Consider the following 56,471-nt stretch of genomic DNA (forward strand, 5'->3'; position numbering starts at 1 on the left):
TCTAAGTGCAGGGTGTGTGTACCTAGAGTATATCGATAATCCTTCGATATACTTTTGATCTTTAGAGCTCACAACTCTTTCTAACGAATAGTGTGAATTGAGATTCATAATTAGTAGTTATCCTTACATCTTTTTCTATGCCAAATAAAACCAGACCACGGACAAAACTGCAACAAAAAATTACATAAATTCAACAAAAGTGCTGTGCTAACTCATCCCAAAACCACAATTTTTATTTTCGAAACCGCAAAAAGCCTCCTTCCATGCAAGCAGACAAAATAAAAAGTTCAATAATTTCAGTTAATTAAATTTTGGCATGCGACTTGTTATCTACTGAGTAATAACAACCTTCATTCCACCAGAGATATCAACATGGATATACAAGTCGAATATAAAAAGCGCAACAAGGTTAACTGGTTGTGGGCTGTTGGCGGAACCATTTTCGCCGTAGTTATTATATGGCTGCTAATACAGTCCTCAGCGCAGGCATCTTTGCCCATAGCGAAAACATGGATTGCAGAAGTCCAGCAAGGGGATTTAGAGGTCAGTGTATCTGGATATGGACAGCTTAAATCGAAAACGCCGCGTTTGATAAGTGCCGCAAGCGATGCCACGGTTGAAGAAATTGTGTTGCGCCCGGGTGCACAAGTTAATCCCGACAGCATCATCATGAGGTTACAAGATGCAAATTTGGCCCAATCTTTAAAAGATGCCAAACGCAGTTTGGCGCAATCGCAAGACCAATATCTACAACTCGATATCAATCAACAACGAGAACTGCTGTCTCATCAGGCGGATTTGGAAATTCTGAGATCTGAGTTAGAAAGTGCCGAACTGGAGGTTACCGCTCAAGGAGAATTGGTTGAAGATGGAGTTGTTTCTAAACTCGACTACCAACGCGCGGTACTTACCCATCGCCAGCTGAAACGTCGCATTAATATTGAGCAACAGCGAATATCATAATTGCAGACCTTACACAAAGCCAACCTGCAGCTTGCGCAGTCGAATATTGATGCCTGTAATGAAGTATTTTTATTGGTTCAAGATAGGGTGAATAAGCTCACCGTACGGGCTGGGATCAAAGGGGTATTGCAGCAACTGCCCAGCCCCATCGCAATTTTCGATAACAATACCGCCTTGGTGCATGCCAATGAAGCCTTCTCAAATTGGATTGGCAAACCATGGCAAAGCCAGCGTTTGTTAAAAGCGCATAAGTTTAGCCTTGAGTATCATAGTAGACATTGGCGCTTTAACCACCCTACTCTAGGTGATGAGTGACAGCTTCGCTATAGTGAGCTTACCATTGCAGGCATGCAGGCACACTTGGTGATCCTGACCGATGTGCAAGCGGTTGTCAGCCAAGCTCAGCGCGACGCTTGGCAAAAAATGATCAGAGTACTCAGCCACGAGATTCATAATTCTCTCTCGCCGATTAAGTCACTTGCTCAAACCTTGATAGAAATTCCCACCACGCAAGAAAATCAAGTCGATTTTGAACAAGCACAAGGCGCAATTGCTCATATTCAGCTTCCACTGACGGCAGAGAATAGGTGAGTGTTCATCGCCACTTCTAGGCAACATTTATTCAGACATTTTAAGCATCGCAATCAACTGACGGCCAGCAGCAATGGTATTGGTTTCACCACTATAGATGTTGTCGCATTCTTTCGATTCAAACACTTCTTTAATCCAAACAAACAAATCTTTGTTAAACATCACCAGCATCTCAACGGGAATATCTTTATCGTGCAAATGCGCCGTTAAACATTCTGCAACCTCATCAATTAATAACGCGCCATCATTAAACTCAACACAAAAATACAAGCTATTAGCCAATTCTTTGTACAACTTTACAATTAGTTCAATACGTTGCTGTGAATATCCGTTGGCTTGAATAAGGCCAACTTCGGCATCTACCTCTTCTACGGCTTCAAGTAAACATGCAACATCATCGCCTTCTATCGGACACTCAAGCCAAAATTCGCTGGCAGATTCCGCCTCTTTTTGCAATTTACTTGAAAATGCTCCGAGGTCGTCTGGGCCCATATCGAAAAAAGCATCATCGAATAGATCATTGGCGGCTTCTGAGCGTAAATTACCGTTGAGTAATTTTTCATTTTTCTTGAGCTCTTCGAGGGTTTCATCAAACAATTCAATTGCCTCTGGCGCAATCTTTCCTCGATCTCTTTGGCGTCGCGCTTCAGGCCCAACAAATGCCTGATTATGTGAGATTTTAAAGTAAAACTTCTTAAAGACTTCTGTCGACTCTTGGATTTGTTCTGCGAGTCGACGCAGATTAGTTAAGTCTTTTTGCATCGAAATATAATGTGTCACCTCCCCTTGTTCATTACGAATAGCGGAAATATTCCACTCTACCGGATACATACTGCCATCTTTACGATAGTTGATAGAGGATCCGTAGAAAAAGCCGTTGCGCTCAAGGGCATCGCTTAGCTTAGCAATAACGCTTTTATTACTTTTAGGCCCTTGTAAAATCGCCGGAGAATTGCCAACAAGCTCTGCGAGCTCATAACCCGTATGCGTACAAAACTTTTTATTGGCGTAGACGATGCGGTAGCCATTTTCCCTATCTGCATCGGTGACAACCACCGCATGATGAGAATGCATAAGTACTTGTTTTAATAATTCTATTGCTGAGGTTTGCTTTAGTAACTGGCTGAAAAACAAGGTTTCTTCAATGTTATCTTGCTGGATATGCATATAGCTTCCTTAAACCAAACACGGCTTATTTATATACCTTTAAACAGTAGCTCAATTATCGTTACCTGCTACTTTTTCAGCATCAAAACAAAACAATAATACCTGTTAACCGATTAACTTTGACCCCTCGTAAAAGTGCTGTCGATGCTCAAGGTAACGCATCCACACTCTATCCATTTGCGACTGATATAGTTTTGCGCCATGTTTGTAATCCATGCCGTGCAAAAGCAGCATATCCGCAAGTTGCATGCTGCTGGTCATGGCGTGCAACATTCCTTGCGAAGAGAGTGGATCAAAGCTCATGCTCGCATCACCTACTGCGTACCAGCCTTTTGCTGCGCAACTATCCAAACGGGCCGAATTTGCACTTACCATTGGATGCAGGTGTGCTGTTTCTATATTCACCAAGTCCACTAAGGTGTTAAACCCCCTCACCAGCTTTACTTTGGCTAAAAAATCTCGAGCGCTGGTGATGTTGCACTTTTTGATCGCATCAGCGCAAGCCTGCCAAGAAAACACCCGCGGCTGCATATTGGAGTCGAGTGAAGAGCATGCCGCGCTCGGTGCACTATACCACCAGCCATTTTCTTCATCGCTTATCACCGCAAACTGTTTCGTCGTGGCAACCTCTGCGGTAAGCCACAGTGCCATTTGCTTATCAAACTGTTGTAGTTTTGCACCGAGTCGCCTCGCCAGATGACAGGCGCGACCGGTGGCATCAATAAGCAGTGTTGTCGTGATAGACATGTCAGTGTCGCAGCCTTCAACCCTAACTTGCCACCCTGATTGTGTTTGCACCACATCAGTGAGCTTTGTAGAAGATAACAAAGGGATACCACGAAGCACTAATTGATCACGAAGCTGCTGTTCAAAATGCTGCCGATGAATGTGCCACCCCAAACCATCGGGGTTTTTAACGTTATCCACTATGGTAGGCGATTCACTGCCCCAAAACGAAATCATACCGTGACAAGTGAGATGTTCCGGGCTTTGTAATAAGTGCAACAGGTTAAGCTTTTTGAGAATTCTAGAGGCCGCTGGCGGTAAACACTCGCCCACTTTGTCTTTAGCTGTAGCGAGCTTATCGACTACTATCACCTGATAGTGGGGATGCAAAGCAAGTGCAGCAATGCATCCAGCAATGCCTGCACCTACAATGACAATATCCGATTTCCTTTCAGCCATATTAGCCCTTATTATTTGCGATTCCGGCGGTGTGCTTTGTCGGTTTGTGACAAATCAGGACGACAATCTCGCATGCTTTCGTTATTATCCGCAGCCAGCAGTTTTTCCGCTTTGACTGGTGTTAACCCTACTTGCATGGTGGTTGGAAAACCAGTTACGCCTTTTTCTGTTTTCGGTAATACCACCGCCAATTGACCAAACCCAGTGATCATACTGTTGATCTGCTCAATATAGTTGGTTGAAGGGCCTATCGGCAAATCGTTTAGCCACAGCTCCCGGTCATTAAATGCTGCTTGTCGCTCTGCAAATGGCTTAGTTTCATCGACTACCCGGTGATAATTTTGCTCGCTAAGCATATTATTTGGCACTCGTGCAGGCCAAAAGGTCGGTAAATAAGGGTCGTACGCTTCATTGTAGCCATCGCGACAACTCGCGGTGTCTGTTTGCCAAGGAATGGCCATCCAACGTGTAATGCCACCAGCAACCTGCCCCGTTTTTAATGGGCCGCTCGAATGCAGCGCGATTTCTGATGTCATTTCCACGCCATAATTGGTGCCGTGGGTCGGTGCAGTATCTTCTGAATGTTTAAGACGGAAAGCCTCGCTATACATGCCCGCTGTACGCATTGGCCAAGTCATTTCACATCCAGGGTGGAAAGCATCCGCTAAACAGAACTCCATCGCCGCTTTAGTTAACATCTCAGGCTGCTCAGCAACCGGAATTTCATCAATGCTGGTTGGGGGGCAATAACAAGGGTCGTAATCAGAGTCAAATTCGCCATTCGACCACTGCTGTAACATATTCAACTGAATGTCTGTCAGGGTGACAAACTGCCTTGGCGAGTCATCGGCATCTACACTCATCGCATCGCCGTACAACCAAGGCCACAACTGCGGAGCGGTAGCGGCAAATTTAGGGTTCCAACTATGTTTTTCATCCGCCGTGGTGACTTTTTCTATCTGTCTAAAGTTATTAAAGAGATTACGTCTTGCTTCTTGCCATGTGCGTGAATTGTCATTTAAACGGCTGATCCAAGTCTCTGAAGTAAAATCAAAGGGGCTATTCCAGCCAAACCCAGCGGCAAATCCCGCATTAACCCATTGTAAATCGGTTAACCTTTGGAAAATTGGCAGAATGTCTTTACTAAAGGAAGGCTTACCCTTAGGTACTGGTAGCATCTTGGCGTCAACTGCAACCTGACGCATTAAATCCCACATGGTTCGCGGAGATTTTTGCATTGGTGCATAATCTGGTGGCGCACAAATAACCCATGCTGGTTTCACATCAAGTGCTTTGCCTTGATATTTAACCTCAGCAGTTACAGGGCCGTCCGAAGTATCGTCGTACCAGCCTTCATTATTACCGAACGTGATCGCCTCGTGGCCTTGAGGATTTTCTGACACCCCGTGCCCACCAAGCATAAGTAAGCGGCCCTTATCATCGGTACGCATTTCGCCTAAGTACACTTTTTTACCGGCAAAGCATCCTTCAAAGCGACTACAACCGCACCCTGAAGCAATACCACTGATCTGCTGCGCCCCACCATCAATGAGCAAACTGTTACGTTCGTTTACATTGAGGTTGCGCAGTAAACTCGGCTCGGCTTCAGCCGCCTCTGGAATATCCAACGCTAATTGAAACTCATACCAAGATGCTTTTTGATTAGCCAAGCGTGCATGCCAAATGATAGAAGCACCATCGTCACAAGTGAGCTCTTTAACGATGTTGCCCTCGGCGTCCAATCCATAAATACGAAATCGCGCGGCTTGGCGCTTCAACGCTCCCGTGCTATCGCGATAGTAATTCATCTCTCTTGGAATGGCGGTATCGACCTCAGGACCAATAAAAAATTCATCAGGGCTGTTACCAACCCGCATTACTCCAATGGGTGGGTATATCGCAGCTGAAACAATGGGATTTTGATTGCAGTGATGTGACATGTTGTAATCCTTTTTGCAGTAGTTCAATTCATGAAGCATTACTGCAGTGTAGAAGCTAATTCTGACTTACACCATTACATCGAATTACAGGTAGGAAAGAGGCCAGAGCCTCAAAATAAGGATGGCCCACATGGAGAAAGGGTGATATCTCATCAGTGATGGATGAGATAAAAGTACACCCTGTGCGGGACACAGGGAGAAAGGAAAAATTAAGGAAGGGAGCGCTCAACGCGGTAATCGCTGACGCCTAATATAAAAAATGTGGGATTTAACTTAACCTAATGCTTCGCATACTAAATAGCTTTTAAAGCCGGCGTGATTAATTACATGCTTGACCTCACAGACAAACCAGTCACCGTTGAGATTATCGTCAACCTCTTCGATAGTTATCACGCCACCTGCTAGTAAGTTAGGGTCGCCAACCACACAAAGCTGCACACTGGTATGCGCTCGATTTAAACGCTGTAACATGGCCGTCGCCGCGGTTTGTGCTTCCGCCTCGTTATGGTAAACGTAAGAGAGTGTCGTGTTAGGTGAACCGCCACCGACACTTACCAATGTTTTTTGCGCTAACGCTTTATCGTAAAAATAAGCCTGCACCCCTTTAACTAACTTGTTGTGGTTAGCATTAAGCTGCCATGAAACCAGCTGCTTTTTACTTACCGTCACGCTAGGTAAAGCTTTGCCAGTTAACGACTTTCCGGTGCCTTTAGCCATAAAGATAAGCTTGTCATCCGCAATCTTCATGATTGCATCAAACTGCACGGCAAGCTTGCTTAGCAATTGCATATCGCTTTCACTTTGCTCAATGTGCGGTATCTCTCGGCCCAGAAAGGCATCACCTATTTTTGCCTGTAGTCCATACTCACCGGCAATGTCTTGGATAAGCTTGTCCAGCATCAGCGGCTCATCCTTACCCTGCTCTGGCCATGAGCGTATTTTTAGCGCTTTAAAGTCTTGATCCCACAGCACTTTATTACCATAAAATGTCAACGAGCGATTGGGGCCAGTCAATTCATAAGCGCCCACTTCGAAAATACCTAATTTGGTTGAGGGAGCACTCTGATCTTTGGTGCCTTCTTTATATCCCATCGCAATTTCTAGTTGATCCGTTGGTGCGGGTAAGGCAATGGGCGCGTCAGCTAAATTATCAAATCGTACATAGCAGGTATCACTCGCAAGCCCCGTGCGTGTTGTAACACTGAGCTCAGCTAAGCGGTTCTTCAGTGTTTTTGATACCTCATTGCCATTTGCTTTAATAGAATAATGCGGTTGTAAGTCCATATTAATCCCAAATATTGATCACTTTAGACACAGTAGGTTTTGCGATTTCGGGAAGAAAAATACTGATCTGCTCCGAATAAATTGGCCCAAGCTCTGCCAAGCCATGATTGGCTTCTAGCACCTTTTCTACCATGCCACTACTGCGGCCATAGTGCTTAAAACAGATGAGATCGAGACAATCGCCATCTCGCGTAATATAAGTTACCCCTTTGCTCATAACGACTCCTTAGCACTCAGCGCGCTTAATAGCGGCTGAGCTCCATTGAAAATTGGATTTCTCGTGGGATCCCATCATTAAAAAATAAGGTCCGCGTTTCACTTATCCGTTTGATGACCCACTTACCCATTACGCGCCCTACGCTTGGACTAGATTTCCCACTTTCTTCAACATAGCCAAGCGTCATCGGCTCCCCTTTGGCGGCTTCATCTCTCATCATGTCTAATTGCTTCAAGCCGTTATCCACAATTTGCGGGAAGATCACCCCTTCAATGTTTAAGGTTTGCTCTCCTACGCCAATAAATTGCATCGGCGGAGAGTCCTTATCAGTCTGAGATTTGTGGGCTTCCCAGCGATATTGAGAATCGTACTGGAGCTTATTAAACGCTGCGGTGCTTACTGAAAACTTGTAGTCTCCCAGTTGCATCATATGTTTAGCATGATTAACTTTGCTCATTTAGTCCTCTATCGTTATGCCACTTGATTGTAATATCGAGCACTAAGCTCTTGCTCAGCTTGTTGTTGTTGCTGATCCAAAATTTGCTTCACTTGCTGCGCAACCTCATAAGCCTGTTGGCCATCTTTTGCATTGACTGTGATATTGGCGTTCACCGTTACCGATGCAGCGCTCGGCTGCGGCGCCGATGAATATTCAGATACTTTATTCGCACTCACATTCTGTTGATTTAAACTATTCGGATCTGGTGCTTTAGCCTCATTGGTGGCTGATGTTTTGTCATCGCTAAACCAACCTTTAATGGCATCACCAACCATATTGTTGGTAAGGTAACCCGCCATAGGGGCCGCCATTCTCACATAGGGATTTTTGCTCTTTGACAGTGCACCAGATACAGCATCAGCAGAAAACATGCCGCCTAGCGTGCTACCAATGCCAGCCGCTTTTTCTTTAACAGAAAGCCCATCATTATTGAGCGTTTCCCATACCGTGTGTGCGTTTAACGCTCTGCCTGCCAAATCACCCGCCTTGCTGACGCCGTGAATTTTGCCGGTTGTCATCCCTTGATTAGCAGCAAACGCAGCAGCCGTGCCTGTGGCTAAATTCAGCTCATTAATGACATTATTTTTAACAAAGTCGAGTGCATTGTTTTTTGTTGCTTCACCGTGTTGAGGCGTACTAATCACAGCCGTTTTGTTGTCTGTTTGCGCAACGTTTTCATCGCCTTTTGATAACCAACCGCCGAGGGTGTCGCTAATTAAGCCCAGCGGCCCCATGGTGGCAAAACTCGTTGCGCTATCGAGCAAGCGCTCTGTCACCGAAGGGCTCGAGGTACCTGAAGCTGAGTCCTGAGCATCGTCAGAGAACCAGCCACCAAGTTTGTCACCAAACCAACCTCCGATTGACTCACCGCCCATCGCGCCGAGTGCACCACCGACTAAGCCACCGATTGCAGTGCCAACCACAGGAATAACCGAGCCAATTGCCGCGCCTGCTGCGGCGCCAGCGAGTGCGCCGCCTGCGCCACCCGCAGCAGCTCCAACCTGAGTGGTTTTTTCTTTAGTCGTTAACGTGTCATCAGTTAATGCCGCAAACGCATCGAATGCACCTAACGCCACACTAAGCGGTGCAGCCGCACGCCCAAGTAACTTTTTAGACCCCTTGAATAACTGACCAAGTTTGCCACCTTTAGCTGGAGAGAAACTGCCAAGCTTTTGATAACTTGCATCATTTGCGGCAGCCATCATTTTGACTTTTTTGGCTTTTGCTTTGGACTTTGGTTGCGATGCTTGACTATCTAACTGTGCTTTTACGCTAGGGGCTTTCCCGCCGTCCAACAGTTTCAAAGCGGGTTTATTGGCACTTCGCTTATTGATTTTGCGCGGCTTGTGCTCGCGCTCCGCCGACGTTTCTTGTTTATCCGCTAGATTAGAAGACCTAGCTCGCTTGTTACGCTTTCTGCCTCGCTTCTTGCGTCCTTTTTTACGCGTAGATTTCTTCTCTTCAACATCACTTTCTAACTCAGCAAACGACTCGGATAAATCATCGCTAATACCGTCTAATCCAAACTCACCAAATAAATCTGGTAAGCTGTTGGTAAGAGAAGATAGATCTCCCTTGAGAACGCCTTTTAAATCAACATTGGAGAGTAGATCAGCGTGTTGCTCAAGTACACTTGCCGCATCGTTTAGCCCAAATGCATTCAACAATTCAGGTCCTGCGCTTACAAGGGACTTGATGTCGCCCCCCAAAATCGCGTCGACATCCAGTTTTTCTAATGCCGGTAATGCGCCTTCTAGTACGCCAGCTGCACCGTCTAATTCAAATGCCTTTAGTAACGAAGGACCTGCCGCCATAAGGCTCGATACGTCACCGCTGGCAATTTGCTTGAGATTCAGTTGTTTTAAGCCAGGAATCGCAGCTTGTAGCTTATCCGCAGCATCGCCAAGTTCAAATGCTCTAAGCACTTCAGGTGCGGCATCCACTAAGCTGCTCAGCTCACCATCCATTAAGCCCTTAAAATCGAGTTTTTCAGCGATAGGAAGAACTGAACCAAAAGCCTGTGACGCACCTTGCATATCCAATGCATCTAATAATGCCGGAGCACTTTGTAGCAACGACTGGATATCACCATCTGCAATTGCGCCTAAGTCCAATTGTTGTAGCGCTGGCAAAGCCGCAGATACCGAGTTTGCGGCACCATCAAGTCCCGCCGCCTCAAGTAAGTTTGGCAACGTTGCGGCCAACGACCCCAGCTCACCATTAGCAAGCCCCGCTAAGTCAAGTTGAGCAAGCGCCGGTATTTCTTGCGCAAGAGTTTGGTTCAATGCCTTTAGATCAACGGCTTCTAACAAGCTTGGTAAAGCCTGCTGCAAACTTTGTAAATCGCCTTGAATAAGTCCTGGAATATCCAATTGGTTCACAGCTGGCGCAAACTGCGTAACCACATTTGCCGCATCGTCAAAGCCAAATTGAGTTAATAACGCAGGAGCAGCTTCTGTTAGCGAACCAAGCTCTCCTTTGAGTACCTCTGCAAACTCAATATTGCTCAACAAATTGCCTGTTTCGAGCAGTTGCTTTGGCAAAGCAGCTAAATCTAAACTCGATGCAAAGTCCGGCAAAGCTTGACCCAATGACGCTGCATCTAGGCAAAATTGCTGCTGAGCATCGATTACAGATTGACCTTGCTTCGATGCATTTGTCGCCGCAGTCACGGCTGGTGCAACGGAAATTGCGTTAAAAAGTGAAGGAACCTGTTCGGCTAATGCCGTCAATTCAACTTGTACGGTTTGGCTTGCAGCGCTGAAATCCAGTTCTGCAACCCGTTCAGACAAGCCGCTTATTGCATCTTGTAAAGAATCGGGCAACGCCAACATGACCTGCTCAGCCTGTTGAACCAGCTGGCTACCTGGCACAGCATTTTCACCAGAGGCAGGTGCCTGAAACTCGGGTACTGAGAACGAAGCCTGTGGACTTAACACCGCGCTGGCATTAAGTTGAGTCATGATGGAGATTAATTGCTGGATCTGCGCACTGGTCGCAGAATTGGCGTTGAGTTTTGCAACTAGACTACCTAAATGTGCAACTTGGTTAGCAAGCGAAGTTACCTGTGGCAACTTATTTTTGACTTTGTTCGCCTCTCGTGAACGAACCTGTTTACCTTGTTTTGTCATGGCGTTACCTGAGGAAAATAGAGAAAAGTGAAACGCTTTAGCTTAAGCTGAGGCCTAAGCTAAAGCGTCTAAAAGTATGGAAATGCGCCCCTTAAAGGGTTAAGGGGCGGTTGCGGTCATCGGTTTAGCCCGCTTCTGTCGCTTGTTTGTAATCAAGCGCTGCTTCAAACCACTCGATGAGCTCGTCTTCGGTCAGCGCGTTGAGTTCGGCCAAGCCCCAGCCAGTATATTTGGCCAGAGCGATAACCATGGCTTTTAAGCGCTTTGGCGGGACACGAGAAAAGCTTGTAGCGTTTCTCGCAGCTTCACAAAATCACTCCAATCAAGCTCTTCGATGATATCTGGAGAAACTTCGCATAAGTGCGAGAAATAACGAATTTCGCTTTCAGACTCGCTGATATCCGCTCTATCCACCATTAACCGATCGCGTACTTTTGGTCGTCTCATTGTCAGTTCTGCATACTCATGCCCATCGACCGTAATTGGGAATGCTAAGGTAATGATTTCTTTCATGGATTAAGCTCCGATTGCTGCGCGAAGTGCTGCCATTTGGTCCTTACCATTAACGGTACGAACGTCGTTGTATAGGTCAATTTCGTAAATCACATCTTGACCGATCTGTAGCTTGTACTTCTGAATTGCATATTGCAGCGTAAGCTTAGCTTCTTCGCCATCTTTCCAGCTGCCCATATCCACTTCTTTGAAGAAGCCTTCAAGCGTTACCACCACAGGTACTGGCGCTTCGCCTTGCGCTTGGATTGCACCACGAGCCGTTAATGGCGTTGTTGCACCGCTCCAATCGCCAAGTAGCTTCATCATGTCAGCGTTGTATTCAAGTAACGTGATTGTGCCTTCTAGCTTTTCAAGTTGGCCAACATCAAGCTCAACCGGCGCTTGAAAACCCGACGTCACTTCGCGAGTTTTTACGGTTACTTTTGGTAGCTGGATTTCATCAGCGATACCTAGATAGCCTTTACCGTCTACAAACAGCTTGAATTTTTTAAGAATTTTTGGAGAGATTGCCATTATACGATTTCCTCTAGGTAGTTGTTAGTTAGAATACTCTTGAAGGTGATGTGCTCAGCCGGTGTTGGCGGCGTGAAGTCAAAGCTAAAATACACTTTACCCGCTTGAATATTGGCCGGTGTGTTTAACTCTTCGTCAGCCCAAATTTGACCGCCAAGAATTGCACCTTGTGCTTTTAAGCTATCAAGGTACGACTGCACACTTTGCGTAACATCTTCGATGTAAGTTTTGGTGATATTGCGGTCAACCGCCCACATGTGCGCACGCAGTAGTGAGTCGTTGATCATATCTGCGGTACGTACCACTGACAGGAATGCCCATTTAGGGTCGTCAGAACAAGTACGGTTACCCCAAAGCTTAAAGCCGTTTTGACGAATAATGGTCGACACTTCTTTTTCGTTCAGCATATTCGCACGTGCGTTAGCATCGCCCAGCTGGAAGTCGATTGGGCGCGCAGTTGCCACAATACCGTTCATATTGGTATTACTTGGGCTCCACCAAAAGCCTCGGTCGTTGTCCGACTTTGCAATCATGCCCGCAACACGTGCACTTGCAGGTTCAACTTCTGTTTTACCATCGCGGAATACTTTGACATGAGGGTCAACAACGAACACACGACGCGAACCAAAGTCGGCACGATATGCTTTCGCATCTTCATCGTTTGTGTTTGGACCATCTGCGATGATAACCGCACGAAGACGCTCAGCCACATTCACAAGTTCTGTGATGACTGGGTTACGATTACCTTCAGGGCGTTGATGCGCATAACCTGGCGCCACAAGAATACGTGGTGTTACCCCAAGTACTGACTCAGCACCAAGAAAAGCTTGCACACCTTCATAAGAACCGTCTGCTGCCACACCGCCAACCATGTTTGACATAATTGCCGCTTCATCAGCGCCATCGACACGAACCACAACGACTACCGCACCAGCTTGGTCAAAAATACCGTCCATTGCCGCTGGTAGTGTTCCTTCTGTACCCAACGGTGCAGCTTCAGCACGTTTACCAGCAACCAATACAGGTGTGTTAAGTGGAAACTTTTCTGGATCTGCACTAGGTGCAGTACCAATCACACCAATTACTGAGCTTTTTACTGTTTTGATTGGACGCGTGCCGGATTGCGCCTCAATGACTTCTACACCGTGTAGAAATTTTGACATAGTTATCTCCTTTAAAGACATGTCAGTTAGAGAATAAAAAAGGCCATACAAGCTGCCTTGTATGGCCCTAATAACTTCATAAAAATTAGCGTTTGTTGACCTTATACCTAACGGATAAGGTGGATAAAAAATGACTTAGATCTGGATACCCTCGATGGTGACAGGCTCCCCGTTGATTAAATACAATCCTTTTATTTCGATAGACAACTTGCCCTCACCTGCTGGATGTACCGCAACACCATCAAGTTGAAAGCGTGGTTCCCATTTCTCCAGTGCATTGGCGATGGTCATAGTAATATCCCCCACCAAAGAGTGAGAAAAAGGCCTATCTACAAGCTCATATAAGCCGCAGCCATAATCGCGTCGCATCACACGACTCCCAAGCGGTGTGGTCACAATATCGCGAATACTCTGTTTTAGATGCTCAACACCACCGAGCGGCTTGCCCGTTTTGGCATTCATTCCTATCATGACGACTCCTTAAGTCACTTTGTAAATTCCCGCGCTGGAGCCTCCTGATACAGGAACCTCCGCAGCCTGAGTCATATGTTCAACTACGGCTTTAGCAATCGCAGCAGCCAGTTTGCCAGCTCCTGCATGCGCACCTGCCAACACAAAACCCTCGGCTTCAAGCTCCGCTTTGATCATGTTTTCTAATGCATTTGCATCTAATGCCATGTCACTTCCCCGCTGTAACTGTAGATGAGCCGTCACCATGTGGACTGCCAGTAAAATGACATACATGTGCCGTAGTCACACAAGGTGAGCCACCATTTAAGGCAATACTTGCCCCTTCAACACTGACGTCCCCCCCCGCTTGAACAGAAGCACTCCCATCACACTTCAAAGTTGCATCTTTTGCACTCAATACGGTCGCATTAGCTTGTGTTTCTACTCGGATGTCTTTGGCTGTTGTAATATTCAGCGTCCCTGCTGAAAGCACATCCACAGTGGCATCCGCTCCTTGAATATCAATCAGATAACGATGACTCTTTCGGTCATACGTGATTGAGCTGCCATCTTGATATTGAACCTTATGAACATCAGGGCGATTTTCAGGCGATACTCCCAATTGTTTTGGCGCAAATTTTTGACTATACAAGCTGCCAAGTACTACTCCCTGGGAAGTATCTCCACAGGGAGATAACACCATCACTTGCTCACCTACTTCAGGTGCTTGCCAAGTCATATCATGAGCAGCTTGCGCCGTTAGCCAAGGTAACTTTGCCGTGATCCAATCACCCATTTTGACCTTGACGGTCGCCGTTTCGTAATCCACTTCATGCACCGTTCCTAGGCTAATTAACTTAGTAAGACGCTGCTGTAAGTCGGACATGGCTAAGTCTGAAAAATGTTGATTGGCTATCACGCTATCGGTCCTTCTTCTGGGGTTTTGTAAATTAAGCGATGCTCGCCACCATGCGGGCCAAGATACACTTCTGTTACCTCAACACCGGCCTCCTCGGGGTACTCAACTTGGTAATAAAACTGCCAAGTCAACGTCGCCTTAGCGAGCATTGAGTTGACTTGGTTGCTATAACTAAAACTGCTTTTTTCGCAAATAAAGTGTTGCCAAGGGACGGGCGTTTCGTCCTTTATAATCGAAGCCTCAGCGGCACTGACCAAGTTATCCAACCGCGCTATCAACGTCGAGGCATCAGCCTCTTCAAGCGCCAGCTCAAGCTGCAAAGTCATCACTCGTCTATCGAGTGCATTTGGGCTCAGGTTTTTATTGTACGCAGGCCCATAAGTCACGCCTTTATCGGCGCCTTTCGCTTGCAGTTCACTGGCTTGTCGCTCAGCGATTGGGATAAGGGTAAGCTGTGCACGCTCTGTTAAATCCGGTTGTGGCTGGCTTGCTTTTAGTAAATCAACTTGAGCAAGCTCAGACAGACCGGCACTCAGGCACGCCAACACCTTAGCTATCAAGGTTTGTCGATGCATAGTTGTGCTCTCAAATTATAAATTGGCTAGATTAAAAAGCCGAAGATGGACGGAACGCCCGAAAGAAGGTTAATTAAATGGAGTGATTATTGCTTCTCGGGCGAGCTTGCGTAATTCTTTCACATCAGCAGGAATGGTTTCTCCCGTTTCCAGCTCTCTTATCACATACCAATCCGTTTTTTTAAGGTACGCTCTTAATTCACAATCAATGTCGAATTGGCTGCGCTCTCCGCCTAGCTCATCTTTTCTCATTACGATTTGTTCTAACATTATAGTTGCCTCTCAAATACTGGTTTTTCAAAATATCCCCATCGATTTTCTGGAACCTTACCTGCAACTACTGAAGGTAAAGCAATTAGGCAGCTAGCTCCCTTTTCTAGATAAATGTGAGGACCAAAGGTGTAATTCACACCACCACTACTAGGCATATTTGATTGTCGAGTTACTTCATGCCATTTGTCATCTGTTGGAACTAAGAATTCATCGGACGGATAAGTAAATCGAACCTTTCCTGACTCAGCTTTTATCCAACCACCAAAGGTCAATGCGTTGTTGTAAGGTAAACCACCTTGATAAATGGAGTATGCATTTTCAAATGCTGGATAATCATCTACTTCTAACGCTTTAATACGTACGATTGCAAAATCAGGCTGATTATATTTTGGAGTACCACCTTGAATTTGGTCATACATAGCTCTGATTTCAGGGTGTTTATCTTCTTTGATCTTCCCATGCTCTGAATAGGCTACGATTTCACATTCGTAATGATTACTATTCCTACAGTGGTAACCATCTGGGATCCCCTTAGTTCCAGGGGTTAAAGAGCCATTAATTTTCAGCTCTTGATTCTTAGTAATACGGAAGAACGGCAGTTCAGCTCTAAATTGACTATCAATAAAACTATTTACCTGCGCTTTCATTCCATTCGTGGCTGCAGTGAGTTCAACAGTAGAAGAGTCAATATGCTGATCTACTTCCTCAGCTTTATTCTCTAGCGTACTTTGAATAATCCCAACCTGATCTTCAACAGTTTGGCACAGTGCATTGGCACGTGTGGCAACTTGGCTCAGGCGCTCCGTCATGGTTAAATTGTCATTTGACATAGTGTTTCCTTATTGATGCTCAAGATTGGTTAATCTAATTTCTTGATTGGTTTGGCGGTTCATGGTGTCTAGCTGTACCGTCGTCACATTGGCAAGTTCTGCGTTAAATAAGCCATGGAATGCTGCTACGCGATTATCTAGCCGAGCGGCATGCGTTGTATCTAATCGTGTCACTTCACTGGTGAGCAATTGTTTCAGCTCACTTAGCGCTGTTTCCTGTTGTTGCAAACGAAATTCCTGTTTGATTTGCCGATGCATGGTATCTAGCTGCGTTAGCGTCATTTCGGCCAACTCTTTGTCAACAATCAGATTGAGATTGTCGACTCCTAGCTTTACCTCGATACTCTCACTAGGCAGTTGTGCCAAACTTAACGTTAACCACTGTAGTACTTTGACGTCAGGTGTGCGGTAACCAAGTGTGGTGTTGGCTTTTGAGTAAACCCCCAGCAAAATCAGTTCCGGCTCACCGCTTGCGTCTACTGCGCCGCTATCTAAATAAACACCAATTTCTCTGATGGCATATTCAAGTGGTGCGTCGAATTTGCCTGCAATTTTAAGGCTCGTACTTTCACCGTCTTGATAGTCGCTGTCGGCAATAGCTACACGCTCTTTAAGGCTGCGTAGCTCAGTTTGATTTTGTGATGGCGTATAAGCGGCATCGCCAAACGCCATATGGCTGATTTGTCCCTTAAAGCCTCGCGCTTGAGCGCTGAGTAGGGCATCAAGTCCCGCATGGGTAAACTGCAGCGTTAGTGCAGACATTAAGTCGCTCCTTGTAAATGATAATGTTGATATTGAAGTCGGTGCATACCACTGGCGAGTACCACTCCTTGCATTAACTCATCAGGATGAATGCCCACTCCTTGGCTGATATGCATTTGTGCATTCAGCTGTTTTGCAACCGCAAACACACCTAAACTCGCCTGCGTTTCACTAGGTAAAACGCCTGCGCCTTCGGTATTTAACATTTGATAGCCATAGTGATTTATATGGCCACATGCCCCTAATGCGACTTTGCCTTGCTCAGGTTTTACCCCTAACCCCAACACTTGGGTATTGCTCAGACCCAAAGGCGCTTTGCCAATACCTGCTGCACCAATTTGCTCTTTAAGTGCAATACCCAATTGTAAATCAACATGGATAGCACCGCGTTTCACTGCGTTTACCACACGGCGAATACGCTTGAGCATCTGGGAGGTCAACAATCCTTGTTGTCGGTCGTCCAAATTCTGATTAATAAGCGCCCAGATCTGTACAGTGCCAGGCAAACCATCTTCCTGCTGCCACCATTCCTTGATCTCGGTTTCAATATTGAGACTATCGAGCGCTTTTTGCAGCGCAAATGGGGTCCCCTTGCACTGATGAACCGTGAACGCATCAGTAATGACTTGGCGTTTAATCGCCACAGGCCAATGTTCATCCCACTCATCCACTGAGTAGTTCCACGCCAAAAAAGGCAATAAAGGCTCGGGGCAAAGCTCTGGTTGCCAAAGACTCGTTAAGAGCAGCCGTGTATCGTTTAGTACACAAGCATCACGCAATTGGGTTCTTGCTTCATCATCCTTGAGGGAGAGCCCACTTAGTCCGACACTTACCGCTAGCCGCTCAAGTGCATCTCTTGGGAAAAACACTTGAGAGTAAATAATTGGCAGCAATTTATTGCTTGATAAGCGTTTAATTGCGCTGCGTAAATCAAGGCAGCCGGCCTCCGTCAACGAGAGATAACGCGCAATTTCCACTAGCTCATCATCGCAGCGCTGTTCAAGTTTTAAGGCCGCTAATAAACCCGCTCGGATAGTTCGAGGTTTGGCTTGCAGCTCTGCTAACCACTGCTCTAAGGTTGACGCATTGTGAGGTAAAAGCTTAGTCATCCAGCCCCCTCACCTTTACTCGCAAATCCATTTGCTGACAATACGCCACCTCAATATCTAGAGGTATAATGTCTTCACTTGGCAACTCCAACCTAATGTTTTCAACGCCGGATAAAAACAGAGCATTGCTAATGCCCGCTCGCGTGCTCTGCCGACCAAGCTGACGTCTTTCAGTTAAGTAAGCGTCGAGCGCGGCTGAGGCACTGTCCACAATCACCTCAGGCGACGGGCCAGGTAAAATCTCAAGTTCCGCAGCAATGTTAAACATCAATATCTGTGGCTGCTTGATTGTGACTCTATCGCCAAGCGGTCTCACTTTAGAGACTTCAGGCTGTGTTGACGATTCAGGGGTAAAGGCGATGTGTAATTTATTCAGCAGCTCCGCGCTTAGTGTACCTTTCCCTATTCGACTCAAGGCGGTTAGTTCTATTTCACATGGCCTCGGACTATGAACTTGCACATCGCAAATCTCATTACTCACCGACAATGCATGAAAGCGATAAGAGGCCGCGCTCCCTGCGGTATTCAGTCCATCAAACGCCAGTTGCGTTCTCGCTCTTAAACGCTCATCATCCTCATTCCCAAGCCTGGCAACATTAAACCTCGCTGCGATTGCGTCTAAATCACTCCCTGAAGCACTCGCGAGCAAGTTCGCTTCTATTGCGTCATTTAGCATGCTTTGCTGAGTCAGTCCTTGATATGCCATGACTTCTAACAGTTTAGTCAGAGGTTCACTTTCCAAATTTACTACTTCTTGGAGTGCGTTATCCTTTTGCAGCAATGCTTGCTTTAATGCTTCTAGACGCTGCTCAAAGTTTAAGGATTTTAATACTTTAGGAATGGGCAACTGCGATAAGTCCAATCGCTCAAATGCCATCATCACCTCCTCGCTTTGCGCCATAAAAAAACCCACAGCAAATACTTGCTTGTGGGTCTTGGAAATTGGAAACCTGTGTGCTTGTTAACTTTCTCAAGCATAGGTCTATCTTACTGGTTTTTAGGGAGTAAAACAGGTCAATCCTGACCGGTTGGAGACATATAGTAAATTCCTAGTCCCATTCCCATAAGTTAATACCTGTATAATATTCAATAATACTTGCCAGCCAATTATCTATTTCTGATATTGGCCAATATACCTTTGAAATAGGCACATCCCTACCAATAGGATCGCTAGGTTCATTCTGTCTATCTCCGAGCATGGCAACCGTATCAAATGAGATAACCTTTGGATTCAATCGCATGGTACTAAATGGCATAAATACACGATAAGGTAAGATAAAAGTTTTTACTGGACTTGTTGCTGAGTTTAAGTGAAATTCAGGACCAAACCTTAGCTCAACCTTTAGCTGACCAAACTCCTCATCAGGTTTGCATTGAAGTAGAGACACTAAACCATTGACAAAACCATGAGGTCCTCTGCCAAAACCATAATCTTCAGCTGCTTCAATATCAATAGTCAGCGTTGTCAAATCTACAGGGATTTTCTTACCCCTGCCTGCAATTTGACCCGATAAATACAGTTGATTATTTTGAACTACAAAATAGCCAAAATAGTGCTCTATTGGCAGTGACAAAGAACGTACAATTCGACCATTTACTAAATTGACAGAGACTACTGTTGAAAACTCCGACGCAGTATTACGCTCTTTAAACGTCAATAAGACATAATTTTGACCATCTAATTGATAAAAAAATACGTCTTTTTGAAGTACACCATTACTGTCTTCCGAATAGATTTTTTGCCATAGTTCAGTAGTTTCATGATAATAGTAAACTGCATTATGGGCTATAAACAAACAATGGCCTTTTTGATACGGGTTGTTTATATAAGTTCGATCTTTATATTGGTTCTGCAAATCTCCAACGGTTTTCAAATCGATTGACTTTGGCTTATAGAAAGGGAAATCGCTACTTGTATCGTCATAATCAGTTAATACATTACTCATGCTAAAATCCACCCTCCTTGTACAAATATAAAGTCACGTTGTGTATTCGGTATTGTCATATGATATTCAGCTCCCGCTTCCTCACCACGCCCAATTGATTGCCCACTTGGGGGGCACACTTTGGCAGGAGATGCTTTACTTGCCCCCGCATTGCTCAGTAGCTTCACCGTAATATGTGAACCTTCAGGCGCTGTTTGTGGCAAATGTAAGGTACAAGCCGTTGCAAACAAATATGTACCACCTGCAACCGCCCCCATGTCGTTTTCAACTACTTGATAAAACCCCATCAAAACCGGCACACCACCAAGTGTTTCGCCATCACCGACATAAAGCTGCTTTGTGTCTGTTGAAAACCCCGGTTCGCCGTTACCAAGTACAGTTTGTAATCGTGTTGCTTCTGGGCCTCTTCTAAATTGGATCCGTCGCCCCATTAAAATACTCCCCCGTCAATATCGCCGCCTTCAACAGCGAGACCTAATGAACTAACCCAGTCTCGTACCCAAGCGGTGGTTGCAATATTGGTGCTATTATCTGAGCGTGCCCGTGTAGGTGATTTTGGCGTACCGGTGAACATAGGTGAAGTAAACAGCTGTGATTTCGATAAGTTATCAACTTGGCTTAGGCCAACATCTGCTTTGTTAACCGTTACAGCCCCTGTTTTACCGTTTACAGATAAAACATTATCTGTTGGTGTGCGCAGCAGCACCCAGTTTGCTAATACATTCGCAGGTGTCGACTTGAGAATATAAGATTTGTTCTCGTCGGTGCGAATCGCCAAGTCACCAGGCTGTGCATTTAGCGCTAACATGGCAGATTGACTGGCGACCTCAAACGGCTCACCTATTGCAAGACTGGGTAACACATTTTCAGGAATTTTACCGGTACTGTCTAGCAACAACACATGGTTTGCGCCGCTACCTGCATCACGATGAATAGCACTACCAAGGGTGGTGAAAATATCCACCCCTCCAGGGGTTGTGCCATCACCGATAAATAGTTTTTTGCTGTCGGTCAACCATATTGGTTCACCATTACTCGGCGTGACATTGGTGCGGTTTGCCGCAGGTCCGCGCCTAAACTGAATTTTGTTCGACATTAAATACTGCCTCCGTCTAACGAGGGAACATTGGGGTAAGAATCAGAAAATGCGCCACCATCAAGAGACAGTAAGCCTACAAATTTATTAATTTCATTATTTACATAGTCTTGCGTGGCATAAACCATAGATGGATCTATTTTTAAATTCACCATTTCTGACTGCACCACATCAATCACCGCTTTTATTCCAAGCTCAGCACTGGCGTTGTCTTCAATACTTGGCTTGTAAGTTTCAGGGTATTTAACAATGGCAAATGCTTGATCGTCTTCAGTGTAAAATGCGGCTTCACGCACATAAAACCCACCTTCCGTGGCAGGGACAATACCGATGATCTCAAGCATCGCAGGATTGTTTTCTAGCGTTTTGGAGCTATTTATCAGTCCTCTAAATCGCTCACTCGTGAGATGCTCCGCATCAGGTAAAATATTGCCATCACCCACGGCAAATTTGACTAAGTTGATTTTAACGCCAGTACCAATGGCATTGGCTATTTTAGCGCGACCCGCTGGTGTCAGCATGGTCCAGTATTGTGGTTGGGGCATAACTACTCCGAGGGTAAATATTGGTATAACTGCAAGACTGACTGGCTACCACAAGGCGCATACGGGTATTGCTTACAATCTCGCTGGCATAGTATGGATAGACAGTGACAGAAGCACTAAATAGCGCTGCTGAAGCCAGCTGAATTTTTGCTGTAGATAATAAACTGAGCGATAAATTAAACTGAATACTATGGCGCTTATTCGCTGAGATGGTTTGAAATATCTGCTGATATAACGACTCATTGAGCCTCCTATCAGACACCGCAACATCAATAGCGATTGTCCCGGCAGGGCCTTTGGGTACTTGTTCAAACCATTCTGTTATACGGGTGTCATATCCAAAAGGCGCTAACGCGTTAATAATGGCAAAACGCGTCCCAAGGTGTTTGTGTTGTTCATAGCTTTGCGCAATGATCTGCCGTTTTATAGGCTCTGGCCACTGCTCATCCCACTGCGTAACACTTTGGCTCCACGCCAACCAAGGTAATAATTCGATTGGGCAAGTCTCAGGTTGCCATAATGTTTCTAGGCAATTTGCCGCTCCATTCAGCACAGTAAAAATTGGGGATTGAGTGGCTTGTATTTGCTCAATCAGCTCAGTTCCTCGGTGTACTGGTTTACTATCACTCACACATCACCTTCAAATATCACGCCAGCGATGCCATTTTCACACCAAGGGACTTCATGGCTCGCAATTATGACATTCTCACTCGGTCCAGCGAGTACGACATCTTCCACACCGCTACTATATAAAGTGGCAAACAGTGCTGAGCGCTTTATCGCAGTGCCCATGACACTAGTTTGTGCAAAGAAATCTTTTAAATTGGCCAACACTTGTGCTTTAACTTGTGCTTTGCCTGGTCCCGGGGCTAGTTGCACTCGGGCATTGATGGTATAGGGCTTCACTGTCACTGGCACAATTTCAACTCTGTCACCAATGGGCCGCACTTTTTGCAATGCAAGCACATCAGATACGGTATCAGCCGCATCTGCTTTGAGTCCAAACGTTGCTCTGAGCTTGTTCAGTAGTGCGTCTGAAGGTATACCGTTGGCTGATTCATGACTTAAAATGGTCAACACTACATGGCAAGGTGAAGGACTTATAACATGAACATCTTTAACGCGACTATCTGCAGAAAATGTATGATAGCGATAACTTTCAGCTGTTCCAGCCGTATTTAGACTATGGAATGCTTGTTGTATTCGGTGTCTAAACCGTTCATCTGACTCTTCTGGCAAACGGCTTACACCATAACGTGTTGCAATATGGTCTAGGTCACTATTTGTTGCTGTCGCCAACAAGTTACCTTTGACGGTGTCATTTATTCGTCCTTTAAGCAGCATGCTGTGATATGCAAATGTATTGAGTAACTGTGTTAAAGGCTCTGATTCTAGCTCTAGTGTCTTACTAACATCTGGAACTAACTCACTCAATTTACTTTTCAACTGCTCCAGAATTTGTTCATATTCCAGATTTTCTAATAGCTCTGGAGGTGTAAGCTTAGATAAATCAATTAACTGAGATGATGGCATTGCACTCTCCGGTACTAAACAGAAAATAAAAAACCCACAGCAAACACTTGCTTGTGGGCTTTGGAGATTGGAAACCTGTGTGCTTGTTAACTTTCTCAAGCATAGGTCTATCTTACTGGTTTTTAGGGAGTAAAACAGGTCAATCCTGACCTGCTGTGAAATTATTAGAACGCAATCACAAACTGTAGTAATTCAGCTTGAGTAGTAAGGCTAAGCACCGCTGCTTCTAACTCACCGCTTTTTTCACGCACCACTTCTCTTTGCTGCAAAATGTCTAGTAGGTTTGCACGCTCTGTTGCTGCACCTTCTTCATTACCGTTCAACCGCTCACTCAACTCGCGCTCTTTTGCGCGCTCTACTCGCCACTGCTCCGATTGCAATTTGCTATAAGCGAGTTGCTTTATGCGCGTAATGACTTGCTGTTTTAAATACTCAACTTCAGAGTTTTCTTCAGTCTCTAACTGAGCTTCAGCTATAAATTGTGCTACCGACTCTTTACTCCATTGCTCACCCGTTTGCGGGTGTACCAACCAAAAGTTACCCGCAATAGACATCCCTTTATTATTGTCGTAATAAATATTCATTTTCACTCCTTAAATCGCGCGACAGGTTCTAGCAAGGCCATACTGGTTGAATAGGTAGTGCTCATTAATAATACCTATATGTGAGTACGGATTCATCGCTTGAATGGCTGTTGCTATTACGCCCCCATCGTATCCTACGCTATCGGCCTTAGAACGATAGCAATACGAACTCAGTAACTCGCCATCTAATGTTTCCATGGCCACATTCACTTCGCCTTCACTATTCTCTGTGCCATTTGAATTTTGCGTTTTATACGGCTCACTGTTACTGGTAAAAATATAATTGATCGGCTGAAGCTTCTGCTCTTCTGTGAAGAGATAATGTGCGTTGAATTTATCACCTGCCATTTTTACTTCACTACCAAGTAGACCAAAGTAACCGTAGTAATTATATGAATAGCTCGACATCGCCCCCTCGCTATGGTTATAGCGATTTATTCCATGCGGCTGTGCTAAGGTATTTGCGATAAATACTATCGTTGTAAAGTCACCGCTATCCACATAACTCTGATATTCAGCTGCATTCGCAATGGCAATATTAGTAATGTGGTTGCCGTCACGATATTTTTCCACAACCAAGTTAGTACCCGAGTCGATAACCACTAAACAGTGCTTTTGGTTGTTATACAACACAGCTACCTCATTATGGTTGTAACTAGAGCGTGTTGGAATACCAAATTTATCTCGGGCATTGAGATCTTGCTTTGGCAAAGTACGCGAGGTAAATCCCTGCCCTAAAACAAAGATACCACCATACTCTGTCGCATTCGCTGACTGAGACTCTTGGGTGCTATATACGATTTCAAAACTAACATCATTAGGTTGTGCTTTTAACCCCAGTGGCACAATGGCACTTGCGCCATGTTGATACACCTTAGTCGCAGGGTTTTGCTCAAAGGCATTATTATGGACAAAGCTTGATTTTAGTACGGTGGATGACGTGCCATCTTGGCTAATTTGTAAATGATCTAAACGACATGTGTCCGTTGCGGCATTCGCGGTAACACTCGGTCGAGTGAGATAGGAAGCACCATCACTATTATAGATAGCCAAAACCGATGTGGAGCGGCGAAAATTAGCATGACTATTCGCCGTATCAATACTTTTTATCGCGAATAAGTTTTTTGGTGTTGCTGCAGTGTTGTTCGCGACCACTTCATTAATTTGTTGCGTCAATGGAGCTATTTGATCCAATAGCGCCAGTTTTGCAGCTCTGGTAACCAGCTCAGCGGTCGACGCGGTTAAATCAGCTTTAGCAGAATCAATATTGTTAATCGCTGAGGTTGCAACCTGTTGCAATAGCTGGGTTGAGTCATCCAAATGTTCCTGTGCAACGGCTACAACGGCTTGCTCAAGCTTAGCGTTATCTGTGAGCCGTGCAATTGCATTCGTGACTAAGGTTTGCTCCTCTGCACTCAACGGAGTGCTGCCGTTCATATCAGCGACCAGTTTGTCGACCATTACCTGAACGGCTTGTTGAATTGTTGCCATAATTTCCTCTTATAAATCCTTTAAATTGGTAGCAGGGTTTCACCCAAAACTTGATTGAGCCGAAGCCGTCTGAAGCGCTTGTCGATTTCTACTTGGGCTTGTTGATGTGCCAATTGCTGCTGGTGGATATCTGCATCAACTGCCCTAAGCGCATTGATCAATCGCTGTACGTCTTGTTCAAGCAGATTATCTGGGTGAGGGAGTGGATATTGCTGAAATGGAGTAAATTGGTTGATGTCCACAATTTCTCCTACAAGGTAAATGTACGGAGATTTCGTACTCTAGGGCGCTGCGCCGGAGTCCCCTTCAGTACTAATTTTACGCGTGTCGTCGCGGTATCTACACCGTTAAAGGTGTAGTTGAACTGCTGCCAACCATCACTCAGCACTGAGCTGCTATCTAGTGCAAGCGGTAGCCAAACATCCCCTTTTTGCATCAAGGCTTGTACTTCTGAGTGGCTTTGAATATTCGCTTCAAAGCTCACCGTTAAGTCACCGCCTAAACGACAGCGCAGCTCACGAGAGATATAGTCTCCGGTTTGCGCGACTTGCCCATGAACGCACTGGCTGCCTGCAAAAAGTACTGGCGTTAGGCTTTGTGTTCCCGTCAATACAGCAGCGACCTTAACCTTGCCTGTTATGGTTTCTCCAAGCGTACTTGGTTGCCACTCTTGAACGCTTAGCACTTTTTCTTTATTGCCAGTAGGGTACGTGAGTTCAAAGGTAACTTGAGTATCTGCACTTGGGCGCTGGACTACAGCTAAAAGCATTAAATCCGTTACTTGTTCAACCTCTACCTCGCCGAGTTCAATCCGTCTACTTTGCTCTGTGAATTTGGCGGCCTTTAACCTAAATGTCAGATCTTTATCCTGATGTGGCGTCCAGGTGCTAGCGTTGCTTGATGATAACAACACCCCAACTTGATACGGCTGCGAGGTAACCCAGTTGTGCGCCTGATCAAGCTTACCCAGCTCAGCAATAGCAACACTGTGCTCGGCCCCATCAGTTAACACAACCAACGCATATTCCTGATCGGCATTTAAAAAGGTTGGAGTAAAGGTAAACAGTGTCGGTTGGTCATTTAGCCTTATCTCATCGCTGCTTAACTTGCTACTTGCCAGCACGGTTTGTGTAGGAATACCTTGTACTACTTCACGAATTTGTACTTCTACCGCTTCCTGACCTTTGGCAGTAAACCATAATTCAACACCGGCAATAAATCGCGATTGCTCCAAAATAAAGGTTTGTGCGAGTGGGTCAAAACGCTGAGTAATAATACTATTTACGCGCCTCAATGTTTCCACTTCAATCACGCCACTACCTGTATAACTAGCGCTTCCTGCCGAACCTTGCTTACCAATAAATCGCACCAGTTTAGTTCCGGCGGGAACATTATTTGGCACTTTAAATCGACCAGCTAATTCACCGCGTGTATTTGCTTGGATCATGCTTGCACCTCTGAAATAATTTCAATGCCATCGAATAACAGTGAGTCCAGTTGCTCACCTGGATCAAACCCAGAAATAGCAAAGTTGACCCACCGAGTGCGCAAGAACTCGGCTTGCTGACGGCGCACACCAACTCGCTCAGTACTCGTTTGAGTAATAACGCGACGAACACGCCCTCCACCGCTAGTTAACCTGCGAGTAATGGGGCTTGTCCACTGAGTCTGGGTTTGTGTCCAATGATCAACACTTGGGGTTAACGTGACATCCGCAGGCAGTGGTTCAAATGCCATATAAGGATTAATTTTCATCTCCCCAGTACGGCTTTCTTGTACTAAGACGTCTTCGAGTTCGTACGGTAATGTTTGGACTTGTGGTTGTGACAATTGAGTTATTTCTGCGGCCATTGGCAGCATAAGTTCGCCATCCACAATAGCAGCGCTTTGTTCAAGTCCAATATCGCGCATATCGTCATCTAAAAACGGGTCAACAAACACGCCGTATTTGCTAGCAGGTGACTGAGCATTGGTATCGTTACGTAGGCGTTCAATAGCCAACAATTGGTATAAATCTGAGATCTGCTGTTGCATCAACGCAAGATCTGTCATTTGTACCGCTTCAATCGCAATATTTTGGATATGCGGCGGCGCACTCCCCCAGTGTTGCTGCACTTGGGCAAGCCCCAGGTGTTGATGAGGCACTAAAGGTGCTTGCGGGTTGATTCTGTCGGGTGCACCTTTGATCCGCTCAACATGACCATTGGGGGTAAGCACGAGCAGATCGATACGTGGCATAAACCAGTGATAATCGACGACCACAAGGCCATTTTCGAGCATTTCTTCAGCCTCGCTTAACTGCTGCTCGAGCCAAAATCCGGTTTCGTCGGCATCAACTTCAATAAGTCGGCGATAGGTATACACCACGTCATACGACGTGCCTGACGCCGGCTTATTGCCACCATCGCGCCAGCTAATATGATTACGGGTAAAGATAAAGTCGATACCCTGCTGATATTCAATACCACCTTGCGAGATCTGCAAAATTTCAATGACAGAGTCATCATCAAAGGGATCGGTGTTTTGGCCGGTTTGCGCGTGGCCTCGAGTCAGAGAGGTTCGCTTTTTCACCTCTGCGGTCACCTGATCAATGCGCTGCACCGGTGCAAAGTCTAAATCGACTCGCATAGCGCCTTGGGCATTGGCACTAAATCGGCTCGGCTCATTGATCACCTCTCGTACATCGGGGTCGTTCGGCAGCGTAACGGGCAGTGCGGTGTTAAACGCTATTTCATAGCCATTGATATGCGCTTTTCCCTCTTGCACATTAAAGTGCTGGTGGCTTGCCGTGCTCTCTCGATAGCTGACATTGAGCCCGCTCACCACATAACTCCCGCCGTTTGACTCGCGGTCGTAACGCGCAAGTGCGCTGGTAATTGAGTCTAGTTGTGGCGGCGGCTGTTTAACGATAAGCGTGCCATGATCGATTTGGTAAACGGGAAAAAAGTCGCTATTGGGATAGTCAAGGCTGTCGCTCAATCCCCAACGGCCCGAGATTTTCAGTCGCGCGGCACCCGCTTCGTCAAAATTGTGTGCACCAATGGCTGGATCTCTAAGTGTTGAATCTTCAAGCTCTGTCACCACTTCCTTTGCTAACCACACCCCGACAATTTCGAGTTTATTTAGCGCAATCGCTAACTGTTTGGTGTCGACCTCATGTACCGCACCTTGCAGATATACTGAGGATGCACCAATGGTTGCAACGGCATGAGCTTGGTCAATAACCACCTCGCCCCCCTTAACCACATCCCCATCTTTCATCAATACATCAGCGATGCCTTTTACATGGTGCTGAGACTGCAGTTGTAGGTCGTTGAGTTCACGACTTTGCAACCCTTTACTCGCTCGAAACAATAGCTGGCTGTAACGCTTTGCAGGATCAAACTGCTGGTAATAATCTTTTATCATTGCTTTCTTCTTAAAAACTGATCACAAACTCAAACGTTTCGCGTACCCCTTGGTCACGAAATAGCGCCGTGCGATGCTCAAGCAAAATAAGCTCACCTGCCTCTGCAACCTCGTCTGGTAAGAGGTAATATTTTCCAGCTGGAATGCCCGTTTTTGGAGTCGTGCCAAGCATTAAACCTAGCTCTCGAATATGCTCACCTAAGCCATCTTCGAAGTCGTAGGTGAATTGGCAATATAGATGTTGGCTGGCGGTATCGCTTAAGCGGAACCTTCCGGTTGGTACTTGAATTTCGCCCTGTTCATCCGGCTCACAAAAGCGAATTTGCTTTGCTTTGCGATAACCAATGAGATTAGTGAGTTGTGTGGTATTGGTAGGGGTTGGCGGCAAAGTATTATCCCAACTTGATGCGCCGTTTCCCCATGCCAAATAAATAGCCTGCTGCTGCATTAGCCGTGCAAGCGCCTTTCGGCCTTGAAGTGTTAAAGTGGCCAAGGACTGCTCCTTAAAGAAATAAAACCGAGCCAAAGATTAAGCTCGGTAAGAAGGTAGAGGTTTAGTAAGATTCAATCCAGAGGTCGGATTGTTGCTCTGCGGCAAGTAAACAAGCTTGAGTAAGTTGTGCTTTAGTTACATCAGCCACGGCGTTATTGGCAAGTACCCAGCGCTGCGTGTCGTTTTCTGTCATCAAGAGAATGGCTCGAACCATGCGCTGCTGACTTTGTTCGTCACCATCAAACACCAGACCGTCCACTTCAACGGCGATTGACGCCACATTCGCTGCACGCTGATTTTTAAAGCGTTCACGTTTAGTGTCTGCAATTTGTTGTTCAGTATGCGAAATGGTCGCAGGATGGTGATAAGCCACTCGCGCTTCGTCGTCGTACTCTATACGCGAGTCAACAGTTTCTGTGGTTAATGCTAAATCCACCTCCACATGCTCAACACGATAGCACGCTCTTCTCGCTTGCAAGTCCAAAACCGGCTCCACAGGTAGCGGTGGCATAGGTATTGGTTCATCTGGATTAGCGGCATTGTGCGCTTGTGCCTCCGCTATCTGTGCTTGCACTTCAGTCGTTTCAGTCTGCCACGCAGCATGCGCCTCACGATACGCCGCTTCTTCTTGCTCAATGGCAAGTTGTAGCGCTTCGTCAATCTGCTTTTGAGGATGACGCAGCATTATTTTTGTTTGCACGTCCGTATAGCTCAGCGTTAATACCTCTACTGCATCCGCCGTGAGGTTCTCAGCCTCAGTATTCATTGCAATCTCCTTATCCATTGTGTGCAATCCCTATTGGGAATAGGGTGTGATGGCAGAACACTTTGACGGTATTGCCGTTGAGATCGGTTTTGGTGTTTTCGCCATCGATAATTGGGATCGTTTGGTCATCGCCCCAGTCATTGTTATGGACTCTAATGAGTGAATATTCTGCACCTGAACTTGTCATGATGCGGCCATCATTTACGACGCGATAGCCATCAAATGCAGACGCTGAAAAAGTGAAATTCAACCTATCTTGTAGCGCAATGACAGGTCTATTTAAGTGACCGTTATCAAACCCTTGCAGCCTGTATACCTTCCCTTTAACAACGCTCGCTTCAACACCGGCTTCAATGACTTCAACATCACGTAGATGAATTGATTTATATTTGAGTTCCGTACCATGAAACTGTAAATACAGCAGCCCGTTCTTTTCAGTAATTGTCGATAACGCTTTTACTGCTGGCGAATTATCATTCGGAACATCAAGATTTAATGGTTCATGGATTGGTTCATCACCTGTGCGCCTTGTCCAGCCAAGAGTTTGGTTTGGGCTATAATATGCGTGTTTTGAAACATTCAGGTACTCTTGAAAATAAGCACTGCTATTACGTTTACCAACCTGCCCTGTTAAGCTAGGCAGCAGTCGATTCCCATAGTGACTCAAATATGCTTGGGTCGTATAGACTCGCCCTATATCCCCACAGATCGCTGAATTTGTTGCTGCATGAGTGAACACGGAGTCTGACTGATACTGCAACAATGCCACGGTATTCGCATTCCAGCTTGCTGAATTTATATTTTTTACAGGATCAAACGGCACATTATTTTTAACCCAAGTTTGTCCCTGGTCGATAGTGAAGGTTGCTGATAACGTATCACCGGATAGCTTCCGATTTAGTGGATAACCAGCTGTCCCGTCTGGTAACTTTGGTATCCATTGTCCTTGTACCCCGTCAGGAAATGTAGATTTAAAGTTGTCAGGCGTAGCAACAATGTCAGTCCAAGACAAAGTCTCAAATTCTGCATTACTTTGCTCTGTAGGAAATAATAACTCAGCCTGTATAGTTGATGCCCTGCCTGAGCTGAACCAATGTGAATTTCCTGTGTTAGGATTTATAAGCGCGATGAATAAATGACTTTGCATATCAAATTTATCAATGACAAACCACTGCCCTAGTGGAGTGCCGCCTGCAAAGGTTGTTAAATCGGTATCTCCTGCGTCCGTAAATTTTATTGCGACCGCAGAGGCTTTAAACTCTGAGTATTTAGGGTAGCTTTTTACAATATCATCCCCTCTATAATACTTATCGCTTCCAATTAAACTACTCTCAGACGAAGGAACATTTTGAAATATGTAAATAGTCATGCCTGAGTCATAACAAAAACCAGACTTTACTTTAGTAAACGGAAGCTTCTCTTTGCCTCTTAATTTACCTGCGATAGCGTCACTTAATTTGCTTTCACGTAGCTCCTTAACATCTTGCTTTTTCGCACTTAGACGCAAATCTTCAACCTGTCCTGCGTAGATGGCGTCATGATATTTGTATTGGTCCGGCCGTCCGCTATAAGCAACACCAATACTGCCCCAATCTATTCCACCTGCAGGTATTCTCGCGATATCGGAATCAAAACACTGCTGTGTGGATACTGGTTTTTGCTTTACAGCAGCGCTATTCCATGTCACAGCATGACCTTGGCTATCAGGTAAATCAGTACGTGAAAAACCTGTCGTCCCCAATGGGTTGTAAGTAGGATGATATGCCCCTTGGTTTAAACGCTGTACGAGGGCTATTGGAGCCGCCCGTGCAGAATTATTATGAGAAACGTGCTCACCATAATTACGTTGAACCCAAGCATTAACGTCTGCGTCGGCATTAATATTCGCGGTCGGCAATGATGTCCAAGCATTATTATGATAAAAGTTATTACCATCTACACAGTAATCTAGACTATCAACTTTGCCAGCTCTTACCGCTATCCGCTCTATGTTGGTGCCAAATTTGTAACCCATGATTGTGGCACCAAACCAAGGTCTGACGGTACTTTCTGTCCAGTCATCTCCTTTACCCTCAACAACCCTCACACGATACCTAACCTGAATATACGCTTTGGCTTCTGGGTCGTAATAAATATTATGCTCAGGCTCTCCAAAGAAAATAGCCTTTTGCGCCTCTGTTAGCGATGACCATTTAACGCCATATCCCTTTGTACCAGTATCCCATTCACCAAATGCGGAGTACCCCTGAGCAACGAGGTTATTCCGAAGGGAAATGCCCTTATAGTTATTTGCGCCATATTGCACATTGCCAAGCGGATACACGACGTCTTTATCAGCAATTTTCTCGTGCCAAGACTCCAGAAATACTAAGTCTTTACGAGAGGTGATCACCTTATTGCTATCGGTTTCTGCTGCAAATGCGGTTGCAGCATCGTTGTGTTGGGTGACGGTGCCTGAAGCTGAGTCATAGGTTTTGGTGCCATCTGGCGCAGGAGGAAATTTGCAACTCACAATACCATATGGATAATCAACACTTTGCAAGTCAATCGATACGCCGTCAACCAGCCCTTTCGGGAAAGGAGTGGAAGATTTATCTGAACCAAACCAACCTCTTGTTTTACCTGAGCGCCCCAAGTTCAATTTGTTTTGATACACCCACATGCCATTATTAACAGCACTTTCAGCACTATCACCCAAGCCCCACTCCACAAACCCACTTCCCGCATATTGCTGTTTACGCATGTCGCGCAGTGCATCAAACTGGGCTTTGGTCATTACATGGGGATGCGGGTTAACGCTTTGTGCATCTGCAATCAGTGATTTAAGTGTTGGCAGTGTATGGCTATTGCCGTTTAGATCTTTGAGGTTGACGCTGCCAGACTGAGTTTGCCAATCATTTAGCGCTTGGTTGTTCTGATTAACCGTTTGATAGGTTTTTGCAATATCTTGCTTAACCTGATCAATTTCCTGTAAGCCTTCGGTGATATTATTGGCAAGTTGAACACTTGCTTCGGTTTGCTCAGTTGCAGCCTGTTGCAACTGGGCAAGTTGTGATTCTATGGTCATGTATTATCCTATATTGGCTTTGCGCAGACGCATCGCCAGTTGCATGGTTTGGTTAGCTTGCTGAATTAGACTTTTACCTTGTCTAAGATGTGCATAAACAGATGTAGCCAGCTCTTTTGCCATAAAAATATTGGTGTTAAGCACGCCTGTTTCAAAACTGACTTGCTGTGAAGGCAGCGCTGCGAGGTTAAGCGAAATGACCTCTAACCATGCTACGTCTTTGCTTTTATGATTCAGCACTTCACCCCCTGCGCTATATACCGCAACTAAAGTGCTGCCAGACCAAATTCCTAATTCTTTAACTGGGTAATCTGCTTCCCCCTCAAACACGGCGCTAAAACGCACTTGTGTTGCAGTGAGTTGCTCCGCCTGTAAAATCGGGACCTTTTGTTGCTCTTGTCGTAACTGAGTTTGCAAGTGAGACGCAATGTAACCTGCGCTTCCTGCGGACAAATGCGTCAACGTAAAAGCTTGTCCTTGCTCTAGCGCCTGCGCCAATTTGGCAAGCCCCGGTGTCGTCCATACAACAGAGGCAAATTGTGATGATTGCATTGAGAGTTCCATTTATTTGGGGAGTATTATTCAGGGAGCACCACTTGAAAACGACTACAATGAACGTTAAGCCGTCCAGTAGTGGCGAGCGCAGCTGAGAGCGGCATCATTTGACGATGTTGCCAATGTACAGTCGTTGCATGAAGCGGATCACCGATAAAAGCGTCGGCTTTAGTCCAGCTTTGTTGCCACCCCCCTAGCCATGTTCTTGTCGACCACACCCGATGCTGCGAAAGCAGCCTAATTCGGGCTGAGCTCACAGGCAGTTGTGAAGGCTCTTTGTCGCTGAGCTTGTATTCACTCAAGCGTTTTGTGGTGAGGTAATGACTGCGCTGACTATGTGTTCTACTGAGGTGTACGGAGGCATTCGTCACGTTATGACTCACACCTTGCTGGTGGCTGCGGCCAAAGCTGACTTTGCACAGCGTGTTATCGCCATCATGAAATGGCACGCCAGAAACATCAGATAGAAGCGCTCCAAAACCACTTTGAGATAACTTCAGTTCACGCACATCATAACCATGATAAATACGTGAGAGCTTGGCTCTTACCGGGGCAGATAGTCCAAGCAGCTGGTGTATATCTTTAAGCGCCTTGTTCCCCGGAATTTTGCCAGATGCTAATTGATAGCGATAAAAGTGACGTCCGGGTTTATCAACCTCAAGCTCAGCCTCGTCAAAGTTGAGCCAATTGAGCGCAATATCTACACTTTTTGGTGTACCGCGAAGTCGCTGCCAAACCAGACCTTCTTTGATGGTTTCGCGAAGGTCTTGGCTGTAGGGCAAAATAGCTTCTAAGCCATACTCCCAAACGAGCCACATCAACAAGTTGTCGTGCGGATCGGCCTTAAACCCAGATAACCTTGAAATACCCGAATGAATATCGTCACTCACGGCAACACTTTGCTGCAATCGCCGTTGCAGCAAAGTGTGATTAGGAGGTAATAACGTCATCTTAGCCTCGCTTTAATGTCAGCGAGATTGACTTGGGCATAACGTACTGATGGGCTGCCACATCAATTAACTGTGTTGGAGCAAGCAGTTCGATATGCCTAATTCCCGTACTATGTAATTGTGCATGCAGCCAGCTTGGCGTTAAATCCCAGCCAAGTGTCGTGATGTTGAGCCAGTTGTCTTGCAACGTTTGCTCCAGCTTATTGATAATAAGTTCAGAAGCATGAGTATTGAGATAAAGCTCAGCTTCAACATCTACCCAAACGGGCTGTGCAAGTTTGACCTCTAACGTGTCTGTCAGCATTTTCACCGAGTCATCAAATAGCCTCTCTTTCACTTGTGCTAAAACCTGTTCTGCTTCAGTGTCAAACTTTGCAAGTACCGTTACCACCACCAGCCCATCCCCTGGGCTTTGCACCGACACATCCTTGATTAATCCCGGTGCAGCTTCAATGGCTTGATGACGATAATGCGCCGCACTACCTGCCGTACTAGACGCTATGGTGCTGTTGCGAATACGCATTCGTAAGGTTTCGTCATGCTCATCGGGCAACCGAGCCACTCCATAAAAAGCACCAAGATGCTCAAGATCAGCGCCTTGGCTGGTGGCTAACAAATTAGCCGCCGCGGCTTCATTGACGCGCTGTCGTAATAACAGCTCGCGATAGCTTTCAACTTGCAAACAAATCGCAAGCGGCGAGCTTTCGAGCGCTAGCGCTTCGGCATATTCAGGTGCAAGTTCAATAAAACGTTGTTTACGTGCTTGGAACAGGCTTTCGAAATCAAGTGGTTCAAGGATATTTGGCGCTGGCAAAGTGGAAAGATCGATTGATTGATTTGCCATAGAGTGCCTTATTCTGGAGACGTTAAAATGCTTGCAACACCAGTAGCGCGAGATTCAATTTCTTGGTAAACATTTTCAGCGCCTTTACCTTGATAGGGAAACTGAATCTCATTATTCAGCACTTTTGTGGTTAATGTACCTAAGCCATCACGCCCCTGTGATGCCGCTGCACGCATCTCGGCAAGTGTTGTTGCTTTGCTGAGGCCATCAAGCAGCTTAATAAACTCAACTAATACTAGGTGGCCTGTATCTGCAGTAGTCCCAATAATAGATTCTACATCCGCCACTTCTCGGCTTATTTGCCCGCGCTTTACTTGCTTGTCTAGGTACACGAGTGTCGCTAAATGATCTTGTTGTGAAGGAATTTGTTCTTGCATAATTACACCTCGATTCTTGGATAGTTAATAACACGGTCAACTGCAAAAGTGGCGTTACCACCAAATTCAACGATATTTTGTGGTGTTTTGTCACTGCCAACGGGCGATGGGAGCATATTAACAAAGCGAACAAATAGCATTGAATAAGGGTGCAGACCATGAAGCTTAATTGTGTCAATAGTCTGGGTGGTTGCACATGCATTCCATCCACCAGTAATTTTTGGCTGAAGGCCTAAACGCTCAACCTCAGCGTTAATCTGATCACTTGTTGCTTCATAATTCGCTAATACAAATTGAGGAAAGCTTCTAGACCAATCATGACTATATTGATCTTCTTCACTGTGACCAGGTGCATAGCTATAACTACGAGTCAGATGTATTTTGGTCAGCGCCTGAGGAGCTGGATAAGTGTAGTAACCCTGCGTAGCGATAGGTACTTTTACCCATTTTGAAATATGTGGAGCTTCAGGTTCAGCTTCTATATTTAACGAGCTCTTAGAATGATCTGCCCTATCATAATAATTAATTCGCAAATCAGAGTGGCTATCTGCAAAATTAAGGATCGCTTGATCTGTTTTTGCTCCTGCCAAAACAATCGCTTCGCTAATATCTTGCTGCGCGTCACTCAGCGCATGATTAATTTCTCCCATTTTGCCAACCACGGTTTGTGTGAGGGCATTATTTGAATCGATTAATTTGCCGTTCTCGGCTTGCAGTGCGGCGATGCGCTGCTCTAATGTCATTGGCTGATAACCCGCCATATTACACTCCTAGCTGTAGTAGTCTGTTGTTGAATTGAATTTGTCGGTGATTAGCTTGAATTTGCGCACTGAGTTGTTGGGTTTGTGCCACCAGCATGTCGAGAAATTCACCGGCATAGAAAAGCGTTAAATCGCCTGTGGTATTAATCGTGATAGCGTCTACGGGTGCAGCACTTAACAGCAGATCAAACCCTTGTACAATTTGTGCAATGGGTGTTTGATAAAAAAGTACATTTTGCGGGTGCGACCAAACGGCAAACAAAGTGCCATCGGCAAGATAAAAACCCACTTCGCGCACCGCGTACTCAGCATCGTCAATAAAATGTCCGGTAATATGAAATTGCCCGTCACCAACAACTTGCCCGCCGGCAATCGCCACGCGATTTTTTTCACCTCGCAGCCTAGTTTGGCTACGAGACGGCGTATAGCCAGATGTGCCTACCGCAACCGCGCTAATATCAATGGTAAAACCATTGGCTTTGGCATTAACGGCCGCGTTTAATCCCGCCTGCGTAATAAGCGGCGTAAATTGTTCCATGAGTCATTCCTTTAGAGTCTGTTAATCTTCAAGTTTGTTTTTGCAGCAGCTTGAGCGTGTTTAGGTATTAATAGCAATAAAACGACTGTCGCTGGATTTGGATAGCAAAGGGCGCTGCGTGAACATAAAGGCTAGAAGCGCTTTTGAGATCAGAGCGCACTTCACCGGATATTTTGCCCACCCCTTGCAAAACAGAGGTTCCAGCAAGATACAACTGGCTTAAATTTACAATATTATCTGTGTGTTGAGGCATCCATGTTCGCTGGAGGCTCGCAGACTGACTAACGGTATTGAGCGATAAGCTTGTACTTTGCTGTACGCCTACACGCAAACTAATTTGGCTGCGACATGGTTTTGTCATCACCACAGCTTGCCAAAGTTGTGCTTGCAATTTAGGAGTCAGTAGCGTGCTGCCTGCTGGATCTAGGTTCTGCGCGGCCAACGCAATGATCTGTGCAGAATGCGGCGTAAACGCGTGAGGATTTTCTTGTTGCCACCACTCTTTAAGCTCAACTTTTGCAGCTAGAGTAGAGAGCGCGCTTTTTATTGCAGTAACCGTCCCTTTTATTCGATGATCGGGCACGCTATTCGCTATAATCTTGCGCTTCACTTCAATTGGCCAAGCGCTATCCCAAAAGTCCACGCTGAGTGCATCCGCAAGCCAAGGTAAAAAATGCTCGGGACATCGCCAGGGATCCCAAAGACTACCAAGTGGAACAGGAGTCGCGGAAACTTTGCTTAGCGCCTTTGCCAGCGCATGCTCAAGCTTAGTGCTTGCGTGCGGTAATAGTGTATTAAATATCTCTTCCTGCAATGTTTATCTCCACTTGTGTACAAAACGCAGCCTGCCAAGGGGTATTGATAATATCCGCGGTGGGTGAGAGCAGCTCAACACGTTGCACACCTGCTTGGTGTAACGCACTGTAAAGCCCAGACAACCGAATATCATGATTAAGCTTATGATGTGTTTTTAACCATTGCTGCACGCTTTGCTCTACTGTAGATCTCACTTTTTCTTCATCAGGGCCTGGATATAAATAAAGCGTGGCGCGGAGGGTAAATTCTTTTACTTCTGCTGAGAGTACTCGTGGCCTATCTGTCAGAGGCCTAATGTCTTCATGAAACAAATGCTCTGTAATTGCTGTGATTTCGTCTTGATTTGGTATGCCATTGCCTCTATTTGTCAGCACCGTTATGGCAACATCCCCCGGCGCGGCATCTTGAAGCCTAGCGGCATGGGTACAATGCAGCAATTTCGTATGCTCTGGTACTAAGTCTGATAATGGCGGCTCGACCTGAAGCAGCTCAAATTCGGGAGACTCAACAAAAACATCCTTAACTTGAGGTAAGGCTTTAAGCGTGTGAAAACAATAAGCACCAATTGGCCCTGCTGTACTAAACCCTTCTAGTGCCAATTGAATACGCGCTCGAAAGCGCTCATCACTCTCCCCAGCTTCTCGTATCACCGCAAAACGATTCCCCAAATAATCGAGTTCACTGCTCGTGGCTTTTGCCAGCAACACCTGCTGCGCGCCTTCATTAATCTGTTGACGTAATAGCAGCTCTCGATAAGCAAAGACTTCCATCAGCTTGACGATGGGGTCGCTAGGTAGTAGCTCAGAAAGTTCCGGGCAGGCGTGTTCTACGGCTTGCTTTAGTTCGTTATAAAGCGATTTAAATTCAACGGGTTCAAGTAAATCGGATGCGGGTAATTGACTAAGACTGACCGCACTGAAGTTAGTTAAAGACATAATGGGGCCTGTTGTAACACGACCCCCTTCAGGAGCCGTGTAATTTGATGTTTAAAGGTTTGGCAGTGTTGACTTAATTTCGGCGCGCTTATTCATCCAAGTCTGCTTTGCTGCCACAGCTTTTTCTGACGTTTCACCATATTCAGTAACCGCAGCCATATAGTCAAAGAATAAGAAATCGGTGTTGGCGCTGTAATGTTTGCGTCTTAACTCACTTATTTCTTTAGGGCTGTATTCGATTTCACATAAAGCGAAATCAACTTCAGCTTCTTTTGCAAGATGTGCCGCGTGTACATCATCAACAATACCACCAGCAATCGCTTTACCTGTTGTTTTTAATTTTAAAATCGCCATATTTATGCTCCTTCGCTTAAAGTTGGGCCTACGTGAGTGTATGGGTAGCCGACACTGTCAGCCCAGATCATGTTGTCACCATGATCGCCCGTACCAACATAAGGCAACGCAATGGCCACCTTCATACTGCCGAGTCCTACAAAGCATTGTTGATGACATCCACCCCAGCCTGTTCTTCTATTCGACTTGTATTGCCAACCTTTACCTGCATCTGAGCTATCAACAGAAATTGATGCTGAGCGATTTTGGGATGGGTAGAATCGTAATGTACCGGTTTGTTCCAACACATTAATCCAGCAACTTGCTTGTGTTAAAAACTCCCCCTTACCCCAACCAATATATCTTTCACATCCCTGATTCAGTACAAATAGATTACCTTCAGCGGGGTTATCATCTCGTCCTTTATTCACAACAACATCCAGCAGAAGGACTCTATAATCGCTTCCATAGTATTTGTCACCATGGGAATCTTTCGCTCCCAAACCTCGCCTTAGAAACTCTTCATTTGGAGTGAGACCGAATTCAGTCAACTGAGCTAGTGATAACTTAGTGATTGTTCCAGTCCCCTCGGTACCACGATGATAAAAACTGCTCCACGGTGCGGCATGCGCCGCAATCACATCAACAGCTGTGCCGTTAGGTACATCGGCACAAATATTATTGAAATGCTTAGTATCAGAAAGTGCATTAGGGGCTAAAGGCAAAGCTCGTTGGAAACTCGTAATTTTTGCGTCCACATCCTGCTCTTTAGCTTGCAAGCGGGCATCTACCTCTGCTCTTTTCGCATCTAATTTCGCCGTGATATCTTGAATTTTATTATCGACGGTTGCGGTGAGGTCGTTTGACGCCTCAATCAATTTGGCAATATCTTGTTCTAATGCCATATTTTTTCTCCATATGGTTAATACAATTTATAAAAGGAATGCCGAGTGTTATCTCAGCGGTAAATCAGGCATAAAAAAGCCCACCGAATGGTGGGCTTAATAGCCTAAAGTCGTTGTAAATTGGTGTTATTGCGGTTTTGGATAGCGATTTTTAATGGTGCTTCGCGCTTGCAGCCACGCAGTTTTTGCCGCTTGTGCTGCTTCACTCGCTTCACCAAATTCGGCCATTGCCGCTAGATAATCGAAGGCAAGACCATCTGACTCGCACTGGTAAGCAAAACTTCTAGCGTGCATACATTGCGCTGCAAGCTGAGCCTGCTTTGCCTCAGCTAAAATGCCCGGAATATCAGCACTCGCGACACCCAAATCTGCCAATGTTTTTTCATCTGCCGGCACATTGATAAGTTCATCATCACCGATTTTTAAGGTTTTAATTTCCATTGTGACTCCTTTAAGCTGTTGGTGGTGTGTATGGATGGTTTGCGTATGGAATAGAACTTAGTGTTGGGGCTAAGCGTTCGGCAAATGGAATTGGCTCTGCATACCAACGAACAGACCATGTGTCACGGGTTGTTTCGTAGATGTTTCTTCTATTCATATCAGAACCATCATGGTATTTGACATCACCAGTCCAGTTTTTGATTATACGATAGCTTAAGCCTCCGCCCCTTAGATACAAACCACTAAATGCTCTGCACCACGGCCCCACACTTCCATCGGCGCCTCCACCATAACTATCTAGTGTTGCGTCTACTTTTTCAGATTTACATTGCGCAGCGAAACTAAGGTGACTGACTGTTGGATGATAACGCTCATGAAAACGCTTAATGTGCATAAAGTTAGCATCACCATCCCAAGGTTGGGCATTACCTTCCAGTTCTAGCAGAAGCGCTGCTTGGTGAGGTCGGTTCGGATCTAGAGGTCTAGTGTCACTATTTCGAGAATAGTGCCGTGCTACTGTTAACTTACTCGCGCCTGCAGAGTTGCTGGGAAAACGCCACCACACCGGATAAAAATAATCCTTTGAACCGCCGATAAAAATATCCTGAACATAGCGTGTTTCTGGCACCGCCTCTTGAATAAATTTGTCGACATCTTGCTCTTTTTTCGCAATACGCGTGTCAAAGGCAGCCATTTGGTTATCGAGCTGCTGCGCCTTGTTATCCACCACCGCCGTTAAGGCATCCGTAGACTGAATGAGATTAGCAATATCTTGTTCTAATGCCATGAGTTGCTCCTATAAAATTCCTTTGTCCATCAACTCAAACTTCTGTTTAAGATGACGAGTCATATTGTTAATTTGCGCAGCGCCTAGCTTGGCAAGTTCAGGGGCGATAAGAATATTTAGATTAACGCCGTTATCGACGATGGTAACAGCGTCGGCAGGCACGCCCGTTAGCACCAAATCAAAAGCAAGAAGTAAATCGACTTCCGCCGATTTATAAGCAATAGGCCTATCTGGTGAAGAATACACCGCAAATAGCACCTCTTGTGTTTGGCCATTTGCTTCGCTTTCGATATAAAAGCCTACTTCATTGACCCAAAAGTTGTGATCGGTATCATCAATCACACTCATATGGATTTGGGCATTCCCCTTATCTTCGCCACTTGCCACCATAATGCGGTGGACTTCTTGTTGTAGCTGGCGGCGGCCTTGATCTGGCGTATAGTTGCCAGTGCCAAGCCCTACCTTGCTGATCTTCGCTTGAAAGCCATTTTTTTGGGCGTTAAATACTGCTTCCAAACCCGCGGTGGTGATGGTCGGCCGTAAAATCGTGCTCACAGCACCTGTCTCCTTTTGTTGAGTGATATCAACCCGCATCAATACACAGCTCGTTTGATAAGCTGGTTTATGAAGCACATTGATATGAAATGACAGCAATGGGTTTTATACCAATAGGTACTACCGCTGAGTAAACGCTGATGACATCAATTGAAGTGTTTATTCGCTATTCCAATAGCGGTTGTAGGCTAAATTGCTGCGATGATTAATACCAATTTGCTTAATTAAGTGATCTATTTTGAGGCGAGAAAATCTTGTCGATAACAAGGCGGAAATTTTGCTATTTAGTTGTTCTAAATGAGAAATTTTTAACGCAGTTAGCGTCAGATTTACTCCTTCAAATTGAGCAAGTATTAAGACAAATTGGTATAAGTGTGGCAGTAGAATCTAGCCACTTGAAAACGACGGTTATTAAAGTGCAAAGTGCTCGCAAGTTCCGTCGTAAAGTCAAACTTGGCGGCAGGCAGTCTTTGCTCATTGGTAAAATAAATTCGGCTAACCACATGACGGCGGTTATTTAAGTGAAGCCCTACTCGCGCAGAGCTTTGTAAATACGCATTCACATGCTGGCTTTTCATATACCGGCCTGTCGCTGCGATTTGTTTATTGCTTGCCAATGCAAATGCCGCTGATACGGTGGCAGCGGGTGCTTTTACAGCTTCGGTTTGCGCTGACTTTCTCGCAACTTGCAAGCCACTGGCAATAGAGGCTGTTTGCAGTTTTAGGCTCATTTTGGCACCGACTAAAAAGTCGAAATGGGCACGCTTCGGTTTAGTGCTATCAGTAACATCTTTAACGGCTTGGTAAAGCTCTGGGCTTAAGATCACAGCGTCACTGGTATACGGAATTTCATTCGCCCACGCGATAAACATAAAGGTATGTGGCTGCTTTGATTGATAAGGCGCCAGTGCTATATCATCAATTTCTTGAAACCATTCAAAAAACTCAACACTTACCCCCAGCGCTGCCAATGCTCGCTTTACTGAGCCAACGGTGCCTTTGTGCTTATGCACTTTGACCGAATTGGCGATAAATGCCCGTTTAGTATCTACCGGCCAGCTTTCATCCCACTCATCTACTGATAAAGACCATGCAAGCCAAGGTAATAAAGCTTCAGGGCAGGTCTCTGGGTGCCATTGTTTGCCCACATATTCTGGGATAGTTGGTGTTACCTCAAGCTTACTCGGTAAGTCTTCAACTTGCTCAGCAATGCTGCGAACCAGCTTTGATGTGCCAGGCGGCAGCAATTTATGATAACTTGTCATAGCTCATCTTACTCCGTTGGAAAGTGTAATTGCACATCGCGACAATAAGCTGCATTTTTAGCACTTGGTGAGAGGTCGTCATGCATCGAGCGAAGCTTCACTTTTCTTACTCCCCCTTGATGCAAGGCATCAATAAGTCCCGAGCTGGGTACTTCTTTCCCGAGCAAGTAATGCGATTGAATAAAGTTTTCAATTGCACGATGGATGGACACTTTAACCTGCTCCGTATTAATACCTGCATTAAAGTAAATATCGGCTTCAATCGTGTAGGCCGTTGGCTCTACCAAATGCACGCGTACAAGGTCTGTAAGCGGTCTAACATCTTCGTCATTGAGATAACGTAACACCTCTGTTCTCAGTGCTTCTTTATCTTCCAAAGTCACCACATCAGCAACTGGTAACACATGGACTTCAACAATGCCCGGCAATGTTGATTCAACAAATACGTCTTTCACTTTTGCAGAAGCGGTAAACGCGTGGTACTGATAAGCACCAGACGTGCCTCCCATTGAATGACTTTCAAGAGAAAGTGGGATCCGCAAACGATAGCGTTCATCCGATTCCGCTTCTTCTCGCGCCACACCGAACAAAACACCCAAATGATCCAAGTCACTGCCCGTAGCATATGCCACCATCACAGATTGTGCGGCGTCATTCACACGCTGTCTCAGTAATACCTCGCGATAGGCAAAAAGCTCCATCAGCTTTATTGCTGGATCTGAGGGAAGAAATGGATAATCTGGAAACTGCTGTTGCAATTGCGCTTCTAATTCCTGATAAATAGCTTCATAGCTGACTGTCTCCAACACATCAGGTGCAGATAGGCGCGTCAAATCGATAGCATTATTCATGCTACTCTCCTTTTAAATGGGGTTGGATAAAGAAAGCCAATACGGCCGATAATAGCGGCGCTACGGACCCACTCTGCGGGCACCGAGCAACGTATCTAATTTTTTATCTATAGAATCTAAGCGCTTTTCGATGCGCTTTTGGTCTTCTTGGCGAATTTGCTTGAGGTGATCAAGCTCTTGGGAGTTAGTGGTTATCCTTTTATCTAAGTCGCCAAGGTAAATAACACCAGACACCAACAGCGCAATGGTGGTGAGAATGTGGGCCAAATTAAACTCCTTTTTCATTTGCCATTGTTCAGGATGATTCACTTGCTGACCCCTTTTACTTTCTCAACGGTTCTAAGCCCTGCAAGCCCTAACATGGCAAGCGTAAGCTCTAGCATCACATCAAGCGGCAACTCAGGCGTACCATGTTCAGGCATTAACCACTGTAGAATTGGATTAATCACGAACGAAAACAAAAAGCCTAGACCACACACCCACATCAAAAAAGGCCTCGCCCCCGCTACAAAAACGCTGCGATGCGCTGCTTGAACTTGATTGATCTGCGCTTGTACTAATGCATGCTTTGCTATCAGTCTCGCCTTTAAATGCTCTTGCTTGAGCACTTCTTCTTCACTAGTAAACAATTCATCAAGAATATTGCCAATTGCTTCTATCGGTGCCACTGTTTTTGCAGAAAATAGGCTACCTAATAGACTCATGATTGCCATTCCCCAGAGATCATCTGTTGAGCAAGCTCTTGCGCGCGATTAGGCACTTGTCTTGCCCATCGGCTATCTAACATTTCTAGCGCGGCGGTATCAAAATCACCTTTTTCGACCGCTTGTAACATTCGACTAAAATTAAGTAATCCTGTGATCCCTAAGTTAAATGCCATATTTACCAGCACCGCCATCCGTGCATCGTTGCAGTGTTGGGTTGCAATCCTGCGCGCCACCGCCGCTTTGGCATTTTCTACATCGCTCGCAAGTAGTGATTCTGCTTCTTCTTCATCAATCCCCTTATCATCGAGATTTCGACCATAACCAATAGTCAGCTTTCCCGCGGTACAAAGGTAAGGAAATTGGCGAAACCCCTCATGTTTTTTGAGTTGCTCTACTGTATTCATTACGGACATACAATTCCCCTTTATTGTTGCTAATGTGTCGACATATTAACCATCAAGCTTTGCTCAGCTTTCAATAACCAAAACTCCATTGAACGCTTGCTGTCAAAACCCAATGTTTTTGCTGCATCGACCACCTTGTTATGCATCATGTATTTAGCTCGGATTGCACGCTTACATTCTGGCCTAAGTAACTCAATTGATGCGGTAAGTTGAGCAATTTCATCTGGCACATGCATCTGCTCTGCACTCACGTATTGGCTTGATGAACTGCCAATAGCTTCAGTTGCTGCTTGACGGCTAAAGCCCTTACCTAGCTCTTTACTACACCAAAACTTACCCCAGCGCTTAAGGGCGGTACGTACCTGTTTAATTGTCACTTGCTTGTTGGTCATGGATTTTTCCTATCACTTCTAAAATATCGAGTAAGTACACATCTTCAACTAGGCCAATAACATCATTCCAGCGTGGGCTATATTCCCTATTTTCCCATCGTCTTAACGTACGCTCCTCAATACCATAATGAGCGGCTGATTCAGCTTGCGTGTAACCTCTGAGCTTTCGCGCAACACGAAGAATTTCAGCTCCTGTTGGAGCTGGTTTGCTTTGACCCACCAGTCTGGATGTGGTTGTGTTTATAAGTGTCATTGTTCTCCTTACCTCAAAAAATAAACACGACTAGTGAAAATTTGTTCTGCTTAGCTGAATGGGGATCGCTGAAAAGCGAAAACAACGTAGCCGTTCATCCTTGCCATCGAGTTTTTAGTTCCGGTAAAAACCCACCACGCCCGTTAACATGTTCATCTGATAACTTTCTTCAGCGTAGTGATATAATAGCGATTTCTCGGATTGGAAACAGGTCAAAAATGACCTATGAATGATATGCTTACAATCAATAACTGGATAAATAAACAGTTCAATTATTTAACTTATTAAAAGGTAAATAAAAAATTACAATAGTTAACCAACTTTAGCTTGGGCATTGTTTTTTCCTCGTTCTGAACTATCAACATTGCAGCACTGGAAGGCTTTCTCTAAAATACATCTAACTTAAAAAAGAGATTGGAAACTCATGGCTCAATATATTTATACCATGTCGCGGGTGAGCAAAGTTGTGCCACCTAAGCGCACTATTCTGAAAGACATTTCTTTATGCTTTTTCCCGGGCGCTAAAATTGGTGTTTTAGGTCTTAATGGTGCAGGTAAATCGACCTTACTTCGTATTATGGCGGGTGTGGATAATGAATTCGAGGGCGAGGCACGTCCGCAACCTGGTACTAAGATTGGTTACCTACCGCAGGAACCTGTACTAGATGAAAGCAAAACCGTTCGTGAAACGATTGAAGAAGCAGTTGGCGAAGTTAAGCGCGCACTTACTCGATTAGACGAAGTGTACGCAGAGTACGCAATGGAAGACGCTGACTTTGATGCGCTAGCTAAAGAGCAAGGCGAATTAGAAGCTATCATCCAAGCACACGACGGTCACAACCTAGATAATGCGCTTGAGCGTGCTGCCGATGCGCTTCGTTTACCAGAATGGGATGCAAAAATTGAGCACCTCTCAGGTGGTGAAAGACGCCGTGTTGCTATCTGCCGACTGTTACTTGAAAAGCCAGATATGCTGCTTCTTGACGAACCAACTAACCACTTAGACGCCGAGTCAGTTGCGTGGTTGGAACGCTTCCTTCATGACTACGAGGGCACAGTGGTGGCGATCACCCACGACCGCTACTTCCTAGATAACGTAGCTGGCTGGATTTTAGAGCTTGACCGTGGCCATGGTATTCCGTGGGAAGGTAACTATTCTTCATGGCTTGAGCAAAAAGATGCACGTTTGAAGCAAGAAGAAAAATCAGAGAAAGCACGCCAGAAGTCGATTGAAAAAGAACTTGAATGGGTGCGCTCAAATCCGAAAGGTCGCCAAGCTAAGTCTAAAGCACGTATGGCGCAGTTTACCGAGCTTCAGCAAAACGACTATCAAAAGCGTAACGAAACCAACGAGCTATTCATTCCACCAGGTCCTCGCTTAGGCGACCAAGTAATTGAAGTGAGCAACTTACGTAAGAGCTTCGGTGACCGATTGTTGATTGACGATTTGAACTTCAACGTACCTAAAGGTGCAATTGTTGGGATCATCGGTGCAAACGGCGCGGGTAAGTCAACGCTGTTTAGAATGCTAAGCGGTCAAGAGCAGCCAGATAGTGGTAACATCACTATTGGTGAAACAGTTGAAATCGCCACTGTTGAACAGTTCCGTGATGACATGGACGGTAATAACACGGTATTCCAAGAGATCTCCAACGGCCAAGACATTCTTAAAATTGGTAACTTTGAAGTACCAAGCCGCGCCTATGTTGGCCGCTTTAACTTTAAGGGCAATGACCAACAAAAGTTTGTAAAAGAGCTCTCTGGTGGTGAGCGCAATCGTCTGCACTTAGCAAAACTACTAAAAGCAGGCGGTAACGTACTGTTGCTGGATGAGCCAACCAATGATCTCGACGTTGAAACGTTACGAGCGCTAGAAAATGCGATTTTGGAATTCCCGGGCTGCGTTATGTGTATCTCGCACGACCGTTGGTTCCTAGACCGTATCGCGACCCACATCCTAGATTACCGTGATGAAGGCCAAATCAATTTCTTTGACGGCAACTACACTGAATACGAAGAATGGCTGAAGAAGACCTTTGGTGCTGAGGCCGCAGAGCCTAAACGTATCAAATACAAGAAGATTGGCTAATAATTAAAACATTAGTCTATCGACGATGATAATCTGAGGCTCCCCGTTAGGAGCCTTTTTTATTTTTTAGTAGCCGCTTAGCTTTATTCATGCCGCACTGTTGAAACAAGTAGCAAATCAAATTTCAGTGGCAATTCCATCCAAGCGGCGTAATTTATTGTCATTTTTTAGTAGCGAGCACAATGATATAAGCTATTCTTTACCTATACGGACTATTAGGATCAGTAATGAAAGAACGTCGACGTTTTTCCAGAGTTATTTTTTCAAACGAGGCACAATTTATGGCCTCAAGCGGTGATTTTAGCTGCGAAATCTTGGATTTATCGCTCAATGGCGCGTTACTCACCCTGCCCGATGGTTATGTGCCACTCAAAAATGACCCAGCAAGTTTAAACTTTTATTTACCTGGCAGTGATATCCAAATTACGATGGAGGTAGAAGTTCGTCATGTTGAAGAGGGTCATTTAGGCGTACATTGCCGCCAAATCGATCTTGATAGTGTGACGCATTTAAAGCGCCTTATTGAACTTAACCTTGGAGATGATGATATACTACATCGCGAGCTAGAGCAGCTCACCTACGATGATGATTAATATCTATCGGATTTCAAATTCGATGCTATAACAAAGAGAAAATTATGATTTTGGATTCTTTACAAGGATTTGTCCCTTTTATTTCCTACTTCGGCCTTGCCTACTTACTTACCCTAGTCTTTTTGTTTATTTACTCCAAAGTTACCCCTTATTGTGAGTGGAAACTAGTTAAAGAAAACAACCCTGCTGCTGCAACTGCGTTTTGCGGTACCTTAATTGGTTTTGTCTTACCTATCGCCAGTGCCGCTGTCAATGCAGTCTCTCTTATTGATTTTGCCGTTTGGGGTGTTATTGCGGGAGTCATGCAGTTAATTACCTTCTTCATGGTAAGGCTTTATATGCCAAAGCTATCTGAGAAAATCGAAAACAATCACATCAGTGCTGGGTTGTTCTTAGGTGGTGCCTCGCTTGCGACCGGAATTTTGAATGCCGCTTGCATGACCTATTAAGGAGTCAATATGAAAAGGAGTAGAACAATCAAATTGACTTTATTAATGGGCGCCACAGGAGGGTTGACCGCGTGTGGTGATAGCGACGAATCAGCGTTACTTTTTAAAGACGTTGATGAATGTACATCATTCGGTATTGAAGAAGAAGCATGCCAGTTTCAATACCAACAAGCACTCGATAGCCATCGCCAAGAAGCCCCCAAATATGCCTCTGAACAGCTATGCGAAAGCGACTTTGGCTTTGATCGCTGTGAAAATTCGAGTGGTGGGATCTGGCGTCCAATTATGGCAGGCTTTATGGTTGCTGCACTTGCAGAAGCAGTAGACGAAGGCCTAGACATGATGAAAAAGCGCAAAAAGAAGAAAGCGGCTTACTTAGGTGGCACTTACTACTCTGGCGCAAAGCCACTGTATCGCTCTCGTGATGACTTCTTTAGCTACCGAAATGCGCAAAACGGGTTTGTCGCGTCTGCAAAGTCTTCGGGTACAACATCGGTCAAAAGCTCAACTATAAATTACAAGCCTCGCGCCAGCTCAGTATCACGCAGTCGCGGTGGATTTGGCCGCACAGCTTCTCGTAGTAGTAGTGGCAGTTGGGGCAGCTAAGCCAACCTTCGCTTGATAAAATATAAGCCGAGGTCCACTCGGCTTTTTATTGAGTGCTCTGTAGTTTACCAAGTATCTACGCAATTGGTATTATACCAATTGAATTAATTCTCCAATCAATTTGAAGAGTGAAATACCATATTAGCTTCGTTAAAAATCTCTCATTTAGAACAACTAAATAGCAAAATTTTTGCCTTGCTACTAAAGCTATTTCCCCGCTTCAAAATAGCTCATTTACTTAATACAATTGGTATTAGACGGATCGATTTTACACTTATGTTAAGAATTTCTATTGATGAACGCCCACACTGGCGTGAACAAGCAAAAGCCCACGGCTTTGAATTTCATACTATGTATGGTGAAAAGTATTGGGACGAAAGTGCATATTATCAATTTACGTTAAAACAAATTGAGCAAGACTTGGAAGACCCAAGTGATGAACTCCACCAAATGCTCTTACACCTTGTCGATTTAGTGTGTAATGATGAGTCACTTCTGCAACAGTTTGCTATTCCTGAGTCTCAATGGGAATTAGTGACTCGCTCATGGCGTCGTCGAGACCAAGCGCTCTATGGTCGCTTTGACTTTAGTTACGATGGTAAGTTACCAGCTAAGCTGCTGGAGGCCAATTATGACACGCCCACCAGTTTATTCGAAACGGGTTACTGGCAGTGGCTATGGCTTGAAGAACAGGTAAGAGCCGGTAAGCTACCGCGTAATGCGGATCAATTTAATGGCCTTCAAGAAGCGCTGATAGAGCGTTTTTATCAACTGCATAAATTCCACCGCGGTGCTCCCCTACACTTTTCTTGCTGCAAAGAAAGCATTGAGGACTTGGGCACCATTCAATATATGCGCAGCTGCGCGATGGAAGCTGGACTCAAAACGAAACAAGTTTTTATCGAAGATATCGGATTTAATAACCAACACTTTGTCGACCTTGATGATGGAAAAATCCAATGGATGTTTAAGCTATACCCGTGGGAATTTATGTTTCAAGATGAATATAGTGAACAATTATCAGAAGCAAAAGTGCAATGGCTAGAGCCTGCTTGGAAAGCGATTTTATCAAATAAAGCAATTTTACCTTTGCTATGGCAAACCTTTCCAAATCACCCAAATCTGTTACCTGCATACTTTGAACAAGATAAGCATAAAATCGCAAACAGTGAGTCCGGCTATGTGAAAAAGCCGCTATTTTCTCGTGAGGGCGCGAATATTGAGATCCGAAAAGATCAACAGCTGCTTGCACAGTCTGCAGGTGGATATGGCGAAGAAGGCTATATTTATCAAGCCTACTCACCTTTACCCAAATTTGCAGGCTTCAATACGCTCATCGGTTCATGGATTGTCGGTGATAAAGCTGTTGGAATTGGTGTACGTGAAGATAAAAGTCTGATCACCCAAGATCTTAGCCGTTTCTTACCCCATATCATTGTTGGCTAAATGCTCCGGTTCGCCTAAATACGTTAGTCTGGATGGAACAAGTGTGTTCCATCCCTCAAATTAGTGTTCAGCCGAAAATAAAAGTTTATTAAATTCATACCATTCGTACTTTTTAGACAAACACTTGGCAAAACTGCCGCAAAAATTAACACAAACTTAACCAGTGTACTAAAGTAGTATCTGGGTTTTGCATCAAGCTGAGAAAGCAATACTTGGCTTGCTGCAACAAATTTTTGGAAAGTGCACTCAACAGGTTGGAGTGCATAGATACGTTATAGATCACTTAGCGAGCTAGGAAGTAATACCAATTGGTATAAAAGCAGTCAGCCTCAAAAGTGTGAGACATAGTCGACTAAGGAACTCACATGACTCACTACAAAATAGGTACCGATATTAGTCAAAAACCCATTCCAGACGCGGTGAAAGTCGCTGTGATAGGGGCTGGTATGTCTGGTTTGTATAGCGCTTGGCGATTACAGTGCGAAACAGACGTTGATGACTTCGCCATTTTTGAGCGCAGCAACCGCACAGGTGGAAGATTAGACTCAGATCTTATCCATTTTAGAGATAACCGTGCCGGAGCAAAACCTGACAGCACCATTACGGTCAAAGAAGAACAAGGTGGTATGCGGTTTCTATTTGAGGGTATGGATGACCTAATGGCCCTCTTTCTAAAATTGGGCCTAGAAGATCAGATAGTCCCTTTCCCCATGAATAGCGACGGCAATAACCGACTCTACTTTCGCGGGACCAGCTTTTCGGTAAACGACGCTAAGCAAGACGACTATCATATTTGGTCGGCACTTTATAACCTCGACCCAAACGAACAAGGCGTTAATCCCAAAGACATTATTAATGTTGTTTTTAATCGTATCTTGCAAGTGAATCCACAATTCGATTCAAGGCCTGAGGTTCGTGGCCCAGAGTTTTGGCAGGAGTTCCGTCTGCAATGCCAATGGCAAGGTGAGCCGCTGTATAATTGGTCTTTGTGGGATTTACTCACTGATATGGGTTATAGCCAAGAATGTATCACCATGCTGTATCGTGTTTTGGGCTTTAATGGCACTTTCTTATCGAAAATGAATGCGGGGGTTGCCTATCAGCTTTTGGAAGACTTTCCTGCAGATGTCGAATTTAGAACCTTTAAAGACGGCTTTAGCACCCTGCCAAACGCGCTGGTGGATAAAATAGGCAAAGAGAAGATTTACCTGCAAACAAGCATCGATAGCATCGCCTTTGATAAAGCAGACAATCTATATGTACTTAAGTACACCAAAACCGAGCAAGACGGACAGATAAGCGAAGGAACATTTAAAGCCGAAAAGCTTATTTTAGGGCTACCAAGGCTCGCGCTTGAAAAGTTGTTCATAGCGTCGGGTGTATTCAAACAACTACCAAAGCAGCGGCGCGATGCGTTATGGGATACATTGCAAAGCACAAGCAACCAACCGCTCCTGAAGATTAATTTATACTACGACACTGCATGGTGGGGAACCGGCATGACAGGCCGTCCAGCTGTCAGCTTTGGACCTAACTTTGCCGATTTACCAACGGGTTCTGTTTATCCCTTTTATGCTTTAGATGATGAACTCGCAGCCGCGCTTATGTATAACGAGCGTCATGCAGAGCCTAACTCTGAAACTCAACACAAACTCGAAGGGATAGAAGCCGCTAAATACAGTCGCCCAGCCGCATTGACTATTTACTGTGATTATTTAAATATTAATTTTTGGAGTGCACTGCAAAACAAAGGTGAGCTTTATCATCACCCTCGTGAATCGGAACTCGTCGAGTCTATTCCCAGTGATATTTTTCCAGCCTCTGAAGCGGTTGTACGACAAGCGACACAATTCTTTAGAGACATTTTTAATACGCACTATGTCCCACAGCCCACCCTTACTAGCGCTCGAATTTGGGAAGGGAATGTAAATTTCAATGTCCCTGAAAACCTTCAATTTGGTTTTGGTGTACATCAATGGGCAATTGGCGCGAATGATAAAGATGTCATCGAAGATTTAGTGGAGCCGTTGCCAAATCTGTTTACCTGCGGTGAAGCTTACTCTGATTATCAGGGCTGGGTAGAAGGCGCGTTACGTTCGACAGATTTAGCGCTACAAAAAGGGTTTGGTTTAGCGCCACTAAGCGAAGTCTTTGAAACAGACCAAGGCTGTAGCTCGTCAGAAGCAATACAAATCGCCTATCGGAAAATTGCTAATGAAATGATTATGGAATATATCGATCCTAACTTCTCGCCAAATACTAAAAACAAAGTAACGCTTGCTGATGCCAATAGTGTGCTTGGCGTTAACCTCAGTTATTTCGATAAGCCCTAACTCGCCTCCCTAGGGCCTGTTGACCTTTGCTGTTTGATTTTTGTTCTTCTGAGTGGGTTTTGGTCGCGACGCTCGACTTGCCGCCTAGTAATCTAGGCCAAAGTTGAGCAACAATGAACAAAGCGCACTCAGGTGAACCCAAAGGGCAGCGCTTGATTGGCATTTCTACTGTGTTGCCCCACAAGGATGTGGGGTAAGGTGACTTTGCAGGAGCACAAAGTCTTTATCGCCTGACTCACATAGAACAACTATGCTACGCAGGCTCTGCCTTGTATAAATACCAACCAAACTGCTGCAAAAACAAACTTGAAAGATAAACAGGCCCTAATAATGAGGAGTTTTTACTCCTCATTAGTCCTACCTTGCAGAACTAATTGATAGTTTTCGATCAACTAAAACCGTTCCGGCGTATTTCAAGTTAACCTAAGCTCCGTTGATCTGAGCCCTGTGATAAGTATTCTATGCTTTTGTGATAAAAACGTGATAACTCCGTGAGCCTATCTCAATATCTTGCAGCCATGATAAGGAGACTGTTAATCCTAATAAGAAGAGTACATCATGAAAGCAAAAATCCTGACCACCCTAGTCGCCACGTGTTTATCAAGCGCAGCGCTGGCACAAGACCTTGAAGTAAAGATCACTAACCTCACTCACGGTATTTACTATACGCCTTTACTGGTGGCTGCTCATAATCAAGATACCGCTCTTTTTAAACTCGGTGAGCAAGCATCTGAAGCATTACAAGCCATGGCCGAAGGCGGTGACATTTCAGCTTTAGGACAAATTCTCGAAAGCGCAAACGCCAATATGGTCGCCAACCCAGCTGAGGGGCTACTTGCACCCGCAGGCACTACAATGGTCACGATATCAACCAGTGAAGACAATACGCACCTTTCAATTGTGGCGATGCTACTTCCTACCAATGATGGATTTGTAGGATTAAACGCTTGGCCTATTCCAAGCGCTGCCGGCACCTATGAAGTTTACCTTAATGCCTATGATGCGGGTACTGAAGCGAATAATGAACTGGTTGTCGAAGGCTCTGGTGCACCCGGTATTTTGGGGATCCCAGCATCACCAGGTACGGCTCCAGGAACTCAAGGAGCCGGTGTTACAGCAAGTGAAGAAAACACCATGGTCCATATTCACAGAGGCAACGTAGGTGACGCTGAGCAAGTCGGCGGTAATAGCGATCTGCATAACACCGTGCACCGTTGGTTAAATCCCGTAGCTAAAGTAACAGTAACCGTAAAATAAGGGGGGAGCTATGAAAGCGAAATTAGCATTAATTGCCATGTCTGCGCTCCTGCTCAGTGCATGTGGAGACAATGACAATAATATGGTGATGCCAGAGCCACCGGTCGAGCCAAAGCCGGTTGAGTATGAGTTTGCCATCACCATCACCAACCTTACATATGCACAGCCAATGTCACCAATTGCAGTGCTGCTTCATCAGTCTGGTCATTACTTTACTGTCGGCATGCCAGCAAGTGAAGCATTAGAGCAACTTGCAGAGGGCGGAAATAACAGCGACATCATCACCGACGAGATGACACAAGCATCCGTCTCAACGGATGGACCTTTGGGCCCCGGTGCAACAACCAACCTTTCCATCAAAACTACAGACCTCTCTGAGCTTAAATTATCGCTATTAACCATGATGGTGAATACCAATGATGGATTCTCCGGTCTAAATGCTATAGACCTCTCTGCGCTGCCCGTAGGCGAGATGCAAATGTATCGAACACTTGCCTACGATGCTGGAACTGAGCTGAATAGCGAAGCCGCGGGAACCATACCAGGCCCAGCAGATAGCGGTGAGGGCTTTAACGCAGAGCGCAACGATAATCACAACATGGTGACGATGCACAGTGGCGTAGTTGGTAGTGATGATGGACTCCAAAGTTCAACACTCACTAGTATCCATAAATTTGATAACCCGCTGCTTGCAGTCACAATCGAGAGAGTTAAATAGCCTATGCGCAAACGTCTGCCATAGGCGTTTGCGCTTTCATAAAGGGCTATTTATGTTAGAAAACGTGTTGCTAGTTGAAGATGACTTAGACATAGCGAGATTACTCCAAGTGCATTTAGAGGAGCTAGCTTTAGAGGTAACGCATGTTGCCGACGGCAGCCAAGTATTGTCGGCTGCTAAATCGAACGATTTTTCCGTGATTTTATTGGATTTAATGCTACCTAATATGGATGGACTAACCCTTTGTCGAGAGCTGAAGGCGCTTTACCCTATGAGTAGTGTCATCATCGTCACCTCAAAAAGTAGCGATATCGATAGGATCATTGGACTTGAAGTTGGTGCGGACGACTATATATGCAAGCCTTTTAATACGAGAGAATTGCAAGCAAGAGTGAAAGCACAGCTACGCCATGTCAGGCAACTTAAGCAACCAATGCAAACTGAAAATGCGAATTTCCCAAGCGATAAAATTGCAGTTGGGAGCCTAGTTATCGATGCCTGTTGTCATGAAATTTCGTTGGCTAATGTTAGATTAGACCTTACCGCAACCGAATTTGAGCTGCTGCAGTTTTTTGCTAAACACCCAAATCACGTGTTTTCTCGAACCCAGTTATTAGAGTCAGTATGGGGCTACCAACACTCAGGATACGAGCATACCGTTAACTCCCATATTAATCGTCTGAGGGCAAAGCTTGAAGCTATTTCAAATAATACGGTGATCGAAACAGTATGGGGTGTTGGTTACAAGTTAAATTCAGCCTCTCTTAGTGGGCATAGCGTATGAAGCTCTCACTCTACAAAAAACTCGCACTGACCTTATTTGTCACTTTCGTTGTCATTGCAGCGATTTTTGTGTGGTGGACTCAAGCGCTATCTCAAGTGTCTAAATCTCAAGCAGAACAACAATTACACCTAGCACTTGCGACCCATCTTGTCGACGATAACCCCCTGATAAAAGAGGGAGTGTACGACTATGATGGTTTGAGTAATCTATTTCACACCTTGATGATCTTAGGCCCCTCATTCGAGTTTTATTTTGTCTCCCCTGAAGGTAAGCTATTAACTTATTCTGCAGCCCCTGGAGAGGTTAAACGTCAGCAAATTGATGTTACCCCATTAAAAAAGCTCCTAAAGAGCGATAGCCAACTACCTGTATTTGGTGACGACCCGAGGAGCGTTAACGGCAGTAAAATTTTCTCTGTGGCCCCTGTATTTAACCAGAATATTTTACAGGGTTATCTATATATCATCATCGGCTCGTCAAAATACGATAGCATTATTGAGCAGCTAAAAAATTC

At 45.2% G+C, this 56,471-nt stretch carries 68 protein-coding genes (1 of these 68 running past the window's edge); 13 read left to right on the forward strand and 55 right to left on the reverse strand.

The window, feature by feature from the left end:
- The first annotated feature begins 372 nt into the window (after nt 1-372).
- Genes NH462_RS21510 through NH462_RS21520 form a run of 3 tightly spaced genes read left to right on the forward strand, consistent with a single transcriptional unit; the run spans nt 373 to nt 1,554 of the window.
- Nucleotides 373-963, forward strand: a complete 591-nt coding sequence (locus NH462_RS21510; protein WP_253107711.1) for a hypothetical protein — start codon at nt 373-375, stop codon at nt 961-963.
- Nucleotides 964-1,278 carry a hypothetical protein gene (locus NH462_RS21515; protein ID WP_010378419.1) on the forward strand — a complete coding sequence of 105 codons (315 nt, stop codon included), beginning with the start codon at nt 964-966 and terminating at the stop codon, nt 1,276-1,278.
- A gap of 33 nt (nt 1,279-1,311) precedes the next feature.
- On the forward strand, nt 1,312-1,554 hold the full coding sequence (locus NH462_RS21520; protein WP_010378417.1) for a hypothetical protein: 243 nt from the start codon (nt 1,312-1,314) through the stop codon (nt 1,552-1,554).
- Nucleotides 1,555-1,581: 27 nt separating this feature from the next.
- On the opposite strand, the gene NH462_RS21525 is transcribed toward NH462_RS21520, so the two are convergent.
- The 54 genes from NH462_RS21525 to NH462_RS21785 form a co-directional block, all read right to left on the reverse strand.
- Entirely contained in the window at nt 1,582-2,721 is a 1,140-nt protein-coding gene (locus NH462_RS21525; protein WP_253107712.1) for a PAS domain S-box protein, read from the reverse strand.
- Nucleotides 2,722-2,826: 105 nt separating this feature from the next.
- Nucleotides 2,827-3,906: a tryptophan 7-halogenase gene (locus NH462_RS21530; RefSeq protein ID WP_253107713.1), complete on the reverse strand. Its 1,080-nt coding sequence runs from the start codon at nt 3,904-3,906 to the stop codon at nt 2,827-2,829.
- Nucleotides 3,907-3,917: 11 nt separating this feature from the next.
- Nucleotides 3,918-5,846 carry a LodA/GoxA family CTQ-dependent oxidase gene (locus NH462_RS21535; protein WP_253107714.1) on the reverse strand — a complete coding sequence of 643 codons (1,929 nt, stop codon included), beginning with the start codon at nt 5,844-5,846 and terminating at the stop codon, nt 3,918-3,920.
- 273 nt (nt 5,847-6,119) lie between these two features.
- Nucleotides 6,120-7,130, reverse strand: a complete 1,011-nt coding sequence (locus NH462_RS21540; RefSeq protein WP_253107715.1) for a contractile injection system protein, VgrG/Pvc8 family — start codon at nt 7,128-7,130, stop codon at nt 6,120-6,122.
- Between the two features lies 1 nt (nt 7,131).
- Nucleotides 7,132-7,347 (reverse strand): tail protein X, encoded by a 216-nt coding sequence (locus NH462_RS21545; protein WP_010378405.1) that lies wholly within the window; start codon nt 7,345-7,347, stop codon nt 7,132-7,134.
- Between the two features lie 25 nt (nt 7,348-7,372).
- A complete protein-coding gene (locus NH462_RS21550) occupies nt 7,373-7,804 on the reverse strand; it encodes a phage tail protein (protein ID WP_010378403.1) in 432 nt (143 codons plus the stop codon).
- Nucleotides 7,805-7,818: 14 nt separating this feature from the next.
- Nucleotides 7,819-10,977 carry a phage tail protein gene (locus NH462_RS21555; protein ID WP_253107716.1) on the reverse strand — a complete coding sequence of 1,053 codons (3,159 nt, stop codon included), beginning with the start codon at nt 10,975-10,977 and terminating at the stop codon, nt 7,819-7,821.
- Nucleotides 10,978-11,101: 124 nt separating this feature from the next.
- Nucleotides 11,102-11,227 carry a hypothetical protein gene (locus NH462_RS22960; protein ID WP_017218950.1) on the reverse strand — a complete coding sequence of 42 codons (126 nt, stop codon included), beginning with the start codon at nt 11,225-11,227 and terminating at the stop codon, nt 11,102-11,104.
- A gap of 5 nt (nt 11,228-11,232) precedes the next feature.
- On the reverse strand, nt 11,233-11,490 hold the full coding sequence (locus tag NH462_RS21560) for a phage tail assembly protein (RefSeq protein ID WP_010378399.1): 258 nt from the start codon (nt 11,488-11,490) through the stop codon (nt 11,233-11,235).
- Between the two features lie 3 nt (nt 11,491-11,493).
- On the reverse strand, nt 11,494-12,003 hold the full coding sequence (locus tag NH462_RS21565; RefSeq protein ID WP_010378397.1) for a phage major tail tube protein: 510 nt from the start codon (nt 12,001-12,003) through the stop codon (nt 11,494-11,496).
- Nucleotides 12,003-13,166 (reverse strand): phage tail sheath subtilisin-like domain-containing protein, encoded by a 1,164-nt coding sequence (locus tag NH462_RS21570; protein ID WP_017218948.1) that lies wholly within the window; start codon nt 13,164-13,166, stop codon nt 12,003-12,005. Before NH462_RS21570 ends, NH462_RS21565 begins: the two co-directional genes overlap by 1 nt.
- A gap of 135 nt (nt 13,167-13,301) precedes the next feature.
- The gene (locus NH462_RS21575) at nt 13,302-13,637 is read right to left on the reverse strand and encodes a GPW/gp25 family protein (RefSeq protein ID WP_017218947.1); all 336 of its coding nucleotides are present in this window, start codon (nt 13,635-13,637) and stop codon (nt 13,302-13,304) included.
- A 9-nt stretch (nt 13,638-13,646) separates the two neighbouring features.
- The gene (locus tag NH462_RS21580; protein WP_010378390.1) at nt 13,647-13,844 is read right to left on the reverse strand and encodes a hypothetical protein; all 198 of its coding nucleotides are present in this window, start codon (nt 13,842-13,844) and stop codon (nt 13,647-13,649) included.
- A 1-nt stretch (nt 13,845) separates the two neighbouring features.
- Complete coding sequence (locus tag NH462_RS21585; RefSeq protein WP_253107717.1) at nt 13,846-14,535, reverse strand: phage baseplate assembly protein V; 690 nt, start codon at nt 14,533-14,535, stop codon at nt 13,846-13,848.
- Nucleotides 14,532-15,110 carry a hypothetical protein gene (locus tag NH462_RS21590; RefSeq protein WP_253107718.1) on the reverse strand — a complete coding sequence of 193 codons (579 nt, stop codon included), beginning with the start codon at nt 15,108-15,110 and terminating at the stop codon, nt 14,532-14,534. Before NH462_RS21590 ends, NH462_RS21585 begins: the two co-directional genes overlap by 4 nt.
- Before the next feature lie 69 nt (nt 15,111-15,179).
- A complete protein-coding gene (locus NH462_RS21595; RefSeq protein WP_010378384.1) occupies nt 15,180-15,380 on the reverse strand; it encodes a hypothetical protein in 201 nt (66 codons plus the stop codon).
- Nucleotides 15,380-16,213: a hypothetical protein gene (locus NH462_RS21600; RefSeq protein WP_010378382.1), complete on the reverse strand. Its 834-nt coding sequence runs from the start codon at nt 16,211-16,213 to the stop codon at nt 15,380-15,382. Before NH462_RS21600 ends, NH462_RS21595 begins: the two co-directional genes overlap by 1 nt.
- A 9-nt stretch (nt 16,214-16,222) precedes the next feature.
- Nucleotides 16,223-16,975: a phage tail protein gene (locus NH462_RS21605; RefSeq protein WP_119231672.1), complete on the reverse strand. Its 753-nt coding sequence runs from the start codon at nt 16,973-16,975 to the stop codon at nt 16,223-16,225.
- Nucleotides 16,975-18,084, reverse strand: a complete 1,110-nt coding sequence (locus NH462_RS21610; RefSeq protein WP_253107719.1) for a phage tail protein I — start codon at nt 18,082-18,084, stop codon at nt 16,975-16,977. Before NH462_RS21610 ends, NH462_RS21605 begins: the two co-directional genes overlap by 1 nt.
- Nucleotides 18,077-18,985, reverse strand: coding sequence for a baseplate J/gp47 family protein (locus NH462_RS21615; protein ID WP_253107720.1), 909 nt, complete (start codon nt 18,983-18,985; stop codon nt 18,077-18,079). Before NH462_RS21615 ends, NH462_RS21610 begins: the two co-directional genes overlap by 8 nt.
- 148 nt (nt 18,986-19,133) lie before the next feature.
- Nucleotides 19,134-20,030, reverse strand: a complete 897-nt coding sequence (locus NH462_RS21620) for a hypothetical protein (protein ID WP_253107721.1) — start codon at nt 20,028-20,030, stop codon at nt 19,134-19,136.
- The gene (locus NH462_RS21625) at nt 20,027-20,461 is read right to left on the reverse strand and encodes a hypothetical protein (protein ID WP_017218938.1); all 435 of its coding nucleotides are present in this window, start codon (nt 20,459-20,461) and stop codon (nt 20,027-20,029) included. The genes NH462_RS21620 and NH462_RS21625 overlap by 4 nt, the downstream gene beginning before the upstream one ends.
- Nucleotides 20,461-21,126: a hypothetical protein gene (locus NH462_RS21630; RefSeq protein WP_017218937.1), complete on the reverse strand. Its 666-nt coding sequence runs from the start codon at nt 21,124-21,126 to the stop codon at nt 20,461-20,463. The genes NH462_RS21625 and NH462_RS21630 overlap by 1 nt, the downstream gene beginning before the upstream one ends.
- On the reverse strand, nt 21,126-21,671 hold the full coding sequence (locus NH462_RS21635) for a phage tail protein (RefSeq protein ID WP_083229855.1): 546 nt from the start codon (nt 21,669-21,671) through the stop codon (nt 21,126-21,128). Before NH462_RS21635 ends, NH462_RS21630 begins: the two co-directional genes overlap by 1 nt.
- Entirely contained in the window at nt 21,622-22,302 is a 681-nt protein-coding gene (locus tag NH462_RS21640) for a phage tail protein I (RefSeq protein WP_253107722.1), read from the reverse strand. The genes NH462_RS21635 and NH462_RS21640 overlap by 50 nt, the downstream gene beginning before the upstream one ends.
- Nucleotides 22,299-23,204, reverse strand: coding sequence for a baseplate J/gp47 family protein (locus tag NH462_RS21645; RefSeq protein ID WP_253107723.1), 906 nt, complete (start codon nt 23,202-23,204; stop codon nt 22,299-22,301). The genes NH462_RS21640 and NH462_RS21645 overlap by 4 nt, the downstream gene beginning before the upstream one ends.
- Before the next feature lie 164 nt (nt 23,205-23,368).
- Entirely contained in the window at nt 23,369-23,788 is a 420-nt protein-coding gene (locus NH462_RS21650) for a hypothetical protein (protein WP_253107724.1), read from the reverse strand.
- Nucleotides 23,789-23,797: 9 nt separating this feature from the next.
- Nucleotides 23,798-25,279, reverse strand: a complete 1,482-nt coding sequence (locus NH462_RS21655; protein WP_253107725.1) for a hypothetical protein — start codon at nt 25,277-25,279, stop codon at nt 23,798-23,800.
- A gap of 20 nt (nt 25,280-25,299) precedes the next feature.
- Nucleotides 25,300-25,521 (reverse strand): hypothetical protein, encoded by a 222-nt coding sequence (locus NH462_RS21660; protein ID WP_253107726.1) that lies wholly within the window; start codon nt 25,519-25,521, stop codon nt 25,300-25,302.
- An 8-nt stretch (nt 25,522-25,529) separates the two neighbouring features.
- Complete coding sequence (locus NH462_RS21665; RefSeq protein WP_253107727.1) at nt 25,530-26,726, reverse strand: hypothetical protein; 1,197 nt, start codon at nt 26,724-26,726, stop codon at nt 25,530-25,532.
- Nucleotides 26,723-28,687 (reverse strand): DUF4815 domain-containing protein, encoded by a 1,965-nt coding sequence (locus NH462_RS21670; RefSeq protein ID WP_253107728.1) that lies wholly within the window; start codon nt 28,685-28,687, stop codon nt 26,723-26,725. The genes NH462_RS21665 and NH462_RS21670 overlap by 4 nt, the downstream gene beginning before the upstream one ends.
- A gap of 10 nt (nt 28,688-28,697) precedes the next feature.
- Nucleotides 28,698-29,180 carry a hypothetical protein gene (locus NH462_RS21675; protein WP_253107729.1) on the reverse strand — a complete coding sequence of 161 codons (483 nt, stop codon included), beginning with the start codon at nt 29,178-29,180 and terminating at the stop codon, nt 28,698-28,700.
- A gap of 61 nt (nt 29,181-29,241) precedes the next feature.
- A complete protein-coding gene (locus tag NH462_RS21680; protein WP_253107730.1) occupies nt 29,242-29,964 on the reverse strand; it encodes a hypothetical protein in 723 nt (240 codons plus the stop codon).
- Entirely contained in the window at nt 29,957-33,013 is a 3,057-nt protein-coding gene (locus NH462_RS21685) for a hypothetical protein (RefSeq protein WP_253107731.1), read from the reverse strand. Before NH462_RS21685 ends, NH462_RS21680 begins: the two co-directional genes overlap by 8 nt.
- Before the next feature lie 3 nt (nt 33,014-33,016).
- On the reverse strand, nt 33,017-33,565 hold the full coding sequence (locus NH462_RS21690; RefSeq protein WP_253107732.1) for a phage tail protein: 549 nt from the start codon (nt 33,563-33,565) through the stop codon (nt 33,017-33,019).
- A 26-nt stretch (nt 33,566-33,591) separates the two neighbouring features.
- Complete coding sequence (locus NH462_RS21695; protein WP_253107733.1) at nt 33,592-34,518, reverse strand: phage tail protein; 927 nt, start codon at nt 34,516-34,518, stop codon at nt 33,592-33,594.
- Between the two features lies 1 nt (nt 34,519).
- A complete protein-coding gene (locus NH462_RS21700) occupies nt 34,520-35,362 on the reverse strand; it encodes a baseplate J/gp47 family protein (RefSeq protein ID WP_253107734.1) in 843 nt (280 codons plus the stop codon).
- Between the two features lie 8 nt (nt 35,363-35,370).
- Nucleotides 35,371-35,739 carry a hypothetical protein gene (locus NH462_RS21705; protein WP_253107735.1) on the reverse strand — a complete coding sequence of 123 codons (369 nt, stop codon included), beginning with the start codon at nt 35,737-35,739 and terminating at the stop codon, nt 35,371-35,373.
- A 2-nt stretch (nt 35,740-35,741) separates the two neighbouring features.
- Nucleotides 35,742-36,500 carry a hypothetical protein gene (locus NH462_RS21710; RefSeq protein WP_253107736.1) on the reverse strand — a complete coding sequence of 253 codons (759 nt, stop codon included), beginning with the start codon at nt 36,498-36,500 and terminating at the stop codon, nt 35,742-35,744.
- A 1-nt stretch (nt 36,501) separates the two neighbouring features.
- Nucleotides 36,502-37,038, reverse strand: a complete 537-nt coding sequence (locus NH462_RS21715; RefSeq protein WP_253107737.1) for a phage tail protein — start codon at nt 37,036-37,038, stop codon at nt 36,502-36,504.
- Between the two features lie 67 nt (nt 37,039-37,105).
- On the reverse strand, nt 37,106-37,852 hold the full coding sequence (locus NH462_RS21720) for a phage tail protein I (protein ID WP_253107738.1): 747 nt from the start codon (nt 37,850-37,852) through the stop codon (nt 37,106-37,108).
- A complete protein-coding gene (locus tag NH462_RS21725; RefSeq protein ID WP_253107739.1) occupies nt 37,833-38,789 on the reverse strand; it encodes a baseplate J/gp47 family protein in 957 nt (318 codons plus the stop codon). The genes NH462_RS21720 and NH462_RS21725 overlap by 20 nt, the downstream gene beginning before the upstream one ends.
- 51 nt (nt 38,790-38,840) lie before the next feature.
- The gene (locus NH462_RS21730; protein WP_253107740.1) at nt 38,841-39,143 is read right to left on the reverse strand and encodes a hypothetical protein; all 303 of its coding nucleotides are present in this window, start codon (nt 39,141-39,143) and stop codon (nt 38,841-38,843) included.
- A gap of 2 nt (nt 39,144-39,145) precedes the next feature.
- Nucleotides 39,146-40,027, reverse strand: coding sequence for an apolipoprotein A1/A4/E family protein (locus tag NH462_RS21735; RefSeq protein ID WP_253107741.1), 882 nt, complete (start codon nt 40,025-40,027; stop codon nt 39,146-39,148).
- Between the two features lie 126 nt (nt 40,028-40,153).
- Nucleotides 40,154-40,468, reverse strand: a complete 315-nt coding sequence (locus tag NH462_RS21740; RefSeq protein ID WP_039496117.1) for a hypothetical protein — start codon at nt 40,466-40,468, stop codon at nt 40,154-40,156.
- Nucleotides 40,469-40,478: 10 nt separating this feature from the next.
- Nucleotides 40,479-41,255 (reverse strand): phage tail protein, encoded by a 777-nt coding sequence (locus NH462_RS21745; protein WP_253107742.1) that lies wholly within the window; start codon nt 41,253-41,255, stop codon nt 40,479-40,481.
- 9 nt (nt 41,256-41,264) lie between these two features.
- On the reverse strand, nt 41,265-41,810 hold the full coding sequence (locus NH462_RS21750; RefSeq protein ID WP_019647288.1) for a phage tail protein: 546 nt from the start codon (nt 41,808-41,810) through the stop codon (nt 41,265-41,267).
- 353 nt (nt 41,811-42,163) lie between these two features.
- Complete coding sequence (locus NH462_RS21755) at nt 42,164-43,075, reverse strand: phage tail protein I (RefSeq protein WP_253107743.1); 912 nt, start codon at nt 43,073-43,075, stop codon at nt 42,164-42,166.
- 8 nt (nt 43,076-43,083) lie between these two features.
- Nucleotides 43,084-43,926, reverse strand: coding sequence for a baseplate J/gp47 family protein (locus NH462_RS21760; RefSeq protein WP_069020304.1), 843 nt, complete (start codon nt 43,924-43,926; stop codon nt 43,084-43,086).
- 60 nt (nt 43,927-43,986) lie between these two features.
- Nucleotides 43,987-44,235: a hypothetical protein gene (locus tag NH462_RS21765; protein ID WP_010378331.1), complete on the reverse strand. Its 249-nt coding sequence runs from the start codon at nt 44,233-44,235 to the stop codon at nt 43,987-43,989.
- Nucleotides 44,232-44,630 carry a 3TM-type holin gene (locus tag NH462_RS21770; RefSeq protein WP_010378328.1) on the reverse strand — a complete coding sequence of 133 codons (399 nt, stop codon included), beginning with the start codon at nt 44,628-44,630 and terminating at the stop codon, nt 44,232-44,234. The genes NH462_RS21765 and NH462_RS21770 overlap by 4 nt, the downstream gene beginning before the upstream one ends.
- On the reverse strand, nt 44,627-45,046 hold the full coding sequence (locus NH462_RS21775; RefSeq protein WP_017218911.1) for a glycoside hydrolase family protein: 420 nt from the start codon (nt 45,044-45,046) through the stop codon (nt 44,627-44,629). The genes NH462_RS21770 and NH462_RS21775 overlap by 4 nt, the downstream gene beginning before the upstream one ends.
- A 20-nt stretch (nt 45,047-45,066) precedes the next feature.
- Nucleotides 45,067-45,429, reverse strand: a complete 363-nt coding sequence (locus NH462_RS21780; protein WP_010378324.1) for a hypothetical protein — start codon at nt 45,427-45,429, stop codon at nt 45,067-45,069.
- On the reverse strand, nt 45,404-45,682 hold the full coding sequence (locus NH462_RS21785; RefSeq protein ID WP_010378322.1) for a helix-turn-helix transcriptional regulator: 279 nt from the start codon (nt 45,680-45,682) through the stop codon (nt 45,404-45,406). The genes NH462_RS21780 and NH462_RS21785 overlap by 26 nt, the downstream gene beginning before the upstream one ends.
- Before the next feature lie 424 nt (nt 45,683-46,106).
- Between NH462_RS21785 and ettA the strand changes: the two genes are divergently transcribed.
- From ettA to NH462_RS21815, 6 genes are all read left to right on the forward strand, one after another.
- Nucleotides 46,107-47,771, forward strand: a complete 1,665-nt coding sequence (ettA, locus tag NH462_RS21790; protein ID WP_010378320.1) for an energy-dependent translational throttle protein EttA — start codon at nt 46,107-46,109, stop codon at nt 47,769-47,771.
- A gap of 227 nt (nt 47,772-47,998) precedes the next feature.
- Nucleotides 47,999-48,364 carry a PilZ domain-containing protein gene (locus tag NH462_RS21795; protein WP_010378318.1) on the forward strand — a complete coding sequence of 122 codons (366 nt, stop codon included), beginning with the start codon at nt 47,999-48,001 and terminating at the stop codon, nt 48,362-48,364.
- Between the two features lie 44 nt (nt 48,365-48,408).
- Complete coding sequence (locus NH462_RS21800; protein ID WP_010378315.1) at nt 48,409-48,813, forward strand: DUF350 domain-containing protein; 405 nt, start codon at nt 48,409-48,411, stop codon at nt 48,811-48,813.
- 9 nt (nt 48,814-48,822) lie between these two features.
- The gene (locus NH462_RS21805) at nt 48,823-49,419 is read left to right on the forward strand and encodes a DUF1190 domain-containing protein (RefSeq protein WP_010378313.1); all 597 of its coding nucleotides are present in this window, start codon (nt 48,823-48,825) and stop codon (nt 49,417-49,419) included.
- A 276-nt stretch (nt 49,420-49,695) separates the two neighbouring features.
- Entirely contained in the window at nt 49,696-50,865 is a 1,170-nt protein-coding gene (locus NH462_RS21810; protein ID WP_253107744.1) for a glutathionylspermidine synthase family protein, read from the forward strand.
- A 365-nt stretch (nt 50,866-51,230) separates the two neighbouring features.
- Nucleotides 51,231-53,198, forward strand: coding sequence for an FAD-dependent L-amino acid oxidase (locus NH462_RS21815; protein ID WP_253107745.1), 1,968 nt, complete (start codon nt 51,231-51,233; stop codon nt 53,196-53,198).
- Here NH462_RS21815 and NH462_RS23090 read toward each other — a convergent pair.
- Nucleotides 53,176-53,361 carry a hypothetical protein gene (locus NH462_RS23090; protein WP_081629139.1) on the reverse strand — a complete coding sequence of 62 codons (186 nt, stop codon included), beginning with the start codon at nt 53,359-53,361 and terminating at the stop codon, nt 53,176-53,178. The two genes, NH462_RS21815 and NH462_RS23090, sit on opposite strands and share 23 nt — an antisense overlap.
- A gap of 395 nt (nt 53,362-53,756) precedes the next feature.
- On the opposite strand from NH462_RS23090, the gene NH462_RS21820 reads away from it, so the two are divergent.
- The 4 genes in view from NH462_RS21820 to NH462_RS21835 are tightly spaced (at most 52 nt apart) and all read left to right on the forward strand, a layout consistent with a single transcriptional unit that may run on beyond the window.
- On the forward strand, nt 53,757-54,455 hold the full coding sequence (locus NH462_RS21820) for a spondin domain-containing protein (protein ID WP_010378306.1): 699 nt from the start codon (nt 53,757-53,759) through the stop codon (nt 54,453-54,455).
- Nucleotides 54,456-54,465: 10 nt separating this feature from the next.
- Nucleotides 54,466-55,173: a spondin domain-containing protein gene (locus tag NH462_RS21825; protein ID WP_253107746.1), complete on the forward strand. Its 708-nt coding sequence runs from the start codon at nt 54,466-54,468 to the stop codon at nt 55,171-55,173.
- 52 nt (nt 55,174-55,225) lie between these two features.
- Complete coding sequence (locus tag NH462_RS21830) at nt 55,226-55,957, forward strand: response regulator transcription factor (RefSeq protein ID WP_010378302.1); 732 nt, start codon at nt 55,226-55,228, stop codon at nt 55,955-55,957.
- On the forward strand, nt 55,954-56,471 hold the beginning of the coding sequence (locus NH462_RS21835; RefSeq protein WP_253107747.1) for a HAMP domain-containing sensor histidine kinase. 940 nt of this gene lie beyond the right edge of the window; only the first 518 of its 1,458 coding nucleotides appear in the window; its start codon is at nt 55,954-55,956; its stop codon lies off the right edge, out of view. The genes NH462_RS21830 and NH462_RS21835 overlap by 4 nt, the downstream gene beginning before the upstream one ends.

Origin of the sequence: Pseudoalteromonas sp. OANN1, from assembly GCF_024124685.1 — a bacterium.
In the GTDB taxonomy this organism is placed as follows: Bacteria; Pseudomonadota; Gammaproteobacteria; order Enterobacterales; family Alteromonadaceae; genus Pseudoalteromonas; species Pseudoalteromonas piscicida.

Coding starts and splice junctions, on each gene's coding strand:
- NH462_RS21605 (WP_119231672.1), bottom strand. CDS start 16,975: ATGTCTGCACTAACGCTGCAGTTTACCCATGCGGGACTTGATGCCCTA.
- NH462_RS21600 (WP_010378382.1), bottom strand. CDS start 16,213: ATGTCAAATGACAATTTAACCATGACGGAGCGCCTGAGCCAAGTTGCC.
- NH462_RS21770 (WP_010378328.1), bottom strand. CDS start 44,630: ATGAGTCTATTAGGTAGCCTATTTTCTGCAAAAACAGTGGCACCGATA.
- NH462_RS21535 (WP_253107714.1), bottom strand. CDS start 5,846: ATGTCACATCACTGCAATCAAAATCCCATTGTTTCAGCTGCGATATAC.
- NH462_RS23090 (WP_081629139.1), bottom strand. CDS start 53,361: ATGCCAATCAAGCGCTGCCCTTTGGGTTCACCTGAGTGCGCTTTGTTC.
- NH462_RS21635 (WP_083229855.1), bottom strand. CDS start 21,671: ATGCCCCAACCACAATACTGGACCATGCTGACACCAGCGGGTCGCGCT.
- NH462_RS21680 (WP_253107730.1), bottom strand. CDS start 29,964: ATGGATAAGGAGATTGCAATGAATACTGAGGCTGAGAACCTCACGGCG.
- NH462_RS21695 (WP_253107733.1), bottom strand. CDS start 34,518: ATGACGTTATTACCTCCTAATCACACTTTGCTGCAACGGCGATTGCAG.
- NH462_RS21555 (WP_253107716.1), bottom strand. CDS start 10,977: ATGACAAAACAAGGTAAACAGGTTCGTTCACGAGAGGCGAACAAAGTC.
- NH462_RS21545 (WP_010378405.1), bottom strand. CDS start 7,347: ATGAGCAAAGGGGTAACTTATATTACGCGAGATGGCGATTGTCTCGAT.
- NH462_RS21550 (WP_010378403.1), bottom strand. CDS start 7,804: ATGAGCAAAGTTAATCATGCTAAACATATGATGCAACTGGGAGACTAC.
- NH462_RS21520 (WP_010378417.1), top strand. CDS start 1,312: ATGCAGGCACACTTGGTGATCCTGACCGATGTGCAAGCGGTTGTCAGC.
- NH462_RS21530 (WP_253107713.1), bottom strand. CDS start 3,906: ATGGCTGAAAGGAAATCGGATATTGTCATTGTAGGTGCAGGCATTGCT.
- NH462_RS22960 (WP_017218950.1), bottom strand. CDS start 11,227: ATGGTTATCGCTCTGGCCAAATATACTGGCTGGGGCTTGGCCGAACTC.
- NH462_RS21810 (WP_253107744.1), top strand. CDS start 49,696: ATGTTAAGAATTTCTATTGATGAACGCCCACACTGGCGTGAACAAGCA.
- NH462_RS21580 (WP_010378390.1), bottom strand. CDS start 13,844: ATGGCATTAGATGCAAATGCATTAGAAAACATGATCAAAGCGGAGCTT.
- NH462_RS21685 (WP_253107731.1), bottom strand. CDS start 33,013: ATGACCATAGAATCACAACTTGCCCAGTTGCAACAGGCTGCAACTGAG.
- NH462_RS21620 (WP_253107721.1), bottom strand. CDS start 20,030: ATGAGTAATGTATTAACTGATTATGACGATACAAGTAGCGATTTCCCT.
- NH462_RS21610 (WP_253107719.1), bottom strand. CDS start 18,084: ATGACTAAGCTTTTACCTCACAATGCGTCAACCTTAGAGCAGTGGTTA.
- NH462_RS21590 (WP_253107718.1), bottom strand. CDS start 15,110: ATGCATCGACAAACCTTGATAGCTAAGGTGTTGGCGTGCCTGAGTGCC.
- NH462_RS21705 (WP_253107735.1), bottom strand. CDS start 35,739: ATGCAAGAACAAATTCCTTCACAACAAGATCATTTAGCGACACTCGTG.
- NH462_RS21645 (WP_253107723.1), bottom strand. CDS start 23,204: ATGCCATCATCTCAGTTAATTGATTTATCTAAGCTTACACCTCCAGAG.
- NH462_RS21725 (WP_253107739.1), bottom strand. CDS start 38,789: ATGTCTTTAACTAACTTCAGTGCGGTCAGTCTTAGTCAATTACCCGCA.
- NH462_RS21565 (WP_010378397.1), bottom strand. CDS start 12,003: ATGGCAATCTCTCCAAAAATTCTTAAAAAATTCAAGCTGTTTGTAGAC.
- NH462_RS21630 (WP_017218937.1), bottom strand. CDS start 21,126: ATGTCGAACAAAATTCAGTTTAGGCGCGGACCTGCGGCAAACCGCACC.
- NH462_RS21595 (WP_010378384.1), bottom strand. CDS start 15,380: ATGTTAGAACAAATCGTAATGAGAAAAGATGAGCTAGGCGGAGAGCGC.
- NH462_RS21785 (WP_010378322.1), bottom strand. CDS start 45,682: ATGACACTTATAAACACAACCACATCCAGACTGGTGGGTCAAAGCAAA.
- NH462_RS21525 (WP_253107712.1), bottom strand. CDS start 2,721: ATGCATATCCAGCAAGATAACATTGAAGAAACCTTGTTTTTCAGCCAG.
- NH462_RS21740 (WP_039496117.1), bottom strand. CDS start 40,468: ATGGAAATTAAAACCTTAAAAATCGGTGATGATGAACTTATCAATGTG.
- NH462_RS21690 (WP_253107732.1), bottom strand. CDS start 33,565: ATGCAATCATCACAATTTGCCTCTGTTGTATGGACGACACCGGGGCTT.
- NH462_RS21755 (WP_253107743.1), bottom strand. CDS start 43,075: ATGACAAGTTATCATAAATTGCTGCCGCCTGGCACATCAAAGCTGGTT.
- NH462_RS21780 (WP_010378324.1), bottom strand. CDS start 45,429: ATGACCAACAAGCAAGTGACAATTAAACAGGTACGTACCGCCCTTAAG.
- NH462_RS21825 (WP_253107746.1), top strand. CDS start 54,466: ATGAAAGCGAAATTAGCATTAATTGCCATGTCTGCGCTCCTGCTCAGT.
- NH462_RS21710 (WP_253107736.1), bottom strand. CDS start 36,500: ATGGCGGGTTATCAGCCAATGACATTAGAGCAGCGCATCGCCGCACTG.
- NH462_RS21625 (WP_017218938.1), bottom strand. CDS start 20,461: ATGGGGCGACGGATCCAATTTAGAAGAGGCCCAGAAGCAACACGATTA.
- NH462_RS21700 (WP_253107734.1), bottom strand. CDS start 35,362: ATGGCAAATCAATCAATCGATCTTTCCACTTTGCCAGCGCCAAATATC.
- NH462_RS21655 (WP_253107725.1), bottom strand. CDS start 25,279: ATGGCAACAATTCAACAAGCCGTTCAGGTAATGGTCGACAAACTGGTC.
- NH462_RS21830 (WP_010378302.1), top strand. CDS start 55,226: ATGTTAGAAAACGTGTTGCTAGTTGAAGATGACTTAGACATAGCGAGA.
- NH462_RS21800 (WP_010378315.1), top strand. CDS start 48,409: ATGATTTTGGATTCTTTACAAGGATTTGTCCCTTTTATTTCCTACTTC.
- NH462_RS21820 (WP_010378306.1), top strand. CDS start 53,757: ATGAAAGCAAAAATCCTGACCACCCTAGTCGCCACGTGTTTATCAAGC.
- NH462_RS21540 (WP_253107715.1), bottom strand. CDS start 7,130: ATGGACTTACAACCGCATTATTCTATTAAAGCAAATGGCAATGAGGTA.
- NH462_RS21745 (WP_253107742.1), bottom strand. CDS start 41,255: ATGGCATTAGAACAAGATATTGCTAATCTCATTCAGTCTACGGATGCC.
- NH462_RS21775 (WP_017218911.1), bottom strand. CDS start 45,046: ATGTCCGTAATGAATACAGTAGAGCAACTCAAAAAACATGAGGGGTTT.
- NH462_RS21510 (WP_253107711.1), top strand. CDS start 373: ATGGATATACAAGTCGAATATAAAAAGCGCAACAAGGTTAACTGGTTG.
- NH462_RS21670 (WP_253107728.1), bottom strand. CDS start 28,687: ATGATAAAAGATTATTACCAGCAGTTTGATCCTGCAAAGCGTTACAGC.
- NH462_RS21650 (WP_253107724.1), bottom strand. CDS start 23,788: ATGAATATTTATTACGACAATAATAAAGGGATGTCTATTGCGGGTAAC.
- NH462_RS21815 (WP_253107745.1), top strand. CDS start 51,231: ATGACTCACTACAAAATAGGTACCGATATTAGTCAAAAACCCATTCCA.
- ettA (WP_010378320.1), top strand. CDS start 46,107: ATGGCTCAATATATTTATACCATGTCGCGGGTGAGCAAAGTTGTGCCA.
- NH462_RS21795 (WP_010378318.1), top strand. CDS start 47,999: ATGAAAGAACGTCGACGTTTTTCCAGAGTTATTTTTTCAAACGAGGCA.
- NH462_RS21730 (WP_253107740.1), bottom strand. CDS start 39,143: ATGGCGATTTTAAAATTAAAAACAACAGGTAAAGCGATTGCTGGTGGT.
- NH462_RS21760 (WP_069020304.1), bottom strand. CDS start 43,926: ATGAATAATGCTATCGATTTGACGCGCCTATCTGCACCTGATGTGTTG.
- NH462_RS21735 (WP_253107741.1), bottom strand. CDS start 40,027: ATGGCATTAGAACAAGATATTGCCAAATTGATTGAGGCGTCAAACGAC.
- NH462_RS21575 (WP_017218947.1), bottom strand. CDS start 13,637: ATGATAGGAATGAATGCCAAAACGGGCAAGCCGCTCGGTGGTGTTGAG.
- NH462_RS21560 (WP_010378399.1), bottom strand. CDS start 11,490: ATGAAAGAAATCATTACCTTAGCATTCCCAATTACGGTCGATGGGCAT.
- NH462_RS21615 (WP_253107720.1), bottom strand. CDS start 18,985: ATGGCGCAAAGCGAGGAGGTGATGATGGCATTTGAGCGATTGGACTTA.
- NH462_RS21570 (WP_017218948.1), bottom strand. CDS start 13,166: ATGTCAAAATTTCTACACGGTGTAGAAGTCATTGAGGCGCAATCCGGC.
- NH462_RS21805 (WP_010378313.1), top strand. CDS start 48,823: ATGAAAAGGAGTAGAACAATCAAATTGACTTTATTAATGGGCGCCACA.
- NH462_RS21665 (WP_253107727.1), bottom strand. CDS start 26,726: ATGATCCAAGCAAATACACGCGGTGAATTAGCTGGTCGATTTAAAGTG.
- NH462_RS21715 (WP_253107737.1), bottom strand. CDS start 37,038: ATGGAACAATTTACGCCGCTTATTACGCAGGCGGGATTAAACGCGGCC.